The sequence below is a fragment of the Allosphingosinicella sp. genome (assembly GCF_036402135.1).
GTDB lineage: Bacteria > Pseudomonadota > Alphaproteobacteria > Sphingomonadales > Sphingomonadaceae > Allosphingosinicella.
In genome coordinates, this window is sequence record NZ_DASWTN010000022.1 from 1 (window position 1) to 54002 (window position 54002).

The 54002-nt window shown below is 64.4% G+C and carries 61 protein-coding genes and 3 tRNA genes (1 of these 64 running past the window's edge); 37 read left to right on the top strand and 27 right to left on the bottom strand.

All coding sequences use genetic code 11. The features are described 5' to 3' along the window. Positions 1–114: 114 nt before the first annotated feature. Together VGD10_RS06020 and VGD10_RS06025 are read left to right on the top strand one after the other, a co-directional pair. Positions 115–390 (top strand): HU family DNA-binding protein, encoded by a 276-nt coding sequence (locus VGD10_RS06020; protein WP_331039902.1) that lies wholly within the window; start codon positions 115–117, stop codon positions 388–390. Positions 391–527: 137 nt separating this feature from the next. Beyond that, positions 528–602: transfer RNA gene (locus VGD10_RS06025), tRNA-Val, on the top strand. A 14-nt stretch (positions 603–616) separates the two neighbouring features. Here VGD10_RS06025 and VGD10_RS06030 read toward each other — a convergent pair. Next, a complete protein-coding gene (locus tag VGD10_RS06030) occupies positions 617–817 on the bottom strand; it encodes a hypothetical protein (protein ID WP_331039903.1) in 201 nt (66 codons plus the stop codon). A gap of 17 nt (positions 818–834) precedes the next feature. After that, positions 835–1845 carry an LLM class flavin-dependent oxidoreductase gene (locus VGD10_RS06035; protein WP_331039904.1) on the bottom strand — a complete coding sequence of 337 codons (1011 nt, stop codon included), beginning with the start codon at positions 1843–1845 and terminating at the stop codon, positions 835–837. 99 nt (positions 1846–1944) lie between these two features. Between VGD10_RS06035 and VGD10_RS06040 the strand changes: the two genes are divergently transcribed. Both VGD10_RS06040 and VGD10_RS06045 read left to right on the top strand, forming a co-directional pair. Next, positions 1945–2021, top strand: a tRNA-His gene (locus VGD10_RS06040). 31 nt (positions 2022–2052) lie between these two features. Then, positions 2053–3102: a Leu/Phe/Val dehydrogenase gene (locus VGD10_RS06045; protein WP_331039905.1), complete on the top strand. Its 1050-nt coding sequence runs from the start codon at positions 2053–2055 to the stop codon at positions 3100–3102. A 35-nt stretch (positions 3103–3137) separates the two neighbouring features. On the opposite strand, the gene VGD10_RS06050 is transcribed toward VGD10_RS06045, so the two are convergent. Continuing rightward, positions 3138–4148: a DMT family transporter gene (locus VGD10_RS06050; protein WP_331039989.1), complete on the bottom strand. Its 1011-nt coding sequence runs from the start codon at positions 4146–4148 to the stop codon at positions 3138–3140. On the opposite strand from VGD10_RS06050, the gene ccmC reads away from it, so the two are divergent. The 7 genes from ccmC to VGD10_RS06085 are packed head-to-tail and all read left to right on the top strand — an operon-like array spanning position 4147 to position 8928. Beyond that, positions 4147–4866, top strand: a complete 720-nt coding sequence (ccmC, locus tag VGD10_RS06055; protein ID WP_331039906.1) for a heme ABC transporter permease CcmC — start codon at positions 4147–4149, stop codon at positions 4864–4866. The two genes, VGD10_RS06050 and ccmC, sit on opposite strands and share 2 nt — an antisense overlap. Beyond that, on the top strand, positions 4863–4988 hold the full coding sequence (locus VGD10_RS06060) for a heme exporter protein CcmD (RefSeq protein WP_331039907.1): 126 nt from the start codon (positions 4863–4865) through the stop codon (positions 4986–4988). Before ccmC ends, VGD10_RS06060 begins: the two co-directional genes overlap by 4 nt. Beyond that, complete coding sequence (gene ccmE, locus VGD10_RS06065) at positions 4985–5419, top strand: cytochrome c maturation protein CcmE (protein ID WP_331039908.1); 435 nt, start codon at positions 4985–4987, stop codon at positions 5417–5419. Before VGD10_RS06060 ends, ccmE begins: the two co-directional genes overlap by 4 nt. Beyond that, positions 5416–7341 carry a heme lyase CcmF/NrfE family subunit gene (locus VGD10_RS06070; RefSeq protein ID WP_331039909.1) on the top strand — a complete coding sequence of 642 codons (1926 nt, stop codon included), beginning with the start codon at positions 5416–5418 and terminating at the stop codon, positions 7339–7341. Before ccmE ends, VGD10_RS06070 begins: the two co-directional genes overlap by 4 nt. Continuing rightward, a complete protein-coding gene (locus tag VGD10_RS06075; RefSeq protein WP_331039910.1) occupies positions 7338–7868 on the top strand; it encodes a redoxin family protein in 531 nt (176 codons plus the stop codon). The genes VGD10_RS06070 and VGD10_RS06075 overlap by 4 nt, the downstream gene beginning before the upstream one ends. Next, positions 7865–8269 (top strand): cytochrome c-type biogenesis protein, encoded by a 405-nt coding sequence (locus VGD10_RS06080; protein WP_331039911.1) that lies wholly within the window; start codon positions 7865–7867, stop codon positions 8267–8269. The genes VGD10_RS06075 and VGD10_RS06080 overlap by 4 nt, the downstream gene beginning before the upstream one ends. Continuing rightward, positions 8266–8928: a cytochrome C biogenesis protein gene (locus VGD10_RS06085; protein ID WP_331039912.1), complete on the top strand. Its 663-nt coding sequence runs from the start codon at positions 8266–8268 to the stop codon at positions 8926–8928. The genes VGD10_RS06080 and VGD10_RS06085 overlap by 4 nt, the downstream gene beginning before the upstream one ends. On the opposite strand, the gene VGD10_RS06090 is transcribed toward VGD10_RS06085, so the two are convergent. Both VGD10_RS06090 and ald read right to left on the bottom strand, forming a co-directional pair. Next, positions 8922–9140, bottom strand: coding sequence for a DUF3072 domain-containing protein (locus VGD10_RS06090; RefSeq protein WP_331039913.1), 219 nt, complete (start codon positions 9138–9140; stop codon positions 8922–8924). The genes VGD10_RS06085 and VGD10_RS06090 overlap by 7 nt on opposite strands. A 59-nt stretch (positions 9141–9199) precedes the next feature. After that, positions 9200–10300, bottom strand: coding sequence for an alanine dehydrogenase (gene ald / locus VGD10_RS06095; protein WP_331039914.1), 1101 nt, complete (start codon positions 10298–10300; stop codon positions 9200–9202). Between the two features lie 134 nt (positions 10301–10434). Between ald and VGD10_RS06100 the strand changes: the two genes are divergently transcribed. The 3 genes from VGD10_RS06100 (at position 10435) to VGD10_RS06110 (ending at position 13423) form a co-directional block, all read left to right on the top strand. After that, a complete protein-coding gene (locus tag VGD10_RS06100) occupies positions 10435–10875 on the top strand; it encodes an Lrp/AsnC family transcriptional regulator (RefSeq protein ID WP_331039915.1) in 441 nt (146 codons plus the stop codon). A gap of 116 nt (positions 10876–10991) precedes the next feature. Beyond that, entirely contained in the window at positions 10992–12917 is a 1926-nt protein-coding gene (locus tag VGD10_RS06105) for a potassium transporter Kup (protein ID WP_331039916.1), read from the top strand. Next, entirely contained in the window at positions 12806–13423 is a 618-nt protein-coding gene (locus VGD10_RS06110; RefSeq protein ID WP_331039917.1) for a 2'-5' RNA ligase family protein, read from the top strand. The genes VGD10_RS06105 and VGD10_RS06110 overlap by 112 nt, the downstream gene beginning before the upstream one ends. Here the strand turns inward: VGD10_RS06110 and VGD10_RS06115 are convergent. Beyond that, on the bottom strand, positions 13420–13848 hold the full coding sequence (locus tag VGD10_RS06115) for a DUF3775 domain-containing protein (protein WP_331039918.1): 429 nt from the start codon (positions 13846–13848) through the stop codon (positions 13420–13422). The two genes, VGD10_RS06110 and VGD10_RS06115, sit on opposite strands and share 4 nt — an antisense overlap. Before the next feature lie 157 nt (positions 13849–14005). Between VGD10_RS06115 and VGD10_RS06120 the strand changes: the two genes are divergently transcribed. Next, positions 14006–14082: transfer RNA gene (locus tag VGD10_RS06120), tRNA-Met, on the top strand. Between the two features lie 2 nt (positions 14083–14084). Here the strand turns inward: VGD10_RS06120 and VGD10_RS06125 are convergent. Further along, a complete protein-coding gene (locus tag VGD10_RS06125; RefSeq protein WP_331039990.1) occupies positions 14085–16094 on the bottom strand; it encodes a PAS-domain containing protein in 2010 nt (669 codons plus the stop codon). A gap of 118 nt (positions 16095–16212) precedes the next feature. On the opposite strand from VGD10_RS06125, the gene VGD10_RS06130 reads away from it, so the two are divergent. From VGD10_RS06130 to VGD10_RS06160, 7 genes are all read left to right on the top strand, one after another. Continuing rightward, on the top strand, positions 16213–16500 hold the full coding sequence (locus VGD10_RS06130; protein WP_331039919.1) for a hypothetical protein: 288 nt from the start codon (positions 16213–16215) through the stop codon (positions 16498–16500). Positions 16501–16538: 38 nt separating this feature from the next. Next, a complete protein-coding gene (locus tag VGD10_RS06135) occupies positions 16539–16964 on the top strand; it encodes a response regulator transcription factor (RefSeq protein WP_331039920.1) in 426 nt (141 codons plus the stop codon). Positions 16965–17054: 90 nt separating this feature from the next. Next, the gene (locus VGD10_RS06140; protein ID WP_331039921.1) at positions 17055–17408 is read left to right on the top strand and encodes a hypothetical protein; all 354 of its coding nucleotides are present in this window, start codon (positions 17055–17057) and stop codon (positions 17406–17408) included. A 16-nt stretch (positions 17409–17424) separates the two neighbouring features. Beyond that, positions 17425–17937, top strand: coding sequence for a DUF4402 domain-containing protein (locus VGD10_RS06145; RefSeq protein WP_331039922.1), 513 nt, complete (start codon positions 17425–17427; stop codon positions 17935–17937). A 203-nt stretch (positions 17938–18140) separates the two neighbouring features. Beyond that, the gene (locus tag VGD10_RS06150) at positions 18141–18620 is read left to right on the top strand and encodes a DUF4402 domain-containing protein (protein ID WP_331039923.1); all 480 of its coding nucleotides are present in this window, start codon (positions 18141–18143) and stop codon (positions 18618–18620) included. Positions 18621–18834: 214 nt separating this feature from the next. Continuing rightward, a complete protein-coding gene (locus tag VGD10_RS06155) occupies positions 18835–19605 on the top strand; it encodes a molecular chaperone (protein WP_331039924.1) in 771 nt (256 codons plus the stop codon). A 23-nt stretch (positions 19606–19628) separates the two neighbouring features. Next, positions 19629–22316: a carboxypeptidase-like regulatory domain-containing protein gene (locus tag VGD10_RS06160; RefSeq protein WP_331039925.1), complete on the top strand. Its 2688-nt coding sequence runs from the start codon at positions 19629–19631 to the stop codon at positions 22314–22316. 26 nt (positions 22317–22342) lie between these two features. Here VGD10_RS06160 and VGD10_RS06165 read toward each other — a convergent pair whose 3' ends face one another. Beyond that, complete coding sequence (locus VGD10_RS06165; protein WP_331039926.1) at positions 22343–22873, bottom strand: DUF4402 domain-containing protein; 531 nt, start codon at positions 22871–22873, stop codon at positions 22343–22345. 214 nt (positions 22874–23087) lie between these two features. On the opposite strand from VGD10_RS06165, the gene VGD10_RS06170 reads away from it, so the two are divergent. After that, positions 23088–24395, top strand: a complete 1308-nt coding sequence (locus tag VGD10_RS06170) for a hypothetical protein (protein WP_331039927.1) — start codon at positions 23088–23090, stop codon at positions 24393–24395. Positions 24396–24451: 56 nt separating this feature from the next. Continuing rightward, a complete protein-coding gene (locus tag VGD10_RS06175; protein ID WP_331039928.1) occupies positions 24452–25696 on the top strand; it encodes an esterase-like activity of phytase family protein in 1245 nt (414 codons plus the stop codon). On the opposite strand, the gene VGD10_RS06180 is transcribed toward VGD10_RS06175, so the two are convergent. Further along, positions 25693–25830 (bottom strand): hypothetical protein, encoded by a 138-nt coding sequence (locus VGD10_RS06180; protein WP_331039929.1) that lies wholly within the window; start codon positions 25828–25830, stop codon positions 25693–25695. The genes VGD10_RS06175 and VGD10_RS06180 overlap by 4 nt on opposite strands. A 168-nt stretch (positions 25831–25998) precedes the next feature. On the opposite strand from VGD10_RS06180, the gene VGD10_RS06185 reads away from it, so the two are divergent. Then, positions 25999–26421 carry a hypothetical protein gene (locus VGD10_RS06185; protein ID WP_331039930.1) on the top strand — a complete coding sequence of 141 codons (423 nt, stop codon included), beginning with the start codon at positions 25999–26001 and terminating at the stop codon, positions 26419–26421. Positions 26422–26475: 54 nt separating this feature from the next. Here the strand turns inward: VGD10_RS06185 and hppD are convergent, their stop codons facing one another. Then, positions 26476–27534, bottom strand: coding sequence for a 4-hydroxyphenylpyruvate dioxygenase (gene hppD / locus VGD10_RS06190; protein WP_331039931.1), 1059 nt, complete (start codon positions 27532–27534; stop codon positions 26476–26478). Positions 27535–27675: 141 nt separating this feature from the next. Between hppD and trxB the strand changes: the two genes are divergently transcribed. Next, positions 27676–28656: a thioredoxin-disulfide reductase gene (gene trxB, locus VGD10_RS06195; RefSeq protein WP_331039932.1), complete on the top strand. Its 981-nt coding sequence runs from the start codon at positions 27676–27678 to the stop codon at positions 28654–28656. Here trxB and VGD10_RS06200 read toward each other — a convergent pair. Beyond that, positions 28653–28925 carry an acyl carrier protein gene (locus VGD10_RS06200; RefSeq protein ID WP_331039933.1) on the bottom strand — a complete coding sequence of 91 codons (273 nt, stop codon included), beginning with the start codon at positions 28923–28925 and terminating at the stop codon, positions 28653–28655. The two genes, trxB and VGD10_RS06200, sit on opposite strands and share 4 nt — an antisense overlap. A gap of 73 nt (positions 28926–28998) precedes the next feature. Here VGD10_RS06200 and VGD10_RS06205 point away from each other — a divergent pair, with 73 nt between their 5' ends. Both VGD10_RS06205 and VGD10_RS06210 read left to right on the top strand, forming a co-directional pair. Further along, positions 28999–30453, top strand: a complete 1455-nt coding sequence (locus VGD10_RS06205) for an acyl-CoA ligase (AMP-forming), exosortase A system-associated (protein ID WP_331039934.1) — start codon at positions 28999–29001, stop codon at positions 30451–30453. Next, positions 30450–31682 (top strand): pyridoxal-dependent decarboxylase, exosortase A system-associated, encoded by a 1233-nt coding sequence (locus VGD10_RS06210; RefSeq protein WP_331039935.1) that lies wholly within the window; start codon positions 30450–30452, stop codon positions 31680–31682. The genes VGD10_RS06205 and VGD10_RS06210 overlap by 4 nt, the downstream gene beginning before the upstream one ends. On the opposite strand, the gene truA is transcribed toward VGD10_RS06210, so the two are convergent. Then, positions 31672–32430, bottom strand: coding sequence for a tRNA pseudouridine(38-40) synthase TruA (gene truA / locus VGD10_RS06215; protein ID WP_331039936.1), 759 nt, complete (start codon positions 32428–32430; stop codon positions 31672–31674). The two genes, VGD10_RS06210 and truA, sit on opposite strands and share 11 nt — an antisense overlap. Continuing rightward, on the bottom strand, positions 32427–33332 hold the full coding sequence (gene fmt / locus VGD10_RS06220) for a methionyl-tRNA formyltransferase (protein WP_331039937.1): 906 nt from the start codon (positions 33330–33332) through the stop codon (positions 32427–32429). Before fmt ends, truA begins: the two co-directional genes overlap by 4 nt. A 40-nt stretch (positions 33333–33372) precedes the next feature. On the opposite strand from fmt, the gene recR reads away from it, so the two are divergent. From recR to rmuC, 3 genes are all read left to right on the top strand, one after another. Next, on the top strand, positions 33373–33969 hold the full coding sequence (recR, locus tag VGD10_RS06225; protein ID WP_331039991.1) for a recombination mediator RecR: 597 nt from the start codon (positions 33373–33375) through the stop codon (positions 33967–33969). A 230-nt stretch (positions 33970–34199) separates the two neighbouring features. After that, positions 34200–34748, top strand: a complete 549-nt coding sequence (gene def, locus VGD10_RS06230; protein WP_331039938.1) for a peptide deformylase — start codon at positions 34200–34202, stop codon at positions 34746–34748. A 119-nt stretch (positions 34749–34867) separates the two neighbouring features. Continuing rightward, positions 34868–36247, top strand: a complete 1380-nt coding sequence (rmuC, locus tag VGD10_RS06235; RefSeq protein WP_331039939.1) for a DNA recombination protein RmuC — start codon at positions 34868–34870, stop codon at positions 36245–36247. A gap of 33 nt (positions 36248–36280) precedes the next feature. On the opposite strand, the gene VGD10_RS06240 is transcribed toward rmuC, so the two are convergent. Genes VGD10_RS06240 through VGD10_RS06275 form a run of 8 tightly spaced genes read right to left on the bottom strand, consistent with a single transcriptional unit; the run spans position 36281 to position 41823 of the window. Beyond that, positions 36281–36724 (bottom strand): hypothetical protein, encoded by a 444-nt coding sequence (locus VGD10_RS06240; protein ID WP_331039940.1) that lies wholly within the window; start codon positions 36722–36724, stop codon positions 36281–36283. After that, positions 36712–37509: an RNA methyltransferase gene (locus VGD10_RS06245; protein WP_331039941.1), complete on the bottom strand. Its 798-nt coding sequence runs from the start codon at positions 37507–37509 to the stop codon at positions 36712–36714. Before VGD10_RS06245 ends, VGD10_RS06240 begins: the two co-directional genes overlap by 13 nt. 3 nt (positions 37510–37512) lie before the next feature. Next, entirely contained in the window at positions 37513–37779 is a 267-nt protein-coding gene (locus tag VGD10_RS06250) for an HPr family phosphocarrier protein (RefSeq protein ID WP_331039942.1), read from the bottom strand. Further along, positions 37779–38186: a PTS sugar transporter subunit IIA gene (locus tag VGD10_RS06255; RefSeq protein ID WP_331039943.1), complete on the bottom strand. Its 408-nt coding sequence runs from the start codon at positions 38184–38186 to the stop codon at positions 37779–37781. The genes VGD10_RS06250 and VGD10_RS06255 overlap by 1 nt, the downstream gene beginning before the upstream one ends. Before the next feature lie 14 nt (positions 38187–38200). Continuing rightward, on the bottom strand, positions 38201–39133 hold the full coding sequence (gene rapZ, locus VGD10_RS06260; RefSeq protein WP_331039944.1) for an RNase adapter RapZ: 933 nt from the start codon (positions 39131–39133) through the stop codon (positions 38201–38203). Then, positions 39133–39573, bottom strand: coding sequence for an HPr kinase/phosphatase C-terminal domain-containing protein (locus tag VGD10_RS06265; protein ID WP_331039945.1), 441 nt, complete (start codon positions 39571–39573; stop codon positions 39133–39135). Before VGD10_RS06265 ends, rapZ begins: the two co-directional genes overlap by 1 nt. Beyond that, a complete protein-coding gene (locus VGD10_RS06270; protein ID WP_331039946.1) occupies positions 39570–41126 on the bottom strand; it encodes a sensor histidine kinase in 1557 nt (518 codons plus the stop codon). Before VGD10_RS06270 ends, VGD10_RS06265 begins: the two co-directional genes overlap by 4 nt. After that, positions 41113–41823, bottom strand: coding sequence for a response regulator transcription factor (locus tag VGD10_RS06275; protein ID WP_331039947.1), 711 nt, complete (start codon positions 41821–41823; stop codon positions 41113–41115). Before VGD10_RS06275 ends, VGD10_RS06270 begins: the two co-directional genes overlap by 14 nt. Positions 41824–41999: 176 nt before the next feature. Between VGD10_RS06275 and VGD10_RS06280 the strand changes: the two genes are divergently transcribed. Both VGD10_RS06280 and VGD10_RS06285 read left to right on the top strand, forming a co-directional pair. Then, positions 42000–43595, top strand: coding sequence for a phosphoenolpyruvate carboxykinase (locus VGD10_RS06280; protein WP_331039948.1), 1596 nt, complete (start codon positions 42000–42002; stop codon positions 43593–43595). A gap of 82 nt (positions 43596–43677) precedes the next feature. After that, entirely contained in the window at positions 43678–44127 is a 450-nt protein-coding gene (locus tag VGD10_RS06285; RefSeq protein WP_331039949.1) for a hypothetical protein, read from the top strand. On the opposite strand, the gene VGD10_RS06290 is transcribed toward VGD10_RS06285, so the two are convergent. From VGD10_RS06290 to VGD10_RS06300, 3 genes are read right to left on the bottom strand one after another with little or no spacing between them, the layout of a single operon-like run. Beyond that, entirely contained in the window at positions 44124–45956 is a 1833-nt protein-coding gene (locus tag VGD10_RS06290) for a DUF885 domain-containing protein (protein WP_331039950.1), read from the bottom strand. The two genes, VGD10_RS06285 and VGD10_RS06290, sit on opposite strands and share 4 nt — an antisense overlap. A 26-nt stretch (positions 45957–45982) precedes the next feature. Beyond that, positions 45983–46441 carry an NfeD family protein gene (locus VGD10_RS06295; RefSeq protein ID WP_331039951.1) on the bottom strand — a complete coding sequence of 153 codons (459 nt, stop codon included), beginning with the start codon at positions 46439–46441 and terminating at the stop codon, positions 45983–45985. Further along, complete coding sequence (locus VGD10_RS06300; protein WP_331039952.1) at positions 46438–47415, bottom strand: SPFH domain-containing protein; 978 nt, start codon at positions 47413–47415, stop codon at positions 46438–46440. The genes VGD10_RS06295 and VGD10_RS06300 overlap by 4 nt, the downstream gene beginning before the upstream one ends. Positions 47416–47492: 77 nt before the next feature. Between VGD10_RS06300 and VGD10_RS06305 the strand changes: the two genes are divergently transcribed. The 4 genes from VGD10_RS06305 to VGD10_RS06320 are packed head-to-tail and all read left to right on the top strand — an operon-like array spanning position 47493 to position 51562. Beyond that, positions 47493–48317, top strand: a complete 825-nt coding sequence (locus VGD10_RS06305) for a CoA ester lyase (RefSeq protein WP_331039953.1) — start codon at positions 47493–47495, stop codon at positions 48315–48317. Between the two features lie 58 nt (positions 48318–48375). Beyond that, positions 48376–49833 carry an IMP dehydrogenase gene (gene guaB / locus VGD10_RS06310; protein WP_331039954.1) on the top strand — a complete coding sequence of 486 codons (1458 nt, stop codon included), beginning with the start codon at positions 48376–48378 and terminating at the stop codon, positions 49831–49833. Positions 49834–49836: 3 nt separating this feature from the next. Further along, positions 49837–51021 carry an RsmB/NOP family class I SAM-dependent RNA methyltransferase gene (locus tag VGD10_RS06315; RefSeq protein ID WP_331039955.1) on the top strand — a complete coding sequence of 395 codons (1185 nt, stop codon included), beginning with the start codon at positions 49837–49839 and terminating at the stop codon, positions 51019–51021. Between the two features lie 31 nt (positions 51022–51052). Further along, on the top strand, positions 51053–51562 hold the full coding sequence (locus VGD10_RS06320) for a tetratricopeptide repeat protein (protein ID WP_331039956.1): 510 nt from the start codon (positions 51053–51055) through the stop codon (positions 51560–51562). Here VGD10_RS06320 and rsmA read toward each other — a convergent pair. The 3 genes in view from rsmA to VGD10_RS06335 are tightly spaced (at most 13 nt apart) and all read right to left on the bottom strand, a layout consistent with a single transcriptional unit that may run on beyond the window. Further along, positions 51552–52373, bottom strand: a complete 822-nt coding sequence (gene rsmA, locus VGD10_RS06325) for a 16S rRNA (adenine(1518)-N(6)/adenine(1519)-N(6))-dimethyltransferase RsmA (RefSeq protein WP_331039957.1) — start codon at positions 52371–52373, stop codon at positions 51552–51554. The genes VGD10_RS06320 and rsmA overlap by 11 nt on opposite strands. After that, positions 52370–53359 carry a 4-hydroxythreonine-4-phosphate dehydrogenase PdxA gene (pdxA, locus tag VGD10_RS06330; RefSeq protein ID WP_331039958.1) on the bottom strand — a complete coding sequence of 330 codons (990 nt, stop codon included), beginning with the start codon at positions 53357–53359 and terminating at the stop codon, positions 52370–52372. The genes rsmA and pdxA overlap by 4 nt, the downstream gene beginning before the upstream one ends. Before the next feature lie 13 nt (positions 53360–53372). Next, a protein-coding gene (locus tag VGD10_RS06335; protein WP_331039959.1) for a peptidylprolyl isomerase crosses the window boundary here: on the bottom strand, positions 53373–54002 show its final stretch. 681 nt of this gene lie beyond the right edge of the window; the window shows 630 of its 1311 coding nt (coding positions 682–1311); the start codon falls outside the window, past its right edge; it ends in the stop codon at positions 53373–53375.

Here is a 54002-nt window from a genome sequence, read left to right on the forward strand (position 1 = left end):
ATTGGGGCGGGGTTTTCCACGTAAAACCGCGCTTTCCTTTTGACTCGGCTCCCGCTCCTGATCTTAGATGTGCGTTCCGGCATCCGCCGAGAGTGATTCTGACAGGGGTGATCGATGAACAAACAGGAGCTTATCGGGCAGGTCGCCGACAGGACCGGCCTCAGCAGGGGCGATGCGATGAAGGCGGTCGAAGGGGTATTCGACGCGATCGGCGCGGCCCTGAAGCGCGGCGACGAAGTCCGACTCGTCGGTTTCGGCACTTTTTCCTGCAGCCAGCGCAAGGCGTCGACCGGCCGCAACCCGCGTACCGGCGAGCCGATGCAGATCAAGGCGTCGACCCAGCCGAAGTTCAAGGCCGGCAAAGGCCTTAAGGATTCCGTCAACGCCTGACGATTATGGGCCGGTTGCGGGGGCGCAGCCGGCCTTTTCTTTTGCCGATGCTGGACAGTGAAGAACCGCTTCACTATGTCCGCGGCGGCGGCGAATGAGCCGCCTTCCTCCGTCACATACGGGCGGATTTCCGGCGTGGGCGCGTAGCTCAGTGGTAGAGCACACCCTTCACACGGGTGGGGTCGTAGGTTCAATCCCTACCGCGCCCACCACGCCGGTACACTGATCAGTGGCGTGCACTGCCGGCAATATCCTTGGCGCCGAGCTTTTCCGCCACCCGCGCCACTTCCTCGTCGCTCGGCTGCTCGGGCAGTTCCTCGTCGGGGCCTCGCGCATCGTCCGGGATGCCGGGGCCGGTGCCGGCGATGGTCTCGTTCACCGCACGCTCGTTCGGCCCGTTGCTGATCTTGTTCCTGTCATCGGCCATGGTCATGATCCTTTGTGTCAGGAAGCGAGCGAGATCGGCTCTTGTTCCCCCATAAGCCGAGCCGCGATTTCGAACGAGCGAAGCCGCGCCTGGTGATCGTAGATTTGGGAGGTGATCATGAGCTCATCGGCGCCCGTTCGCTCGACGAACTCGCGGATTTCCCGCTTGACCGTGACCGGGGAGCCGATTGCCGAACAGGAAAGGACGTGATCCAGCGTCGAGCGATAGGCCGGCGCCAGCTCCTCCAGATAGTTTGCCTTCGGGGGCTGTAGTGGCGTCGGGGTGCCGGTGCGGAGGTTCACGAAGGCCTGCATCAGCGACGTGGCGAGAAGCTGTGCCTCATCGTCCGTATCGGCCGCGAATACATTGAAGCCCAGCATGACATAGGGCCGGCTCAGCTGCTCCGAAGGCTTGAAGCTGCTGCGGTAGACGTGGATCGCCTCCATCATCTGCTGAGGAGCAAAATGGGAGGCGAAGGCATAGGGGAGGCCGAGCATGGCCGCGAGCTGTGCGCCGAAAAGGCTGGATCCAAGGATCCAGACCGGAATGCGAAGGCCCTCGCCGGGGATTGCCCGCACACGCTGACCGGGTTCGGCAGTTTTGAAATAATCCATCAACTCCACGACATCGCGCGGAAACCGGTTGGCATCGGACTCGAGGTTGCGGCGGAGCGCATAGGCTGCGGCCTGGTCCGTACCCGGTGCACGGCCGAGACCGAGATCCACGCGGCCCGGATAGAGAGATTCCAACGTCCCGAACTGTTCGGCGATCACCAGAGGGGAATGGTTGGGCAGCATGATCCCGCCCGCGCCGATGCGTATCCTGGACGTGCCGGCTCCGATATGCGCCAGCGCCACTGCGGTCGCCGCGCTGGCGACGCCTGGCATGCTGTGATGTTCGGCCATCCAGAAGCGGTGATAGCCCCAACCCTCCCCATGCTGCGCTAGATCGAGCGCGTTGCGAAATGCGTCCGCGGCAGTGCCGCCTTCGACGATGGGGGCGAGATCGAGGATAGAGAAAGGGATCATTGATGCGATATGGGGTCGGATGGCCGGCGCGCCAGACACTATTCCTTGACGCTGGGGCAGGGCGGCTCCTATGTGCGGCGCGCGTTCCAAACGTTTGTGGCGATCGTAGCTCAGCTGGTTAGAGCATCGGTTTGTGGTACCGAGGGTCGCGGGTTCAAGTCCCGTCGATCGCCCCACTTCTCTTCAAAAGATTGCCGAGGACAGTCAATGCAGTCGCCGTGGGAATATCCCGATTTCGACGACCATGAGGTCGTGCATTTCGTAACCGACAGGAAATCGGGTCTTAAGGCCATCATCGCAGTCCATTCGACGCATCTCGGCCCGGGCGCAGGCGGTACGCGCTTCTGGCATTACGCAAAGCCGGGCGAGGCGATCTCGGATGCCCTTCGCTTGTCGCGCGGCATGAGCTTCAAGAATGCGATGGCGGGCCTGAAGCTAGGCGGCGGCAAGGCCGTCATCCTCGCAGACGAAAGCCGCGCCAAGACGCCGGAGATGCTCCGCGCCTATGGCGAAGGGGTGGATCGGCTCGGCGGCGCTTATGTCACGGCCGAGGATGTCGGTGTCGGAGTTCCCGATCTTGTGGAAGTTTCAAAATATACGAAGTTCGTCTCCGGTCTGCCGGTCGCAGCGGGTGCAGTCGGCGGCGATCCGGGCCCGCACACCAGCTACGGCGTATTCCTCGGCGTGAAGGCAGCGGTCCGGCGTAAGCTCGGCCGCGACAGTCTTTCCGGTCTTCACATCGCCATTCAGGGGGCGGGCAGCGTTGCCGGCGGCCTCGCCCGTCATGCGGCGAAGGAAAGCGCACGGATCAGCATTGCCGATATCGATCAGGCGCGGGCGCAGAAGCTTGCCGACGAAGTTGGCGGCAGCGTCGTCGCGCCGGACCAGATCCTGTCGATGGAAGCCGACGTGCTGAGCCCATGCGCGCTCGGTGCCATCCTGACCGAGGAGAGCATCGCCGCGCTTCGCGTGCCGATTGTCGCCGGCGGCGCCAATAACCAGCTTGCAACCCCAGCCGACGGCGACCGCGTTCATGCGCGCGGCATCCTCTATGCACCTGATTATGTCATCAATGCCGGCGGTATCATCAACGTCGCGTCCGAATATCTGAAGGACGCGGATGAAGCGGGGGTGAAGGCGAAGATCGAGCAGATTCCCGGGCGCCTGGAAAGCATCTGGGACGAGAGCGACGCCACCGGCCGCAATCCGGCCGACGTCGCCGACACAATGGCGCAAAGGCTGATCGGCCGCGGCTGAGGGGTACACTCCAAAGTACCACTTTGGAGGGGGTTCTAGAGCGGCGGAGCCGTCTTCGGCTTATCCCGGCCGAGCCGGTGCTCGCGATAGACGGTGTAGAGGCCGCTGGCGATGATCACGGCGGCGCCTGCCCAGGTGCTCGCGGGTGCGTGGGTGTCCCAGATCAGCCAGCCGAGCAGCACCGCCCAGAGAAGCTGCGAATAATCGAAAGGCGCGAGCACGGGAACTGGTGCGAAGCGGAGCGCAGCGGTGTGGAACAGTTGCGCCAATCCTCCGACTAGTCCCAGGCTCGCAAGGATCATCCAAGTTTGAAGATCGTGTGTGGTGGCGACAAACGGCATCAAGAGGCCTGTCGCCAGAATGGCGATAGCCGTGAACCACAGAACCGTAGTCTGCGTGCCTTCGGTCTTGCCGATCTCCCGCACGGTGACTGTCACTCCCCCTACGGCTAGTGCCGACAGGACAGCTAGGGAAAGGCCCATCATCGGGAGCTGATTGTTGCCCGGCTGCATGACGAGCAATACTCCGGCGAAACCGGCTACAACAGCACTCCATCTATGCAGCCCCACTTGTTCTTTGAACAGAAGAGCCGAAAGAAGCACGGCGAAAAGAGGCGCGGCAAAGCCGATTGTTGTCGCTTCGGCAAGAGGTAAGTAGCCCAAGGCAGTAAAGGACAAGCCCATCGCGCTTAGGCCTAGCGCCGAGCGCCACAGATGGGCCAATGGCCGCTCAGTGCGCCAAGCTGCAAAGTTCCTCGACCAGAAAATCCACAGAAGGAGCGGCGGCAGGCCGAAGGCGAAGCGGTAGAAGACCAGTTCAACGACATGGACGCCAGCTTCGTGGCCCAATTTGATAAGGGCTGCCATTAGACCGAAGCAACTTGTAGCGGCGAGCCGGAGGCCGATCCCGAGCAGTTTATGTTGCCGCTGTTGCAAACGGGCTCCTAAAGTTTTGGCGGGTCTTGCTTTGCTGCATGTGCGAAGAAAGGCAAGGGTGCATTTGCTTTGCCTGCGACATTCTCCTCGGCTAAACGGGCGCGGTTCCATGCATATCTTAGCCAATCCCGCTCGTTTCCTGAAGATCGCGCGCCCATTGACCCCTATCCTGTTGTGGGGCGGGCTGCTGCTGATCGCGCTCGGGTCGGGGGCGGGGCTGTTCCTCAGTCCGCGGGATTATCTCCAGGGCGAGAGCGTCCGCATCATGTACGTCCATGTGCCGGCCGCCTGGCTCGGCATGGCGGGCTGGACCGGTATTGCGGTGGCCAGCCTCGTGCAGCTCGTCTGGCGCCATCCGCTTGCCGCGGTGGCCGGACGCGCGGTTGCGGTGCCGGGGGCGCTGTTCACGGCCATCTGTCTCGCGACGGGCTCGCTTTGGGGACGGCCGACTTGGGGCACCTATTGGGAATGGGACGGCCGCATGACCTCGATGCTGGTCCTGCTCTTCCTCTATTTCGGCTATATCGCGCTTGCCGATGCCGACCGGGAGCGGGGCGGGGAGGGGCGGATCACGGCCGTTTTCGGACTCTTGGGCGCTATCAACATCCCGATCATCCGCTATTCGGTCGAATGGTGGAACACGCTCCACCAGGGGCAGAGCATCAGCTTCACCGGCGGCGGGTCGAGCATCGATGCAGCGATGCGCTGGCCGCTCCTCGTCTCGGCGCTCGGCTTCACGCTCCTTTTCGGCGCCATCGTGCTGATGCGGATGCGGGCGACGCTCGCCCGCGCCAAGGTCGAGGCGCGGATGCGGAGGATGGCGGCATGAACCACTGGCCGTTCATCGTCGGCGCCTATGCCGTGGCCCTTGTCGGCGCTCTTGGCCTCACCGCGCAGAGCTGGCTCGCCATGCGCCGCGCCGAGGCGGAAGCGGAGCGCCTCAAGAAGTGAAGGCCAAGCATCAGCGCCTGACGCTCCTCCTCATCGCCATCGGAGCGATGCTGGGAGCGGTCCTGCTCGCCATGTCGGCCCTGAAGGATCAGGCCGCCTATTTCTACGCGCCCGCCGATGTGGCCCGGAAGGGCCTGCCGCTCGATCGGGCAGTGCGGATCGGCGGCATGGTGCGCGAAGGATCGATAAGGAGGTCGCCCGACGGGGTGACGATCAACTTCATCGTCGGGGACGAGACGAACGCCACAATCCCGGTGCGGTTCACCGGCATCGTCCCCGACCTCTTCAAGGAGGGCAGTGGCGTCGTCGCGGAGGGACGTTTCCAGCCGAACGGGAGCTTCGTCGCGGACGAGATCCTCGCCAAGCATGATGAGAATTACATGCCGCCGGAGCTTGCCGGCGAGCGGCACAAGACCGAGACGCTGAAGTGATCGCGGAGGCGGGGCTTGCGGCCTTATGGCTGGCGGCGGCGCTCTCGCTGCTCCAGCTTTTCTTTGGCGCTTCCGCGCTGCGTGCGGACGGCGAGGAACTTGCAGGGGCGGTCCGGCCGATCGCCATCGCACAGGGCGTGCTGGCGGCTCTTTCCTTCCTCGCGCTGATTCAGCTGTTCCTTGCCACCGACCTGTCGGTGAAGCTGGTCGCGTCTAACAGCCATTCGCTGAAGCCATGGCTGTACAAGTTCGCCGGCGCATGGGGAAATCACGAAGGGTCGATGCTGCTCTGGGTGACGGTGCTTGCCGTAGCCGGCGCGGCGGTCGCGATCTTCGAGCGGCGCCTCCACGAGCGGACGCTGATCGCGACGCTGGCGGCGCAGGCGGCGATCGGGCTCGGCTTCTACGCCTTCCTCCTCTTCGCTTCCAACCCGTTCGAGCGGCTGAACCCTGCGCCGATCGAGGGGAATGGGCTCAATCCGCTGCTGCAGGACCCCGGCCTCGCCTTCCATCCGCCGACACTTTACTTCGGCTATGTCGGCATCTCGATCGCATTTTCCTTCGCAGTGGGCGCGCTCGTCACCCGCGACGTTGGCCCCGCCTTTGCCCGGGCGATGCGGCCCTGGGTACTCGCCGCCTGGATCTTCCTGACGCTTGGCATCACCGCCGGAAGCTATTGGGCCTATTACGAGCTTGGCTGGGGCGGATGGTGGTTCTGGGACCCGGTCGAAAATGCCTCCTTGATGCCCTGGCTTGCCGCGACGGCCTTGCTCCACTCGGTGACGGTGCTTGCGACGCGGGACGGGCTCCGCGCCTGGACGGTGATGCTGGCGGTGGTTGCCTTCTCCATGTCAATGGTCGGCACCTTTCTCGTCCGCTCCGGCATCCTCACCAGCGTCCACGCCTTCGCCGTGGATCCGCAACGCGGCTTCTTCATCCTTGTGCTGCTCGGCCTCTATATCGGCGGTGCGCTCACCTTGTTCGGCCTTCGGGTCGGCACGGTGCGGGAGGGGTCGACATTCGAGCCGGTCAGCAGAGAAGGGGCGCTGGTCGCCAACAACCTGCTGTTGTCGGCGATCCTCGGCATCGTTCTGGTCGGCACGCTTTATCCGCTCGGCGTGGAGGCTGCGACAGGGGAGAAATTGTCGGTGGGGCCACCTTATTTCAATACGGCCGCCGGTCCCCTTGCGCTGGCGCTGGTCGCGATCATGGCGGCGGGGCCGCTGCTCCGCTGGCGGCGGGACCGGATGGCCGAGCTCTTCCGCCGCATCCACCTTCCCGCATTTTTGACCTTGTTCCTGATTATTGCCGTCCTGATTGCCGCGCCCGACATCCGCACATTGCCGCTGCTCGGCCTCGCGCTTGCGTTCGGCGTCGGCGCCGCGAGCATTGCGCCGCTCTGGGGCCGCAACCTCCGACGGACGCCGCTCTTCACCTGGGGCATGGTGGTCGCGCATCTCGGCATTGCCGTCAGCCTCGCGGGCATGGCGTCGGAGAGCGCCTTCACGAAGGAGACGCTGATCGCGGCCCGGCTTGGCGAGCGGACGCAGGTCGGCCCCTTCAATGTCCGCTTTGAAAGCGTCGAGCCGATTGCCGGGCCGAACTGGACGGCGGTCGAGGCGCGGCTCACGGCACGGCTCGGCAATGGCGCGGCGATCGCCTTGACGCCCCAGGCCCGTACCTTCGCGTCGCCTGCGACCGAGACGAGCGAAGCGGACATCGACACCCGTTTCAACGGGCAGTTGTACGCCGTCGTCGGCAAGGAGCAGGAGCCGGGCCGCTGGCAGCTGCGGCTCTGGTGGAAGCCCTGGGTAACCCTGATCTGGTTCGGCGGCGGCCTCATCGCGCTCGGCGGCCTCTTGTCGCTCGTCGGTCGTATCGCCCGCGAGCGGAAGCCGCACTGGCGGGGAGCGGAAGCATGAAGAAGCTGATCCTGTGGCTCCCCCTGGCGGTGTTCGCCATCTTCATCGTGACCGTGGCGATGCGGCTCGGCAGCGGTGGGCAGGAGGCGATCGTCCGCTCGAAGATGGTCGGGCAGAAGCTCCCCGAATTCACGCTGCCCGCGGCGCTGGAGGGACGGCCGTCGGTGAAGAGCGCCGACTATGCGAGGGGCGAGGCGCGCGTCATCAACATCTTCGCAAGCTGGTGCGTACCCTGCATCGCCGAAGCGCCGCAGCTTCTGGAGCTTGAGCAACGCGGCGTGCCGATCGACGCCATCGCCATCCGCGACAAGTCTGAAGACATAGAAGAATTCCTCCGCCGCTGGGGCGATCCCTACCGCAACATCGGGTCGGACGTGGCAAGCCAGGTCCAGTTCGCGCTCGGCTCTTCGGGTGTGCCGGAGACCTTCGTCGTCGATGGCAGTGGGACCATCCGCTATCAGCATATCGGCGACATAAAGGCGGAGGATGTACCGGAGATACTGGCCGCCTACGAGGCGGCGAAGTGAGACTGCTTCTGGCTTTCGCCTTGCTCGTGCCGGCGCCGCTTTTCGCGCAGTCGGGGCTGCCGCCAGCTGAATATGCTTACCGCCAGCTGCCGGACCCTCGGCAGGAGCGGGAGGCGAAGGCGCTGATGGAAACGCTCCGTTGTCTCGTCTGTCAGGGGCAGTCGATCGCCGACAGCGATGCGGAGATGGCGGGCGACATGCGGGCGCTGGTGCGTCAGCGCATTGCGGGGGGCGAGAGGCCTGAGGATATCCGCCGCTGGCTGATCCAGCGTTACGGCAACTGGGTGAGCTACGATCCGCCGATCGAGCCGGTGACCTGGCCGCTTTGGGCGGCGCCGATCCTGCTGCTGGCCTTGGGCGCGTGGCTCGCGCGCGGCCGCTTCCGGAGGCGGAGGCAATGATCGGCTGGCTCGGCATTCTGCTCCTCGGCGCGGCCTTGCTGCTCCTGCTCTGGCGTTTTGCTGGGTTTCGCGGCGGTGCGCTCCAGATGGCGGCGGCCACGGTCCTGATCGCGATGGCCGGCTACGCGTGGCAGGGAAGGCCCGCGCTCGAAAGCCGCCCCGCCGCCTCCAAGGGGCGCCAGCAGCTTCCCGACACAGCGTTCGCTATACTCCGAAAGGAGTTTTTCGAGCGCTTCACCTCTTCCGAGCGCTGGCTGATCATCGCGGACGGCTATCAGCGCCGCGGCGACACGGGCGGGGCCGTCGGCATCATCCGTGCCGGCCTTCGAACCACCCCGCGCGACATCGCCCTCTGGACCGGCCTCGGCAACGCGCTCGTGCTGCATGGCGGCGGCACGATGAACGAAGCGGCCAGGCTTGCTTACCGCCGCGCCGCGGCGCTCGCACCCGAGCATCCCGCTGCACCTTTCTTCTACGGCCTCAGCCTCATCCAGAGCGGTCAGGTGGAGGAGGGGGAGCGCGTCTGGCGCCGAACCCTCGCGCAGGCGCCGGCAGGGGCAAGCTGGCGCCCGGTCATTGCCGAGCGCCTCGAGGTTCTGGACCAGCTTCGCGCCATGAGCGGGTTGCCGCGGCCGGGAGCCACGCCGCCGCCTCAATGATCGATGCCGCGGCCCGTCTCGTGCTGCAGTTCGTCGATCCGCTTTGACGCCTCCGCCTTGGTGAAGCTCTCGTCGAATTCCTCGCCGGCCTCTTCGCTCAGCGTTTTGAGATAGGAGGCCTGCGCGCCGGTCATGGCTTCGTCGCCGGTGGTCCAGTCGTCCGGATCCTTGGCGGCATTGCCCTCCGGCGCATTATTCACATTGTCGGACATGATCGTTCCTCTAGCTTTTGCCGAAGAACGACCATGTTCCACTTCTGTTCCGATGAAGCTCAGGCCGGGACGAACTCCAGCCCGAGCGCTTCGGCCACTGCCTGATGCCGGATCTTGCCGCCGGAAACGTTGAGGCCGTTCGCAAGATGCGGGTCAGATTTCATCGCTGCCTCAGCACCTTGGTTGGCAAGCTTCAGAACGAATGGCAAAGTTGCATTGTTGAGCGCGAAGGCCGAGGTGCGGGCAACGGCGCCCGGCATGTTGGCGACGCAATAGTGGATGACGCCGTCCACCTCGTAGACCGGATCCTGGTGCGTCGTGGCGCGCGAGGTTTCGAAGCAGCCGCCTTGGTCGATCGAAATATCGACCAGCACGGAGCCGCGCTTCATCGTCTTCAGCATGTCGCGCGTGACGAGCTTCGGCGCTGCCGCACCGGGGATCAGCACTGCGCCGATCACCAGCTCCGACTTCGCAACCGCGCTGGCGATGGCTGCCTTCGACGCATAGGCTGTCTTGATCTGGCTGCCGAAGAACATGTCGAGCTCGGCAAGGCGCGCGTTCGAAATGTCGTAGATGGTGACGTCGGCACGCATGCCGACCGCCATCTGGGCCGCATTGACGCCAGAAACGCCGCCACCGAGGATCGCGACCTTGGCAGGCGCAACGCCCGGAACACCGCCGAGGAGCACACCGCGGCCGCCCTGTTCCTTTTCAAGATAATGGGCGCCGACCTGGATCGACATCCGGCCCGCAACCTCGCTCATCGGCTTCAGCAGCGGCAGTGAACGGTCGTTCGCCGTCACCGTCTCATAGGCGATGCAGGTGGCACCGGACTTGATGAGGCCGTGCGCCTGATCGGGATCGGGCGCGAGATGGAGATAGGTGAAGAGGGTGTGGCGCGGCTCCAGAAGCGCGATTTCCTGCGCCTGCGGCTCCTTCACCTTCACGATCATGTCGGCGGCCGCGAACGTCTCGGCGGCATTGGGAGCGATGCGGGCGCCCGCGCTGACATAATCCTGGTCAGAAAAATCGATGCCGGTGCCGGCGTTGGTCTCGACGACCACTTCGTGGCCGGCAGCGGTAAGCTCCGCGACTGAAGCAGGCGTCAGGCCTACCCGATATTCGTGATTTTTGATTTCCTTTGGAACCCCCACGCGCATCTTCATTCTCCTAGGATTTTGCGGGCGGACCATACTCCCATGTCTCACGGAAATGTTTGCAAATTTGCTGCCGCCAGGTCTCTTGGGCAGGAGAATATTTGATCTCCGTGCCGCGTCTTAGTAAAAAGAAGCACATGGATGCCACGGACCGCAAAATACTCGATATCATCGAGGCCGACTCATGGTTGACGAGTGAGGCGCTCGGCGCACGCATCGGCCTTTCTCCTTCGGCGACGCATCGTCGGGTGAAGCTGCTGGAAGAAAGTGGCCTCATTCAGGGCTACCGCGCCCGTCTGTCGTCGGAAGCGCAAGGCAATCCGTCCACCGTATTCGTATCAGTGACGCTGATCGATCAGCGCCAGTCGACGCTCGCTGCCTTCGAGGAGGCTCTGCTCAACACGAAAGTGGTGAAAGAAGCTCACTTGATGAGCGGGGAGTCCGACTATCTCCTGAAGGTGCTCGTCCGGGACAGCGACAGCTACGAGCGCGTCCACCGCGAGATATTGTCGGCGTTGCCAGGCGTGCACCGGCTCGTCACTCAATTCACGATCCGCACTGTGATTTCAGGTGCCTGACACCTATATTGCTGCCCGATAGGGGAAGTGCTAGGGGCGCTCACCGCCCGAGGGCCACGAGACGATCGAAGATGATCACCGCTCTTTCCATTCTTCCAGAGCCGTTTCACCTCTAAATGACCGCTTCCAGCACAGAAGGAGCGGGCGCGGTCGATCGCCATCCTCAAAGCTCGCTCGCCAAGCTGGCGGTGGGCGCGATCGGCATCGTTTTCGGAGACATCGGCACCAGCCCGATCTACGCGTTCCGCGAGACTTTTGCCGGCCACCATCCGCTGGCGCCTGACCAACTCCACATCGTCGGCGTGCTGAGCCTCATCTTCTGGTCGATGATGATCGTGGTGACGCTGAAATATGTCGCCGTCATCATGCGCGCGGACAATAAGGGGGAGGGGGGCAGCCTTGCGTTGCTCGCACTCATCTCCCGCTCCGGCGACGGCAAGGCGCGCTGGACGAGCGGCATCGTGCTCCTCGGCGTCTTCGCCTGCGCGCTCTTCTACGGCGACAGCATGATCACGCCGGCCATTTCGGTGCTTTCGGCAGTGGAAGGCCTGACGACCGTGCAGACGGCCTTCGCCCCCTGGGTGCTGCCGATCGCCGTTGGTATCCTCATCGGCCTGTTTGCCATCCAGAGCCGCGGCACGGCCAAGGTCGGCGCCCTGTTCGGCCCGATCATGCTCGTCTATTTCCTGACGCTGTCGGTGCTCGGCATCGTGCACATCGCCGCGGCGCCAGGGATCATCGTCGAGACGCTCAATCCGCTGAACGCACTTCAATTCTTCCTCACCGATGGCTGGCGCGCCTTTCTCGCGCTCGGCTCCGTCGTGCTCGCCGTGACGGGAGCGGAGGCGCTCTATGCCGATATGGGCCATTTCGGGCGGAAGCCGATCGGCGTGTCCTGGCTCTTCTTCGTCATGCCGGCCTTGATGCTCAATTATATGGGGCAGGGCGCGATGATCCTCTCGCTGGACTCCGCCACCGCGGCCGAGGTGGTGAAGAATCCCTTCTTCTTCCTCGCCCCGGAAATGCTCCGCCTGCCGCTCGTGATCCTTGCCACCATGGCAACGGTGATCGCCAGCCAGGCGGTGATCTCAGGCGCCTTCTCGGTGACGCAGCAGGCCATCCAGCTCGGTTTCATACCGCGTCTTCGCATTCAGCATACCAGCGAGGCGGCGATGGGGCAGATCTACATTCCAGCGATCAATTGGGCGCTGATGGTGATGGTGATCCTGCTCGTCCTCTTCTTCCAGACGTCGAGCAACCTTGCGGCGGCCTACGGCATCGCAGTGACGGGGGCGATGTTCATCGACACGTGCCTCCTAACCGTCGTGCTCTTCTCACTATGGAAATGGCGTCCTTGGGTGGCCGTTCCGCTCCTCGCCATCTTCTTCTTCGTGGACATTGCCTATTTCGCCGCGAACCTCACCAAGGTGCCGGACGGGGGCTGGTTCCCGCTGCTGGTCGGGTTTGTGGCCTTCACCCTCCTTACAACCTGGGCGCGTGGACGAAAGCTGATGCTGGCGCGGATGCGCGAAGCATCGATGCCCGTCGAAATCTTCGTGAAGTCCGCCGCCGGAAGCGCAACACGCGTGCCCGGCACAGCCGTCTTCATGACTACGGCTCCCGACGGCGTGCCCCATGCGCTCCTCCACAACCTCAAGCATAACAAGGTGCTGCACGAGCGGGTGATGCTGCTCACGGTAAAGATCGAGGACGTGCCTTTCGTGCCTGAAGAGAAGCGCTTCGAGATGAAGGACCTCGGAAGCGGTTTCTACCGCCTCATCATTCGCTTCGGCTTCATGCAGGAGTCAGATGTTCCGGCGGCACTTCAGCGGGTGGAAACCTGCGGACCGCAGTTCAAGATGATGGATACGAGCTTCTTCCTTGCTCGTCAGACTTTGCTGGCAACGGGTACCAAGCCGGGAATGGCCCTGTGGCGCGAGAAGCTCTTCTCCTGGATGCTCCGCAACGCCGAAAGTGCGATGGAATTCTTCAAGCTGCCGCCGAACCGCGTCGTCGAGCTCGGCAGCCAGGTGGAAATCTGAGCGGGCAGCCGATCATCGTCACCGCCATCTTCGGCGATGGCGACAATGGGTGGCTGCAGGAGCTTCGCCGCACCCACTTCCCGCCCGAACGAAACCAGGTGCCGGCGCATCTCACGCTCTTCCACCACCTGCCGCCGGGCGTCGAGGCGGAGCTCGGCCATCGCCTCGCCACCTACACCTCAGTCGCGCCGCCGCGGGCGATGCTGGCCGGTGTGATGGACCTCGGCGCCGGCACGGCCTTTCGCGTGGAAAGCGAAGAGCTTGAGGATATCCGCTACGATCTCGCCGAGGCGTTTCGCGGGCTGCTGACGCCGCAGGACCAGGCGCCGTGGCGGCCGCACATCACCATTCAGAACAAGGTGGAGCCGCGGGACGCCAAGGCGCTTCAGCAGCAGCTTAAGGCATCGTTCGAGCCGCGGCCCCTGAGCATCCGGGGCCTTGCCTCATGGCGCTATCTCGGCGGCCCTTGGGAGCCGCTGAAGCGCCACGTGTTCCGCGGCGGCTAGTCCAGCTGTCCGACGCCATCGCAGCTATAATCGAAGGCGGCGAGGCCCGCCTCCAGGTGCGAGGCGAGTAGCGGCATGTCCAGAAGCTCGTCGATCCGCGATTCGGGATCGATGTCGTTGGCCTCAGCGCAGGCATCCTCCCACTCGCTGACGTCGTACGTGCCGCGCCCTACCCAAGCGAGCGCCAGCGTCTCGGCCAGCTGGTCGTCGGCAAGGTCGTCCAGCGTGGCCCGCATTTCGTCCTCGACGCCCGTATTGAGCTCGTCCTGAAGCACCGAAAGCGCCTGATCCTCGCCTTCCTCATCATCGAAATCGTCGACATTGTCGGGATCTTCGTCGGGGTCGTTCGCCGGCACCTGCGCCTCCAGCTCCCGCGCGCGGATGATCAGCCTGCACAGCGTTTCGAGCGGCGTCAGCAGTTCCATAACCTTCAATCTCCGTGGGGCAGCAGCCGTTTCATCCCGCAAACGATATGGGAGGGCAGCGGTTCCGGAGCGGAAGAGGGAAGGGGCGTTGACCGGAAAAGCGGGCCTGCCTATAGCCGCGCCTCGCCGGCCTCCTATATAGCGCCGGACGCCTTGGGGCGGAGTAGCTCAGCTGGTTAGAGCAGCGGAATCATAATCCGCGTGTCGGGGGTTCAAGTCCCTCCTCCGCTACCATTTCAATCCTGCCATTTTGGAAGTGTGAAGCAGAAGCTGGCGCCGCCGGTTTCCCGGTTGCTGACGGTGATGCGACCGCCATGCGCCTCGACGATGGTGCGGCAGATGGAAAGGCCGATGCCGAGCCCTTCCTCCTTCTTCGAGTCGAACGGTGAGAAGAGCTTGTCCAGCACCTCGTCCGGCACGCCGGGGCCGGTGTCGGCCACGCAAACCTCTACGAAATCGTCGGATACCGCCCGTGCGGAGATGGTAATTTCGCGCCTCGGCGCGTGCTGCATCGCATGGATGCCGTTCCTCATCAGGTTGATCAGGACCTGCTCGACCTGAATACGGTCTGCCTGGACCCAACGGGCATCCGGTTCGACCACCACCTTGTGCGTTATGCCCTGCGCGCTTGCATCGACGAGGCCCAACACTTTCGCATCGGCGATGAGTTTCGTCAGATCTTCCTTGGCAACGGCCACCACACCGCGCGAAACGAGATCGCGCAGGCGCTTCACGATCTGACCGGCTCGAAGCGCGCCCGCCTCGGCCGCGGCGAGGGCGCTGTCGACCCGCTCCGCCTTCAGATCCGTCCCCGACTTCAGCAGCTCGCGGGTGCCGCCGATATAATTGGCGACGGTCGCGAGCGGCTGATTGAGCTCGTGGGCGAGGGTGGAACCCATGGTTCCCATCGCGCTCACCCGCGACACGTGCAGCAACTCGCTCTGCATCTGCTTGATCCGGCTTTCGGCCTGCTTGCGCTGCGTGACGTCCTCATGAGTTTCGAGCCAGCCGCCATCGCCGAGCCGCGTTCGATAGACGTCGATGGTCCGCCCGTCGTAAAGCTCAACCTCTCGATGGACGTCCAGGACGTCCGCTTCGCGAAGGGCGGCAGCCACATAATTCTCCCGTTCGCCCCAATAGGTGCCGGCCTTCACGCGATAGTGGAACAGCGCGGACAGTGGCGTGCCCGGGGTAAGGGCCTCCTCGGGCAGCTGGTAAAGCTCCGCATAACGTTGATTCGCGATGATCATGCGCCGCTCTGCGTCAAACATCGCAAGGCCTTGCGTCATGTTGCTGAGGGCTGCGTCGTTGATCTCGCTTTGCTCGCGCAGCTTCTCCGTGAACATCTCCCTGAGAGTGATCATGACCGCGAACGGCAGGGTAGAGAGCAGGCTCGTCAGAAAATAAAGCTGATAGATGAAGCTTCGCATGAACGGATGGAGGCTTTCATCGGCGATCGGGCCGATCTTTTGAACCATCAGCCACATCGCCATCCCCACGAAGGTGATACAGGCGGCGGTCGCGCCAGGGAGTCCGCCCCTCAGAGCGGTGAAGGCAAGAAACGGGAAGACTAAGAAGAAAATCGGCAGTGTACTCGTAAAGGCTAGGTACGAAATTCCTGCCACGATCAAAGTCCAGCCCGCCGTCTCCGCCACTTTCCAGGCCGTGATGCGGCTCCGGAAGGCGGATTCGGTCCAGATCAGGAGAAAGGGCGTGCCGATCAGCAACCCGAGCGTGTCGCTGATCATCCAGTCCCGCCACATGTAGAGGAAAGGCGCTTCGTAGAAGTAGGCGACATATCCCGCTCCGAGAGCGCCGGACAAAGTGCAGACGAGGCACGAGAGGAGAATGAAGCAGGCGATCCACCGTCCCGACAGGTACCAGGACTGTTGCGGCGCGAACCGCCGCAGGCCGAGGGCGACGAGCACCGCCTCGCTTCCCATTACGACCGTGTACATCAGGCAATTTACGAAGTTGATCCCGTCGAGAACGTAAGCCGCCAGCAGGGCGGCTGCTCCGAGAGAAGACAGGAAAGGCCATGTTCGGGGATGATTGCGTAGAAGGGCGGCCAGAAGGATCGAGGAGGCAAGCCAAAGCGGCATGAATCCTCCCATTTCCGCGCCCAGACGGAGTGTGAATGTGGCCGTGACAACGATGCCAAGCGGAACAAGGATGATGGTACGCAGCGATGGGAAAGCCGTTGGCTCCCGCTCCTTTGAGGTGGAGATAGCGCTATCGGAGAGCATCGCAATCGTGCTGAGCGGCTTTGCGTTTTGGAATGGCACTTGCGTTCGCCTTTCCCAAGTGGTTGAACTGAAAGCTAACAACGCACGTTAGGTTCCACAAGCGAAACGAGGCGCGCTCATGCTCACCCTTCTTCGTTGGTTTTCCAAAGAGGGTGAGTTCGGCCAGATCGTTGCTGCACCCTCCATCCATCCCAGCCGTGCGGATCTGGCGCACAAGGCCATTGTGAAGGCGGCCTATGAAAATCGGGGCATTCGCGACGATGGCGTCCGCATATTGGTGACGAAGACGCAGCCGCCGATGGTTGTGGCCGCGCAGATATGCCCCGACAGCGGCTCAAGGCCGACGCTTCGCATGCTTCACGTGGCGGAAGTGCGAGGGGAGGGTCTTCGCCTCGGACATGCATAAACAAGAGAACACGGTCCGTCTGGGAAGGAGTTTTGCTGATGAATGAAGCTCAGGCGAGCACGAAGAGCCGAACCATCTACGTCGTCGATGACGACGCGGATGTGCGGGGATCGATAGAATTCCTGCTGGCCGCGGGCGGAAGAGCCACTGCCAGCTTCTCGACAGGGACGGCGTTTCTGTCGGAGGTCGGTAAGCTCACGCCCGGCTGTATCCTTCTCGACGTGCGCATGCCCGACATGGACGGATCCGATGTCCTGAAAGAACTATCCAGACAGAAGGTGGATTGGCCGGTCGTCATCATGACGGGTCATGGCGACCTCGACCTTGCCGTCCAGATGATGACGCTCGGCGCCGTCGATTATCTCGAGAAGCCTTTCGAAGGTGCTGCGCTTCGCGATGCTCTGCATCGCGCGGAAACCATCCTCGATCATCCCGACGCCTTCGACACCGTTAACGCAAACTAAACGCCTTCACCGTAATCCCCGCAATTCTGGCCCACCTGTGGGGGGTGGGCGGCAGCCGCGCGTGCCGCGGCGCCGGTCCGGGAGTGGGGGATGCAACACTGTCATCGCTTCGAAGCTGTCTCTCCTGTCTACGCCTTCAGGGGCGGAGAACAGGCGCACGTGCGTTTCGAAGTTGCAGCAGTCGATGAAGCCGGCGCGGAGTTCGTTCTTCAGGTGAAGGACGTCTCCACCCTTGGCTTCATTGCCGTCTGCACCCGACTCCCGGAAACAGGCGAGACGCTGACCGTGCGCCTCCCTGGGCTTAATCCCGTAAAGGCGACGGTCGCCTTCTGCACGGGCCATTGGGCCGGCTATAATTTCGAGAAGGAACTTGATTGGGACCTTCTCGCTCAGGCTATCCTTGCTGCGGACGCGGCCGCTTCGCGGACGCCGGCCGCCGCCTGACTACAGGATGATGCGCATGCGTCACCTGATCCTCTGTGCCGCCGCAGCGCTGCTTGGCAGCCTCTCAGCGCCTTCTTTTGCTCAGTGCCAGCTTTGCGCGGAAGAGCGGGATCTATCGCTTAGCAGCTCCGAAACACCGCTTACGATCGAGGTGGAAACGGTGCTCGATTTCGACCGTCTCGTGGTCGCTGGCCCGTCCGGAGGCGAGGCGAAGATCGATCCGCAGACCGGAAACCGCTCGGTCGCGGGCGATCTGGTCGGCCTTGGCGGGATCGGCATTCAGGGCACCGCCACCGTCCGCGGTGAGCCGGGCCGCGCCATCCGCCTCGAACTTCCCGCGTCGACCATTCTTCATTCGAGCAGCGGCGACACGGCCGAGCTAAAGGATTTGGTTGCGGATCTCCCTTCCGGCAGCCGCCTAGGCCCCGACGGAATGCTCCGCTTTAACTTCGGCGGACGTCTGGCGGTTAAGGGCAGTGCCGACGGAGATTACCGGGGCCGCATCCTGCTTGTAGTCGACTATCAGTAAGTTTGCTTCGGCCGAAAAGGCTGAAAAACTGCTCCCGTTAACCAATCCGATAAGCAAAGTAGAAACGACCTCCATGCCAGAGGGGCATTCTGAATGGCGAAATTCGTCATTCTCGCACGTCGATCGTGGGGATCGATGCGCAACTGGATCGTGGGGATTAAGACATGAAAACATCAAGTCGTATGGCCGCTTTTGCGGCTACTATGCTTATGGCCACGGGCCTTGGCGCCACGCAGGCGCAGGCGGCTCCGGCCTCGGCCAGCGCAAGCGCAAAGGCCAAAGTCCTGAAGCAGCTCGCCCTCACCAAGAACGTGGATCTCGATTTCGGCACCATCGTTGCCGGTGCTTCGGCCTCCACCGTTGTGGTGAATGCTGCCGGCACCGCCACCTGCGGAGCCGGGCTCACCTGCTCGGGCACGACGACCGCCGCCAACTTCAAGGTGGAAGGTTCCAACAACAGCGTTGTGACCGTCAGCGTCCCAGCCAGCGTTTCGCTTGCCAACCAGACGGTCGGCAGCAGCGCGACCATGAGCGCCACCTTTGCGGCTCCGGCCACTCTGCTCCTGACGACATCAGGCAGTGCGGGCACGCCTCTGGTGTTCGGCGGCACCCTCAACATTGGCGCGAGCCAGGAAGAGGGCGTTTATAACGGTACCTTCAACGTCACCGTCGACTACCAATAAGGTTCCTCGGCGAAAGCCAAGGTCCAGGGAAAGCCCGTCGGCGCGCGCCGGCGGGCTTTCTTGCGTCTTAACCTGGCGAATTAGCCGAAAAATAACCTTTCATACCGTAAAACCCGCACTGAAATCGCCGCTACTGGACCAGCGGCTTCGTGGGGGATTTACCATGAGAAGCTTTCGCGCTCGCCGCGCCGCGTGCCTGGCACCTTTCTTCCTGATGTCCGCGTTGGCTACACCTGCCGCCGCCGCGGGCGACCTTCTGGTCGCGCCGACCCGCGTCGTGCTGAACGGCGCCCGCGGCACTGAGGTGATCCTCAATAATATCGGCGACGAGACCGCGACCTATCGCATCTCGCTCGAGCTCCGGCGCATGACGAAGGAGGGTCAGCTTGAGGAGGTGACGGCCCCTACGGCGGAAGAGCAGGCGGCTTTGTCGATGATCAGCTACGCGCCCCGCCGCGTGACGCTCGAACCCAACCAGCCGCAGGCGATCCGCCTCGGCATCCGGGCGCCGGAAGGGCTGCCCGACGGCGAATATCGCGCCCATCTGCTGTTCCGCGCCGTCCAGGACGCGAAGCCTGCGACTGAAAAGGCGGTGCCGAGCTCCGGCTTCACCGTCGCGCTGACGCCCATCTACGGCGTCACGATCCCGGTCATCGTCCGCTTCGGGAACCTCGAGGCGCAGGCGGCGATCGCCAATCCGAAGCTCGAGAAGGAAGGCGGCCGCGAAGCGGTCTCTTTCGACCTTTCCCGTAGCGGCAACCGCTCGCTTTACGGCGAGGTGCGGGTGCTGAAGCCCGGCGTGACGAAGCCGGTCGTGCTCGCTCGCGGCATCGCCGTTTACAAGGAGATGGGCAGCCGGATCGTCAAGCTGCCCGTCCTGCCGGAAGTCACCGGTTCGATCGCGGGCCCGGCGACCATCCAGTATCGGGAAATGCCGGAAGACGGCGGCGGCCTGCTGGCCGAAGCACAGGTCGTGCTGAGGTAGGCGGGAGCCGCCGGAGACCGCTGATGCGGTTCGCTTCTCTATTCAGATATGTGCTGGGCTATGCCCTGGCATTGACGGCCGTGTTCGGCATTGCATTGCCGGCCGCGGCCGAAGTGCGTTCGCTGCCCTGGAAGCCGAACGACGACGATGCGCTCCTTCTGGAGGTGCGGCTGAAGCAATATATATTGGGGCAGGGGGTTCGGGGCTATCAGACCCCTGAAGGCGTTTGTGTCGACCTGGGCGATACACTCCTCACCCTCGATGTTCCGGTGAAGCCAGCCTACCGCGACGGCGTCGCGGCAGGCTGGGCGTTCCGCGAAGATAATCGGATCGAGATCAACCGCCTGCTTGGGCGGGTGCGTCATGGCGTCAAGGAAAGCAGACTGACAGACGCGTCGATTCGCGATACCAACGATGGCTGGTGCGTTTCCGCGCGCGAGCTGTCGAACTGGCTGGGCATAAATCTCAGGGTCGATATTAGGAATGCACTCCTAGTCATTGAAACTCCTAGTAAACTGCCCGTTGAACTTGCTGCGGAGCGTAAGGCGCGCGCAGCCAAGATCCGGCCGCCTCCGGATGCTGGCAATATCGCCAGCCAGAGCGCGCCTTACCAATTGTGGCGACCGCCCTCGCTCGATGCAGTCATTTCCGTAGGCGGTCTTCGGGACAGCAAGCGCGGCGGTCGCCTCGACCGCCGCTATGAGCTGTATGCGTCCGGCGAGCTTTTGCACGCGTCACTAGACGCACGACTGGCATCCGATCGCAAGGGTATGCCATCATCTCTTAGAGTTCGGTCACATCGTATTGATAACGAAGGGAAATTGCTCGGCCCTCTCAAGGCCACCTATGCCGCTGCAGGCGATGTGGCGGGATTGGATTCCCCGCTCGTGGGCCAATCCGTACCAGGGCGCGGTGCCGTCGTCACCAATCGGCCGCTCGATCGGCCGGAAAGTTTCGACCGCACCACGCTGCGCGGCGAGTTGCCGGAGGGCTGGGATGCTGAGCTCTACCGCAACGGGCAATTGCTGGCGGTCTCACGCGACAGGCGCGACGGCCGCTATGAATTTGCCGACGTGCAGCTCCTCTATGGGCAGAACCAACTGGAGGTGGTGCTCTATGGCCCTCAGGGGCAGGTGCGGCGACGCCAGGAGGTCGTCTCGGTGGGCCAGGAGAGCATTGCCGCCGGAAAAACCTATTACTGGGCAGGTATAAGCCAGGATTTTCATGATCTTATCAACATCAGCTCGCATCCGGAGAGAAAGCGACGCGGATGGCGGGGCGCTTTAGGGCTGGAGCATGGGCTGGACGCACGTACCTCGCTCGGGGCGCAGCTCCACAGCCTTGTCATAGACAATGAGCGGCTGAACTTCGCCGAGATGGCGCTTCGGCGCTCGCTGGGACCGGCGCTGCTCGAAATGAGCGGCAGCGTCGAGGACAGCGGCGGCTACGCCTTGCGAAGCCAGCTTCTGGCTCAGTTCGGCAGAACCTATCTAAGCGGGGAGTCCGTCTTCGCCCGCAACTTCTATTCAGACCGTATGGAGCGGGAGGTGCGGGGGCGGCACAGCATCGCCGTCGATCGCGCCTTCACCGTCGGCCGAAGCGTGATCCCTGCCCATGTCGAGGCGCGCTACGTGCAGCGCACCAACAGCCCGGATACGCTGGAGGCGGGCGCTCGCCTGTCGAGCAACATCCGGGGCTGGTCACTGACTGGCGCCGTCGACTGGCGGCAGCAGCGGAGCAGCTTCGGCTCGGCAAGCAAGCTGGAAGCCGCCTTGCTCGCCAATGGCAATATCGGCGAGGTCCGGGTCCGGGGCGAAACGAAATGGCGCCTGAGGCCGGACACGAGCTTCGAAAGCGCGGGGATCGTCGGCCAATGGACGGCATCGGAGCGCTCGGATTGGCGCGGCGAGCTTGCCTATGACCGGAAATTGTCACGGGGCCGGGGCGGTGTCGGGTGGGTGCGGCGCTTCGACAGCTTCGCCATGGCGCTGACGGGCGAGGCGGCGACCGACGGATCCGTGGCGGCCAACCTCAATCTTGCCTTCAGCCTCGGGCCGGACCCGCGCCGCGGCGGCATCCGCGTCACGTCCAGCAAGCTTGCCAGCCGCGGCACCGCCGTTGCGCGCGTCTTCCGTGACCTCAACAATGACGGCATCCGCCAGCCGAACGAGCCTGCCGAGAAGAATGTGCAGCTGACCGCCGGCCGCGTGCCGGTAACGAAGCTTACCGGCGCGGATGGCGTCGTGATCGTCGACGACCTCACCCCCTATCGGCCGGTCAATATCGGCGTCGATTCCACCTCGCTTGCCGATCCGCTGCTGCAGCCCCGTAAAGCAATCCTCCGCGTCACGCCGCGCCCCGGCGTCGCGACCGAGCTCGATATCGCCATCGTCGGCTCCGGAGAGGTCGAGGGAACGCTAATCCGGAACGGCGGCGGCGCGCTCGAAGGTGTGGATATCGAACTGGTGGATCGCAGCGGCCAGGTGGCGGCGGTCACCCGCAGCGAATTCGACGGCTACTTCCTGTTCGAAGCCGTGCCCTATGGCGAATACCGGCTTCGCATCGCCAAGCTTTCCGCCGACGCCCTCGGCCTTGACGCCAATCTTGGGAAAGTCGCCGTGGTACGGGAAGGGGCGGCTTCCGTCCGCCTTGGGTCGGTCGCCGCAATCTACGAGCGCGGCGCAAGCATGGCAGGCGGCGCGGCGCAATAGCCGCCCCCAATGCCGGCTATTCTGAATTACTGGTAGTTTGCGGTGATTTCGAAGGTGCCTTCATAGGCACCGTCAGGCTGGCCAGCACTGACCGCGAGCGTGCCGCCGATCCGGAATGAGAATTGCCCATTCACCGGCGCGACCCGGTTGCTGCCGCCTTCGATCGTGAAGCCGCTCAGCGTCATCGTCTCGGTTCCGCCGACGCGGGTGAGGGTGATGTTCGACCTTGGCGTCGTCACCTTAACGTCCTTGTTGCCGACGGTCGTTCCCGCAAAGCGTGCGGCCGAAATCTCGCCGCCCATTTCGACGACGCCGCCGGTGACGGTGCGCGTTCCGGTATCGGGATTGATGATCACCGTTCCGGGCGAAGCGCCCGCGGAAAAGGATCCGAAGGAGAGGGGGCTGGTGTTCATCAGCGTCAGCGGCTGAAGCACCTGCGCCTTCGCCTGGGCGGACGCTACCGGAGCGGCTGCCGCAGGCGCGGCAAAGGCCGTGCCGAGCAGCAGTGCCGCACAGCATGACCAGCCTTTCAAACCTGAGCTACGAACCTTGCTCACCGGATCGCCTTATCCCCCAATGGCTAAGAAAGAGTAAGCCGGAACCTCCCGATGACGCAAGCATCCCGCGGCGGCCGATTTCGGCAGTGCCAATTTGGGTCAACTCGCGATCGAAACGGAAGAACAGAATTAAGAATTGCTAAAGGAAAGCCCGCTACTTCTACGGTGTTCGTGCATCTTGGCGCGGACGTCACATGCTGTGGGGGCATGAAGAATGGATGCTGTGTGGGGCGAATTTCCGGCGGACGTGCCGGCTGACGATACGGCGCTCTCGGGAGCGTCCGAGGACCCGCGCGAGCGCCGGCTGCAAATCCGGGCCTACAACCACTGGGTCTCGATCCTGAACGGCCGCGACTTTCCCTCGATCGACGATCTCGATCTCAATGCCGTGGACTTCGGCCGGCGGAGCTTCGTCCTCGACTGCACCATGGGGATCGACAACCCCGCTATCACCTTCATCGGCAGCGAGCTCCGCGAGGCTTCGCAGATCGGCTACAAGGTCCAGTATATCCAGGACATTCCGCGCCGCTCGCTCCTGTCGCGCCTCACCGACCATTATCTCCAGATCATTGCCAATCGGGCGCCCGTCGGCTTCGAGGCCGAATTCGAGGACGACCACGGCGTAACGCTCATGTATCGTGGCATCCTGATGCCTTTCTCCTCTGACGGGGATTCGATCGACTTCCTCTACGGCGTCATCAACTGGAAGGAAGGCTGCGAGGCCGCCGCTCAGGATGCCGGCGCCGAACTGGTGCTCGACCAGCCTGCAGCAGAGCGTGCTGCGCAAGCTGAACCCGAAGACCTTGTGCTTGAGGAGTTGGTCGAAGAGATCTCCGCTCCGCAGCCCGAGGTCGCCGAGGAACCGCTCGTCGAGGCGCTGGAGCTGGGCGAAGATGCGGCCCTCGCCGATCGCCTTTCCGTCGCCCGCGAAGGCGCCCAGGTGGCGAAGTCCGCCGACGCGCGCAGCCGCGCCGCCCTCTATGAGGCGCTCGGCCTTGCATATGATTTCGCGCTCGCCGCCGAAGCCGAACCTGAAGATTATGCCGAGATGCTCGAGGATGCGGGCGTCAAAATGCAGGCCCGCGCGCCGATGACGCCGGTGGTAAAGCTCGTCTTCGGCATCGAATATGACAAGGCGCGCCTTACGGAATTCGCCGCGGCCCTGACCTACGGTCGCCGGCAGGACGTGCCGATGGGCGCGTTCGACGCCTATCTCGCCGGCTTCCCGGGCGGTCTCAAGGGGATGGTTGCCGCCGAGCGGGCGGAGCGGAACCCCGCTCCCGCTGCCGCCAATGAAGATATTCGCGACCTCTTCCGCACCTCAGCGCCGCTGGCGCATCTAGACCTCGACGCGCCGGGGGGCGATTTCGTCCTGCTCGTGGCGCGCCGCGAGGCGGACGGCAGCATCGCGGTCGTGGCGCCCGTCGCTGCGGACGATAGCCTGGTGGAACGTGCGATGCGGAAGGCCGTGGTGCCGGAGGCATCGGTGCACGCCGCTTTCCCGAAAAGTCGTGCCGCGTGACTTTCTGCCGGGCTCCTGAAACGGAGCCTTGCACCTGATCCGGCGTTCAGCGGCTCATGCCGCACCCGCCTCCGCCCCATTACCAGATCCAGCGCCTCGACTGGACTGATCCCGATCTCGGCTCCATCGATATGCCTAAAGGCAAGCTGGAGCTGCGCGCGGGCTTCGGCTCAGGATTGACCCGGCGTCAAAGCGATCCGCCGGGCACCTTGTGGGCGGTCTGCGACCGTGGGCCGAATCTCAAGCTTAAGGACGCGGCCGAGCTTTACGGGCTCGACTGGTGCAGGGACTATGACGGCCCGAAGGACGCCAAGATCATGCCGCGCCTCGACCTCGGCCCTGCCATTGCCGAGCTTCGTGTGGCGGGAGACGGCGTCGAACTCATCCGCACCCTCAGCCTGACGGGAAAGGGCGCAGAGCCGATTTGCGGCCTTCCCATCCCCACCGGCGGCCATGCCGAATGCGAGCCTGCGCTCGACCTCGAGGGCAATCGCCTCGAGCCTGACCCTGATGGAGCGGATACTGAGGGAATCGCCGCACGCCCCGACGGTGGCTTTTGGCTCGGCGAGGAATATGGGCCGTCGCTGATCAAGGTGGACGCGGAGGGGAGGGTGCAACTCCGCCTGGTGCCCGAAGGGGTAGAGCTTCGGAATGCCGCCTGTCCGGTCAAGGCTGTGCTGCCGGCGCTTGCGGCCAAAAGGAAGCTCAACAGGGGCTTCGAGGCGGTCAGCCTATCGGCGGACGGGAAATGGCTCTTTCTGGCCTTCCAGAGCCCGCTCGCGCACCCGGACAACAAGGGGCATGAGAATGGCCGCCACGTCCGCATCTGGCTGCTCGATGCCGAGACGGGTGAGGCCGCTGCCCAATATCTCTACCCACTCGATCCGTCGCAGACCTTCCGCCGCGATGTGGCAAAGGAGGACGTGAAGCTGTGCGACGTGAAGGTCAGCGAGATCCTCCATATAGGCGAGGACACGCTTCTCGTCCTCGAGCGCATTTCCGCGACGACCAAGCTCTACCGCGTGAAACTATCCAGCGGATGCGCGCTGCCGCAGGAGCATTTCACTCTCGAGGCCCGCCCCACTGTCGAGGAACTGAGCGCCGGCGAGCACATGCCGCTGCCGGTCCTGGCCAAGGTGCTCATCTTCAACAGCGACAATCATCCGGAATTCGACGACGATATGGAGGGCATGGCGTTGCTGTCGCCCTCTGAGCTCGTCATGGTGACGGACAATGATTTCGGCGTCACCGGCGGTCGCACAGGCTTCTGGCGGCTTCGGTTCGACGCGCCGCTGGCTTAGAAGGGCAGCAGGCCGAAATAGGCAAGAATGCCGGCCACCAGAAGCAGAAGCGCGATCGCGGCGATGACGCCGCCGCCGCTGCCCCGTTCGACAATAACGGTCTCACGCTCCCTTACAGGCTCACGCTCTTCCATCGGAAACCTCCTCCGTTTGTTTCAGCTATGAAACGCAAGCCCCAGTGCGGCTGTTCCTCAGGCGCAGCTATTGTAACGGGAACCAAATGGTTTTGCTGGACATTTTTGCGGCAGGTCCCTCGGATGAGCGGGGGATGCCCGAGGGACTCTGAACAGGGAGAGTTCCTGATGAAGAAGCTGATCGTTCCCCTACTTCTCGCCGGCGGTGCCGCGCTTGCTGGCTGCGCGACCGTTGTCGATCCGGCCACCGCCGCCAATGCGTGCGGCACCTATGGCATGGTCGACAGCGACAATGACGGCTTTGTCGAAGCCAGCGAATGGAATGCCTATCGCGCCGGCGCCTACAGCTATTGGGATGCGAATGCGGACGGCCGCATCAGCCGCACCGAATTCCAGAATTGCTGGTATGGCGGCGGCTTCTACTCGGCCAGCGCTTACAATCGCGATTATTGGTCGAACTACTGGAGTGCGTTCGACGCCAATAATGACGGCTATCTCAGCAACGACGAATATTGGAGCGGCGCCGCCTGGGCCCGGATGGACCGCAACAATAACGGCCGGATCGACGCCAACGAATATCGCTGGTGGTGATTTGACCGAAGACAGGGATGCAGCTCCGCGGCTGAGCCGCGGGGCCGCTATCCTTCAGGCGCTTTCCTTCACCGCTGGCAGCACGCCGCGTCGGATCTGGTCGAGCTCGATCGATTCGAAGAGCGCCTTGAAATTGCCCTCGCCGAAGCCCTGATTGCCCTTGCGCTGGATGATCTCGAAGAAGATTGGGCCGATCATATTCTCGGTAAATATCTGGAGGAGCAGGCCTTCTCCGGTCTCCGGCGATCCGTCGATCAGGATTCGGCGCTTACGCATTTCAGCCACCTCATGGCCGTGGCCCGGAATGCGCTCGTCGATCATGTCGAAATAGGTGTCGGGGCTGTCCTGGAAGCGGATGCCGTTGCCGCGAAGCTGGTCGACGGTGGCAAAGATATCGTCGGTGGCGAGCGCGATATGCTGGATGCCTTCGCCCTTATATTCCCTCAGAAACTCCTCGATCTGGCTATGCTCGTCCTGGGATTCATTCAATGGAATGCGTATCTTATCGTCCGGAGCTGTCATCGCGCGTGAAAGAAGCGCGGTCTGCTGCCCCTCAATGTCGAAATATCGGATCTCGCGGAAGTTGAAGATGCGCTCGTAGAAGCCGGCCCAATGGTTCATCCGGCCGCGGTTCACATTGTGGGTGAGGTGGTCGAGCGTGTGGAGCCCAGCCGAGCGGTCGCCGCGCACTGCACCCGGCACCGCCTCGAAGTCACTGTCATAGATGGTCTCGGCGCCATAGCGGTCGACCAGATAGAGGCAGGAGCCGCCGATCCCCTCGATGGCGGGAAGGCCGTAGCAGCCCTCGATGGGCGTCGCGCCACGCTCCACCGCCATCTCGAGCGCCCGCTGCGCATCCTTCACCCGGAACGCCATTGCGCTCGCCGAGGGACCATGCGCCGCACGGAAATCCGCCGCCTGGCCCTTCTCGTCCATGTTGAGCAGGAAGTTGATGTCGCCCTGGGCATAGTGGCGGACGTTCCGCTGCCGGTGATTGCTGAGATGGGTGAAGCCGAGCGCGCTGAACAGGCCCGCAAGCGCCTCCGGATCGGGCCCGGTGAATTCCACGAACTCGAAACCGTTGAGGCCGAGCGGATTGTCATAGGCGGTCATGGAGGGCCCTCATCTGCCAGATTTATGTTGATAACTCGCCTTATCAGCGGGACTCGGCCGCCGCAAATATGGAAGAACTTGGTTCGGGGGCGGGCAATCCTTATCTCGCGCCTGACATAATCCAGATCAGCAAGGTTCACGATGCCCGCGACCCATTCCACCCGCATGCTCATCCTCGGATCGGGCCCTGCCGGCCTTTCCGCCGCCATTTACGGCGCCCGTGCAGGCATGGCGCCCATCGTCGTTCAGGGCATTCAGCCGGGCGGGCAGCTCACCACCACCACCGACGTCGAAAACTATCCCGGCTTCAAAGACGTGATCCAGGGGCCTTGGCTGATGGAGCAGATGCAGGCGCAGGCCGAACATGTCGGCGCCCGGATGATGTGGGACCATATCGTCGAGGTGGACCTCACCCAGCGGCCCTTCCGCCTGATCGGCGACGACGGTACCGTCTATTCGGGCGACGTGCTGGTGATCGCGACCGGCGCTCAGGCAAAGTGGCTGAACCTGCCGTCAGAAGAGCATTTGAAGGGCAGGGGCGTCTCCGCCTGTGCGACCTGTGACGGCTTCTTCTATCGCGGCAAGAAGGTGGCGGTAATCGGCGGCGGCAACACTGCGGTCGAAGAAGCGCTTTACATGACTAATCACAGCCACGACGTGACTTTGATCCACCGCCGCGACACGCTTCGCGCCGAAAGGATCCTACAGGACCGCCTGTTCGCACATCCGAACATCAAGATCCTCTGGAACAAAGCCGTCGACAAGTTCGTCGCCGGCGGCGAACCGGAGGGGCTGGTCGGCATCGACCTGCGTGACACCCGCACCGGCGAGATTTCGCACCTCGACGTCGAAGGCGGTTTCGTCGCCATCGGCCATTCGCCGGCGACGGAGCTGTTCAAAGGCCATCTCGAACTGGACGAAGACGGCTATATCGCGGTCGAAACCGGCAGCACGCGTACGTCAGTCCCGGGCGTCTTCGCCTGCGGCGACGTGATGGACAAAATCTACCGCCAGGCGGTCACCGCCGCCGGCACCGGCTGCATGGCCGCGCTCGATGCCGAGAAGTTCCTGGCCGAAGCCGATTTCGAAGCCACCACTCACAAGCAGGCGGTGAACGCCTAACGCAGCACCTTGGCTCTGGCGTAGGTCAGAAGATTGCCATAGGTTTCAAGCATATCGGCATCGACTTCATGATCCTCTATGAGGATGCCGAGCCGCTCTTCCAGCTCAGTCAGCAGCCCTGCGACCGCCATGGAGTCGAATTCCGGGAGAGCGCCGAGCAGCGGCGTCGCTTCTGTGAAGCCGGCCACCTGATCGCGTCCGAGGCCGAGCACGTCGACAAGGGTTGCGCGGAGCGTCGCATCGACCTCGCCTGCATCGCTATAGGCCACCCTGCATTCCCCCACTGGCTCGAGACAGGCGCCGCCTAGCGGCTTCCGCGCCTCCGCGCTAGAGGGGGGCGCAGTGCAGAGCCCCGATCCCACCCCCTATCCGCTCGATCACCTGACGCTCCGCGGCGACCCGTCGGCGCCCGCGCTCCTGACGCGGGAGGGCTTGTTGGATTATGCCGGGCTGGAGACCGGCGTGGGAGCACTGGCGGCCTCCCTGTGCGCTAAGGGCCTTGCCGCAGGCGAAAGGGTGGCAAGCTGGCTACCGAAGACGCGGATGACGAGCCTGCTCCCGCTCGCCTGCGCAAGAGCAGGGCTGATCCACGTGCCGGTGAACCCACTGCTGAAGCGCGCACAGGTGGCGCATATCCTTGCTGACAGCGGCGCGAAGCTGCTGATTACCGGCGCGGCCCGCCTCGCGACGTTTCAGCCGGGCGATCTGCCGGATGGCTGCGCGAACGTGGATGAAGAGGAGGGCGCCGCCATGCTCGCGGGCAGCGACAGGCTGCCGCCCTCATCGGCCGATCCTGACGATCTGGCGGCCCTGTTCTACACCTCCGGCTCAACCGGTCGGCCCAAGGGCGTGATGCTGAGCCATGCCAATCTCTGGCTCGGCGCGATCAGCGTCGCGCACTACCTCCATCTGAAGCCGCAGGACCGCACCCTCGGCGTTCTCCCCCTAAGCTTCGACTATGGACAGAACCAGCTCCTCTCCTCCTGGGCGGCGGGCGCATCCGTCGTTCCCATCGAATATCTCTCCGCCCGCGACGTGATCCGCGCGGTGGAGCGTCATGACGTCACCGTCCTCGCCGGCGTGCCCCCGCTCTGGGTACAGCTCATAGAGGCCGTGTGGCCGCCGCGCGCCGCCTTGTCGCTCCGAACGCTCACCAACAGCGGCGGCAAGCTGCCGCCCTCCGTCACCCGCCGCATGCGCGAGCTGTTCCCGGCCGCGGAGATCCACCTGATGTACGGCCTCACGGAGGCGTTCCGCTCGACCAGCCTCGACCCAGCGCTGGTCGACGCGCACCCGGATTCGATCGGCACGGCAATTCCCTTCGCTGACGTCAGCGTGAGCGAAGAGGGGGAATTGGTGCATAAGGGGCCGCTGGTAGCGAAAGGCTATTGGAACGATCCCGAGCGGACCGCCGAGCGGTTCAGGGATGGCGCCGTCTGGTCGGGGGACAAGGTAAGGCAGGACGATCAGGGCCTCTTCTATTTCGTCTCTCGGGCCGACGCGATGATCAAAACCAGCGGCAACCGCGTCAGCCCCACGGAAGTGGAGGAGGCGGCGATTGCAAGCGGTTATGCGGCCGAAGCCGTCGCCTTCGGCGTGCCGGACCCGCGTGTCGGCGAGAATATCGCCCTCATCGTCCGCGGCGACCGCGCCCGTGAGGCCGATCTTCGGAACCACCTGAAACGGGAGCTCCCCAATTTCATGCAGCCCCACGCCATCATCTTCCGCGACGAGCTGCCCCGCTCCCCCAACGGCAAGCTCGACCGCGAACGCCTCCGCCAGGAGCTGACGTCATGACAAAGCCCATGGGCCCGATCCCCGCCGGCTTCGGCAGCGCCGACGGCGTGCTCACGATCGGCGGCCGCAATGTGGTCGATCTTGTGCGCGAAATGGGCGGCACGCCGCTCTTTGTCTACGATATGGGCAAGGTCGATGCGCAGATTGACCATTTCCGCACACTCTTCCCCGGCATTCAGCTTCATTATGCAATAAAAGCAAATAGCTACGCGCCGTTATTAACGCATATTGCGAAACAAGTCGATGGCCTCGACGTCGCCTCCGCAGGCGAGATGCGTATGGCCCTGGAGGCCGGAATGTCCCCGGACCGCATCAGCTTCGCCGGTCCCGGCAAGCGCGACGAGGAGCTGAAGGCGGCAATCGACGCCGGCGTCACTATCAACCTCGAATCGGAAGGCGAAGCAGCCCGCGTCCTCGCGCTCGGCGGAAAACCGCGCTTGGCGGTGCGGGTAAACCCCGACTTCGAGATTAAGGGCTCCGGCATGCGAATGGGCGGCGGCGCAAAGCCCTTCGGCGTCGATGCGGAGCGCGTGCCTGCACTCGTCCGCACGATAATCGATGCGGGCGCCGACTGGCGCGGCTTCCACATCTTCGCCGGCTCCCAGTCGCTTAGCGCCGAAGCGATTATCGAGGCCCAGCGGGCAACGCTCGACCTCGCAGGCGCCCTTGCCGAGGCCGTGGGAGAGGCGCCGCCGCTGGTAAATCTGGGTGGCGGCTTCGGCATTCCCTACGTCGCGGGCGAAGCCCCGCTCGACGTCGATAGCATCGGTCGCGCTCTTCATGACGCCATGAGTCAAAGGCACAAGCTGCTTGCCGACACCGCCTTCGCCATCGAGCTCGGTCGCTGGCTGGTGGGGGAGGCGGGCGTCTACCTCACCCGCATCGTCGACCGAAAGGTGAGCCACGGCAAGGTCTTCCTCGTCACCGACGGCGGCATGCACCACCAGCTCGCAGCCTCCGGCAATTTCGGCCAGGTCGTTCGCCGCAACTTCCCCATAGCGATTGCCAGCCGCTTCGCCGCGCCTCCCGAGGAGGAAGCCAGCATCGTCGGCTGCCTCTGCACACCCCTCGACCGCTTGGCGGATGACGTCATGATTCCGCGCGCAGACGTGGGCGATCTCGTCGCCGTTTTCCTCGCCGGCGCTTACGGTCTTTCCGCAAGCCCACAAACATTCCTCGGCCATCCTCCGGCGCAGGAGATGGTGGTGGGCGGCGCCCTCAGCGCCTGACCGGCGGCTCCTCGTAGAGCGCTTCGACGAAATAGAGTCCGTCCGCCGGTGCGTTGAAGCCCAAAGCCGCCCGCTCCTTCGCCTCCAGCGCCGCCTTTAGATCCTTGGCCGTCCATTTGCCACGCCCGACCAGCTCAAGGCACCCGACCATCGACCGCACCTGATGATGGAGGAAACTCCGCGCCGCGGCCTCGATCTCGATCACGTCGCCCATCCGCCGCACCGTCAGCCGGTCGAGCGTCTTGATTGGGCTCTCCGCCTGGCAATGGGCTGAGCGGAAGGTGGTGAAGTCGTGCCGTCCGGTCAGCACCTGGGCCGCCTTGTTCATCACATCAGCATGCAGCACTACCGGCACACGCCATGCCCGCCCTGCTTCGAGCGCGAGCGGCGCCCGCCGGTTGACGATCCGGTACACGTAACGCCGCCCGACGCAGCTGAACCGCGCATGCCAGTCGTCCGGCACTTTCCAGGCGTCGAGGATCGCCACCGGCTGCGGCCGAAGCTTTGCGTTCACCCCGTCGATCAGCCGGAAGGCGGTGATCGGCCGCTCTATGTCGACATGTGCCGTCATGGCGAGCGCATGGACGCCCGCATCGGTTCGCCCAGCCGCGTGGAGCGTCACCGCCTCACCGGTGATCGCCTCCACCGCCTCCTCGATCGCCTGCTGAACGGACGGCCCATGCGCCTGCCGCTGCAAGCCCATGAAGGGGCGGCCATCAAACTCCACCGTCAGCCGAAACCGCGTCATCCGAGCTTGACGCCCGCTGGGATGGCAAAGCCCCGAAGGAGCTCGGCTGCCGTCATGACGCCGCGTCCAGCCCTCTGCACGAGGCTCGGCGCGATCGAGCCCTCGCCACAGGCGATGCTCAGGCCGTGGTCGAGCGCCCTTCCCGGAGCGCCGCTGAGATCCTGCACCTCGGCGGTAAGCACCCTGATCCGCTCGCTTTGATACTCGAAGAAGGCTCCCGGCGTTGGATTGAAGGCCCGCACCTGGCGCTCGACCTCCGCAGCGCTACGGCTGAAATCCAGCCGCGCCTCGTGCTTCTCGATCTTGGCTGCGTAGGTGACGCCATCCTCCGGCTGCGGCACCGGCGTGTAGGCTGGAAGATCGTCCAGCACATGAGTCATCAAAGCCGCGCCGATCGCCGCCAGCTCCTCGGTCAGTTCGCCCGCAGTCTTGCCGCCAATCTCCGTCTCGCGCACCGCGTACATGGGCCCGGTGTCGAGCCCACGCTCCATTCCCATGATAGTGATGCCCGTCTTCTCGTCGCCGGCCAGGATCGCTCGCTGGATCGGGGCCGCCCCCCGCCAGCGCGGCAGGATCGAACCGTGCACGTTGAGGCAGCCATGTCTCGGCCCGTCCAGGATCGGCTGCGGAAGGATCAGGCCATATGCCGCCACCACCGCCACATCGAGACTAAGTGCCGCGAACGCCTCCTGCTCCTCAGCACCGCGAAGGCTGAGCGGCGTCCGCACCTCGATACCCGCCGCCTCTGCCCGAGCCTGGACAGGGGAGGGCCGCAATGCCTTGCCGCGCCCCGCCGGCCGCGGCGGCTGCGAATAGACGGCCGCCACCTCGTGCCCCGCCGCTAGCAGGGCATCGAGCGTCGGCACGGCGAATTCCGGCGTTCCCATGAAGGCGATGCGCATGGGATTGCCTGTAACCGATTTGCCCGGCTACTCCACCCCCATGGCATCTCCCGAAATCGAGGCGTTGACGCAGGCGCTGGCGCGACTTCCCGGCCTTGGGCCCCGCTCGGCCCGCCGCGCGGTGCTTCATCTCCTGAAGAAGCGCGAAGCGGCCATGACGCCACTCCTCCGCGCGCTTGAGAAGGTGAACGAGCGGCTTTCCGTCTGCTCCACATGCGGAAATGTAGACACGACCGACCCCTGCGGCGTCTGCGCCGACGCCCGCCGCGACCCGCGCCTGCTTTGTGTGGTGGAAGAAGTCTCTGATCTCTGGGCGCTCGACCGCTCCCGCCTTTTCCCCGGCAAGTTCCATGTCCTCGGCGGCCGCCTGTCGGCCCTGGAGGGCGTCAGGCCCGAAGACCTCACCATCAACCGCCTGATCGGCCGCGTCTCACAAGGCGGCATCGACGAAATCGTCCTCGCCATGAATGCTACGCTCGAGGGGCAAACCACCGCCCACTATCTCGCTGAGCGCCTCGAAGGTTTCCCCGTCCGCATCACCCAGCTCGCCCACGGCCTCCCAGTCGGCGGCGAGCTCGACTATCTCGATGAAGGCACACTGGCGCAGGCGCTCAGGGCACGGAGGCCGGTGGCGTGAAGATATTCCTCGTCCTGATCGTGATCATACTCATATGCCTTGCGTATGGGGCACTAGAAGCTGCCGGCCGTGGATTGGCCTTCACTATGAACCCGGGACTTTGGTTCATTTCCCTCCTCCTTGCGTTGTTGGTCTGGGCATGGTGGCTATCCCGACCAAAGAGGAATTAGCTTACCGGGTGATCCGCCGCGGAACTTGACGCCGCATCCGACCCCACTTAGCTGCCTCGCATGAGCCTGATGGAAATCATAGAGGTCCCGGACCCCATTCTTCGCCAGCAGTCGCAGCCGGTGGAGGACGTCAATGACGAGCTTCGCGGCCTCATCAAGAACATGCTCGATACCATGTACGACGCGCCCGGCATCGGCCTTGCCGCCGTCCAGGTCGCGGTGCCGCGCCGGCTGCTCGTGATCGATCTTCAGGAGCCTGAGAGCGAGGAAGAGGATGCGGAGGCCGTCCGCGACCCGCACGTCTTCATCAATCCGGAGATCGTCTACCGGTCCGACGCGCGGAAGAGCTATAACGAGGGCTGCCTCTCGATCCCCGATCAATATGCCGAGGTCGAGCGCCCTGATATCGTTCGCGCCACCTGGATCGACGAGAACGGCCAGCGCCGCGAAGGCGAGTTCGGCGGTCTCATGTCAGTCTGTCTCCAGCACGAAGTGGACCATCTGAACGGCGTCCTCTTCATCGATCACCTGTCACGCCTCAAGCGAGACATGATTGTAAAGAAGGTCGTTAAAGCACGGCGCGACAAGGAAAAAGCTGCGATCCTCTAAGGCATCGCAGTCGCTTCTCCTATTTATCCACCGCAATTCCGGCGGCCGTTCCGATCGCCTCTTGAGTGGCGTCGTCAGTACAGGTAAGTTCTCACTTCGTTCCGTGAGGGGTGGAAGTGATGGAACTGGGTCTGCTCGCAATTGCCGCTTTGCTGGTCGGGCTTGGCACAGGCTGGTATTTTGGCAGCTGGCAGGCGGCGGCGTTCCGCGGCGAACGCGATGCGCTCCAGGCGCGCGTCAGCCAGGCTGAAGTGGCGGCGGCCGCGGCCGAGGAGCGCGCGAAGGCCGGCGAACTGCTTCGCCTTACCCTCAGCGAAGTCACAAAGGAGCGCGATGAGGCGCTGCAGCAAGTGTCTGCGCTTCAGGCGGACGCACGCAATTTCGACCTACGCCTGAAGGAACTGACGGAGGCGAAGGACCTTCTTGCCGCCCAGTTCAGCGAAGTCGGCTCGAAGCTCCTCCAGGAGGCGCAGAAGAACTTCCTGGAGCGCGCCGACCAGCGTTTCGCTCAGGCGGGCGAGAAGCATGAGGAGAAACTGAAGTCATTGCTTCAGCCGGTCGAAACCACCCTCAAGCGCTATGAAGAAGGCCTGTCGAAGGTCGAGAAGGAACGGATCGACAGCTATGCGAGCCTTCGCGAAGCGGTTGAGCAGGTGCGGACAGGGCAGGGGCAGGTCCGGGAGGAAACAGCGCGGCTCGTCAATGCGCTCCGCTCAAGTCCCAAGGCGCGGGGCCGCTGGGGCGAGCAAAGCCTACGCAATGTGCTCGAGCAGGCGGGTCTGTCCCCTTATGCCGATTTCCAGTCCGAAGTTTCTGTCACCACCGACGATGGCCGCCTTCGACCCGATGTGATCGTCCGCCTTCCCGGCGGGCGCAAGCTCGTCATCGACGCCAAATGCTCGCTGAACGCCTTCCTCGACGCCAATGATGAGGTCGACGAGACGGCGAAGACCAGCCACTTGAAGGCGCACGCCGCCTCGATCCGCACTCACGCGCAGCAGCTTGGCGGCAAGAATTACTGGGACCAGTTCGGCGACGCCGCCGACTATGTTGTCATGTACATTCCTGGCGAGCATTTCCTCACCGCCGCGCTTGAGCAGGATGACGGCCTCTGGGAATGGGCCTTCGAACGCCGCGTGCTGCTAGCGACGCCGACCAATCTCGTCGCGATCGCCCGAACCGTCGCAAGCGTCTGGCGGCAGGAGAAGCTCGCTGAAGAGGCCGCGGAGATCGCCCGGCTCGGCAAGGAGCTCCACGCCCGCCTCGCCACGATGGGCAGCCATGTCGTGAAGCTCGGCCGCAATCTCGAACTTGCCACCGGCGCCTATAACAGCTTCGTCGGCAGCCTTGAGAGCCAGGTCATGACTCAGGCCAAGCGCTTCGAGGCTCTGGAAGTCTCAAGCGGCGCCAAGGAGATCGAGCCGCTGCCCGTCATCGACACCGCACCCCGTGCACTCACCAAGCTCAGCGGCGAGGACTATCCGGAAGCGGCGGAGTGATTTTGTTGGTCCCCTCGCTTTCGCAATGAAGGCTTAGCTGTCCCAGTCAGGCCGCCGGTCGCCACCGCAGCCGCGATAGGTTTCGCCGTCGGCGATCACCATCACCGTGTCGGCATAGCCGTGCCCGCTCATCACGTCGTTGCAGCGGCCGTGGGTCACGTCGACGATCAGGCGCGGCGTTTCGTAGCGATGGCCGTTGAACGTGGTGCGCGGTTCCGGCGCGGCCACGGTGATGCGCTTCTCGCCATAATTGCCGGTATAGTCGATCCGGCCGTCTGCGATGACGAGGTTCCAGCCAGGCTCCTGCCCGAGGGCGCGGTAGCTGCCCGGCATCTGCGGCGGATTGGTCACGGCGGGGTAGGCGCAGGCGGCCGCGAGGGCGAGCATGATGTAGGCGGGCCACCTCTGCATCGTCGCTGCTGCCTTCTGCATCGCGCCCGTCAGCATGTCCCAGGCTTCCGTCCTTATCGCCGCCACTGATTGATAATCTCATAAGCCACGACAGCGGTTGCCACGGCAGCGTTGAGGCTGTCGGCCTTGCCGAGCATCGGGATCTTCACCAGCGTGTCGCACTCCGCCTCATAGGCTTCGGGCAGCCCCTGCGCCTCATTGCCGACGAGCAGGAAGGCAGGCTTGCCGTAGCGCGGCTCCTGGTAGTCGCGATCCGTGTTGAGGCTGGTGCCGATCAGCTCACCCTTAGCCGAACGTAGCCAGGGCACGAAGTCATGCCATGACGCCATGGCGATCGGCTGCGTGAAGAGCGCGCCCATCGACGCTCGCACCGCCTCGACCGAGAAGGGATCAACGCAATCGTCGACGAGGATGAGGCCGCCCGCGCCAACCGCATCGCCGGTGCGGAGGATGGTGCCGAGATTTCCCGGGTCCCGCAGCGCCTGCGCCACGATCCAGAGCGGCGCGGCGCTTCTGTCGATCACTTCGAGGCTGGTGTCGAAGGCGCGGTACACGCCTAGCACCGTCTGCGGGTTCTCTTTGCCGGACAGCTTATGAAGAATGTCCGCATTGGTCTCAATCACGTCGCCATGCGCCGCCTCGACCTCCGCCACCAGAGCATCGAGCAACGGGTGGCTGGTTCCGGCCGCGTAGAAGAGGATCGCCGGCAGCCGCCCCGCCTCCCGCGCTTCGGTGAGGATGCGCAGCCCCTCGGCAATGAACATGCCCTGTCGCCGCCGGCCCTTCTTCTCCCGAAGCGCGCGGACATCCTTGACGAGCGGATTGGAAAAGGCGGTGATCGCCCGCGGCAAGGATTATTCCTCGCCGAACTTGGTCTCGACGAGCTCCGCAAGCGCCGCCACGGCTTCGTCGGCACCGTCGCCGGTCGCGCTGATGGTGATCGTGTCGCCCATGGCGGCACCCAGCATCATCAGGCCCATGATTGACGTGCCGCAGACCTTTGATCCGTCCTTCTCGACCTCCACGTCGGCGCTCTGGCCGGAGGCGAGGGTGACGAACTTGGCGCTGGCGCGGGCATGAAGGCCGCGCTTGTTGAGAACTTCGACCGTGCGGCTCGCCATCAGGCGGCGGCCTCGCCCAGCACTTCGGAGGCGACGGAGATATATTTGCGGCCCGCTTCCCGCGCCGCGGCGACGGCGGCCTTCACGTCCATCGTCTTCCGCGCTCCGTCCAGCCGGATCAGCATGGGGAGGTTCACCCCCGCGATCACCTCGATGCTCTCGGTCTTCATCAGCGAGATGGCGAGGTTCGAAGGCGTGCCGCCGAACAGGTCGGTCAGGATGATGACGCCCTTGCCCTCGTCGACCTTAGCAATGGCCGCGGCGATGTCGTTCCGCCGCTCTTCCATATCGTCGTCGGGCCCGATGCAGATCGCCTCGATCCGCTGCTGCGGCCCAACGACATGCTCCATGGCAGTGACGAATTCGGACGCGAGCCGCCCGTGGGTCACCAGCACCAAACCGATCATTCAGTCACCTTGGATTATTCTTCCATCTCCGCCCGCTGCGCGAGTTCGATCTCATCGCGCGGCAGCGTGCCCAAATCCCTATGTTCCACCGTGGGCGAAAAGCCTTCCTTCCGCAACCGGGCGGCGACGCGCTCGGCCACATGGACTGAGCGGTGCCGTCCTCCCGTACAGCCGAACGCCACCGAAATATAGGATTTTCCCTCGTAGAAGTAGCGGGGAAGGAGAGTGAGGAGAAGCGTCTCCATCTGGGACACCGCGCCCTCATAGGCTTCATCGGTGGCGATATAGTCGCCGACGCTCTGGTCGAGGCCGGTGAGGGGGCGGAGATCGTCCTGCCAATGGGGGTTCTTCAGGAACCGCATGTCGAACACGGTGTCGGCATTCCGGGGCAGGCCGCGGGCAAAGCCGAATGACATGATGTGGAGGTTGGGCGACTGCTCCGCCGACCCGAAACGCTGCCTTATCTGCTGCTGCAGCGCATTGGGGTCGCTGTCGGTCGTGTCGATCAAATAGTCGGCAAGCCGTTTCAGTGGTTCGGTCAGCTCGCGTTCCGCGGCAATGCCATCGGTCGCAGGGCGGTCCGGCGCCAGCGGATGGCGACGCCGCGTCTCGGAATAGCGGCGGAGAAGCTCGGCCCCGCCGCATTCGAGGTAAAGCGTCTCGATTGGATAGGAATAATCGCTTGCGAGCGTCTCGATCTGCTTCACGATCCGCTGCGCATCGAAATCCCGGGTGCGGCTGTCGATGCCGATGGCGAGCGGACGCTTCTTGCGGCTCGTCGCTCCGGTCGAAAGCGGCGTCAGAAGCAATTGCTCCACCAGCGAGAGCGGCAGGTTGTCGACCACCTCCCAGCCTGAATCTTCCAGCGTCCGAAGCACGGTGGACTTTCCCGCGCCCGACATGCCCGTGACGAGGAGGATACGCTTCGGGTCGGGGCTTTTCGGCACTAAGGGGCAAGTCCCAGATGATGGAGCGCCAACTCTACCTTCACCGGCGCCGAGGCCTCAAGCCCGCTCACCGCGATCAACGGCACGTCGACACCGGCGATGCGGATCGTCTCCCGCTCGGGCGGCAGCCGCTCTACGTCTCTGTCGAGATCGACGTAAAGGCATACGGCTGCGTCAGGCTCGTTTTCAAACGGCAGGATGCCGACGCCGCGCACTTCCAGCTTGCTCGCGATCGTGGGCGGCGCGGAAGCGCGCAGCCGCCCCTCCACACGCCGAATAGTTGTATAATCGTCGCTGACTAGCTTGGCCCCCCGATCGATCAGGCGCAGCGCAAGGTCCGACTTGCCCGCGCCGGACCGGCCGGAGATCAGAATGGCGCGACCGTCTTTCGCGACGCAGGACACATGGAGCGTTTCGGAGGAGAGGGGCGTGCCGCTCACTGCGGGGCGCCTGGAAAGCTGATCGTGAAGCGAGCGCCGGAGCGGCCGTCATGCCGGTCGTCGGCGGCGATCCTGCCGTCATGTCCTTCGACGATTGCCTTCGCGATGGCGAGGCCAAGGCCGGAATGGCGGCCGAAATCCTCGCCTTCGGGGCGAAGGCTGTGGAAACGGTTGAAGATCGCCTGCCGAACCTCCTCCGGAACGCCCGGTCCTTCATCCTCGACGCTGACGATCACTTCGCCTTCCGCGCTCGTGGCGGCGATCTCGACAAGCCCTTCGGGCCGCGAGAAGGAGATGGCATTGTCGACGATATTGTCGAGCACGCGAACCAGGCGCGATTCCTCCCCCATCATAACGGCAGTTCCCGCGCGCGGGCGGGCGAAGGCCAGCCGCACCTGCCGCGCTGCAGCCCTTTCTTCCCAGGTGGGAAGCATGCTCTCTACCATGCGCCCCAGATCCACCCGGTCGAAGCGGGCGCGGGACAGTTCGGCGTCGAGCCGCGACACTTCGGCAATATCGACGATCAGCCGGTCGAGCCGGTGCACGTCGCTTCGGACCACGTCCAACAGCTGCTTGCGAAGAGCCGGGTCCTCGACCCTGTCGAGGCTGTCCACGGCGGAGCGAAGCGAGGCGAGGGGGTTCTTCAGCTCGTGCGTCACATCGGCTGCGAAGGCTTCGGTGGCATCGATGCGGTAGCGGAGCGACTGCGTCATATCATGGAGCGCGCGGGCGAGCAGGCCGATCTCGTCGCGGCGCGACGGAAGGCGCGGCACCGCCACTTCGCGCGCCCGGCCGAGCTTCACCCTTTGCGCAGCACGGGCGAGCCGCCGGAGGGGGCGGGCAATCGTGCGGGCAAGGAACAGCGAAAGCAGCACCGACAGGGTGATCGTCACGAACAGAATGATGCCCAGCGTTAGCCTTTCGCCCCGGATCATCCGGCGCACTTCGCGCGGGTTTGAGGTGAGGAGCAGCACCGAACCGTCAACTGTCGGCGCTGCCGCCGAGACGAAGGGCGTGCCGTCGGGCGCACGCCTCAGCATCGCGGTTGACCCGCCGGCTTTCAACGCGGTCTGCGCCTCCGGCCATGCATTCAAATCGTCGACGGCAGGCGGCACGAAATCCGGCGGCCGCTCGGCGCCCACGATCGCATCGAAGCCATTGTCGAGCAGGCGGGCAATGTCTTTGTCCCACTTCTCCTCCTCGATCGGATCGCGCAGGCGGTAAGTCGCGGGCGCGCCGTCCCAGCTGTCGAGCTTCTTCTCTCCCTCCGCCGAATAGATGCGGAGCCGCGTGGCCGAGCCTTGGCCGAGATTGCGGAGCAAGGGCGCGTGGATCTCGTTCGGTGCGGCAGCAAGCGCCTGCGCCACGAGGCGCGCCCCCATTTGCGCCTGGTGGACCCGGTCCTGGACCACCCGCTGCCGAAAGCTGTCGAGATAGAAGAGGCTGCCCGCCAGGATGGCGATGGCGAAGATGTTGACGGCAAGGATGCGCTGGGTGAGCGACAGCCGTCCCGACCAGCGGAGCGCAAGCTCCTCCCGGTCATTCCTCCGCAAAGCGGTACCCAACGCCGTAGAGCGTCTCAATCGCCTTGAAATTATTATCGACCGCCCGGAACTTGCGGCGCAGGCGCTTGATATGGCTATCGATGGTCCGGTCGTCGACATAGATGTCGTCCTGATAGGCGACGTCCATCAGCTGGTTGCGCGACTTTACGACCCCCGGCCGCTGCGCGAGTGCCTCGAGGATCATGAATTCCGTGACGGTCAGGGTCACGTCCTTGCCGCCCCAGGTGACGCGGTGCCGGGCCGGATCCATGCTGAGGCGCCCACGGACGATCTGAACCGGCTCTTCCTCCGGCGTCGCTTCACCTTCCGGAATGGCCCGCATCTCGGCGCGCCGCAGAACCGCACGGATGCGGGCGATCAGCAGCCGCTGGGAGAAGGGCTTAGCGATATAATCGTCCGCGCCCATGGCGAGGCCAAGCGCCTCGTCCAGTTCATCGTCCTTCGAGGTCAGAAAGATGACCGGAATGGTGCTTTTCTCGCGGAGGCGCCGGAGCAACTCCATGCCGTCCATGCGCGGCATCTTGATGTCGAACACGGCAAGGTCGGGCGGGTTATCGATCAGCGCCTTCAACGCCGTCTCGCCGTCCGAATAGACGCGGGTGACGAAGCCCTCCGCCTGGAGCGCGATGGAAACCGAGGTAAGGATGTTCCGGTCGTCGTCGACAAGCGCGATGGTTATCGACATGTCACTGCTGAACCTTCCGCCGCCCCTCGCAAACGGCTCTTAATCAATGCGCGGCTGGGCCGCAACCGAGCCCACCCTTTGACGGAGCGGCGGCGCCTCGCTATGCGGGCGGCAACTTGACCGCAGCGCCTCGTCGCGCGCTGCTTTATGACGCCATTTCAACAGGGAGAGTATCGGTGGCCAACCGCGTGCCTGCTTACGGACTTGCCAATCAGGGGATCGAAACCCCCGCCGAACTGCACTGGAATCTGCAGACGCCGGCGCTTGTCGAGCAGGCGGTGGCGCGCGGCGAGGGCATCCTTGCCAAGGACGGCCCGCTGGTCGTCGAAACGGGCAAGCACACCGGCCGCTCCGCGCAGGACAAGTTTACCGTCCGCGATTCGGAGACTGAGGACACCATCTGGTGGGACAACAACCGCTCGATGACCACCGACCATTTCGAGGCGCTGAAGGCCGACTTCCTCGCCGAGCTCGCCAAGAAGGACACGCTCTTCGTCGCCGACCTTTACGGCGGTTCGCAGCCGGAGCACCGCGTCCGGGTCCGCGTCATCAACGAACTTGCCTGGCACAACCTCTTCATCCGCACACTGCTTGTGCGGCCTGAGGCGGGCGACCTCGCCGGCTTCGAACCTGAATTCACGATCATCGACCTGCCGAGCTTCCGCGCGGATCCTGCGCGCCACGGCTGCCGCGGCGAGACCGTGATTGCCGTCAATCTGAGCCAGAAGATGATCCTGATCGGCGGCACCAAATATGCCGGCGAGATGAAGAAGTCGGTGTTCGGCATCCTCAATTACCTGCTCCCCGCCAAGGGCGTGATGCCGATGCACTGCTCGGCGAATATAGGCCCGAACGGCGACACGGCCGTCTTCTTCGGCCTTTCAGGCACCGGCAAGACGACGCTCAGCGCCGACGCCAGCCGCACACTCATCGGCGACGACGAGCATGGCTGGTCCGACACGGCCGTCTTCAACTTCGAGGGCGGCTGCTACGCCAAGATGATCCGTCTCTCTGCGGAAGCGGAGCCGGAAATCTACGCGACGACGAAGCGCTTCGGCACGGTGCTTGAGAATGTCGTGATCGACCCCGTTACGCGCGAACTCGATCTCGACGACAATTCGAAGGCGGAGAATACCCGCGGCGCCTATCCGATCGACTTCATCCCCAATGCGTCCGAAGCCAATATGGGCCCGGTGCCGCGCAACATCGTGATGCTCACCGCCGACGCGTTCGGCGTCCTGCCTCCGATCGCGAAGCTGACGCCTGACCAGGCCATGTACCACTTCCTCAGCGGCTACACCGCCAAGGTCGCGGGGACCGAGATCGGGGTCACCGAGCCTGAAGCTACCTTCTCGACCTGCTTCGGCGCGCCCTTCATGCCGCGTCACCCCAGCGTCTACGGCAACCTTCTCAAGGATCGGATCGCGAAGGGCAATGTCGATTGCTGGCTGGTCAACACCGGCTGGACCGGCGGCAAATACGGCACCGGCAGCCGCATGCCGATCAAGGCGACCCGCGCCCTCCTCAACGCCGCGCTCGACGGCAGCCTGAAGAATGTCGAATTTCGCACCGACGAGAATTTCGGCTTCGAGGTTCCGGTGAGCGTCCCCGGCGTCGACAGCGCGATCTTGAATCCGCGCGAAACCTGGGCGGACAAGGAAGACTATGACGCGACCGCGGCGAAGCTGGTGAAGCTCTTCATCGACAATTTCGCCAAGTTCGAGGAGCATGTCGACCAAGGGGTGAGGGAAGCTGCACCGAGCGCCGCCTGACGATCTAATCTAGAACTTCAGCTTTCAAGGGAGCGCTTCGGCAAGGGCCGAGGCGCTCCCTTTTTCTTTGGGGAGAAACGGAATGGAGGAAGAATACGAACCGCGCCTGTTCGCGGACGACGCAGCGGTGCGGCACATAGGGGAGGGGCTGATCCACTGCCGCCTGACGCGGCCAGAATGGACGCATGAGGCGCACCTCGCCGCCTGCCTCTACATCATCGTGGAACGTGCCGACATCGTAGCCGAACGTGACCTGCCGAATATCATCCGCCGCTTCAACGAAAGCGTCGGCGGCACCAACAGCGATACGGAAGGCTATCACGAGACGATCACGCAAACGTACGTCAAGGGCGTCCGCGCCTTCCTCGCCCGCACGAACCCGGCTCTGTCGCTGGCCGAGAAGGTGAACGCGCTTCTCAAGGCACCGGAAGGACACCGCGACTGGCCGCTCGGTTTTTACAGCAGCGAGCGTCTCTTCTCGGTCGAAGCGCGGGTCGGCTACATTCCACCCGATATCGCTCCGCTCCCTTAAGCCTTTGCCCGCGCGATATAGTCGTCCACATTCTTGGCTAGCACGTCGAGCGGGACGTTGCCGCCGAGAACGACGGTGTCGTTGAAAGCCTTGAAGTCGTAGCGGGGGCCGAGCGCAGCGCGGGCGCGGTCGCGCTGGCGGTTGATCTCCAGGTGCCCGACCTCGTAGCCGAGCGCCTGTCCCGGCCAGGTCGCGTACCGGTCGACCTCGCTGGCATTAGGGTCGCCCACCGCCTCGAGAAAATATTGCCGCGCCTGTTCGCGGCTCCAGCGCTTGGCGTGAAGCCCGGTGTCGACTACCAGCCGCGCCGCCCGGAACGCAATCGAGTTGAGGTAGCCGAGCCGCCCCACCTCGAAATCGTCATAGGCGCCAAGCTCGTCGGCCAGCTGCTCTGCATAGAGTGCCCAGCCCTCCGAATAGGCATTGAAGGAGAGGAGAGTGCGAATGAGCGGCAGCTTGTTGGCATATTCGCCCTGCCAGACGTGGCCTGGAATGGCCTCGTGATGGGTTAGGCTCGGCAGGTCGTAGCGTGTGTGCTCGAAGCCGGGCTTCAGGTTGATCCAGAACTTGCCGGGGATGGTGCCGTCGATCGACCCCGCGCCGCCGTAGGCGCCGGGTGCGCCGGGCTCTTCCTCGGGCGGAAGGCGCCGGACCTCGACATTGCCGGGAACCAAGGCGTTGAACGCCGCAGGCATTTTCGCGCGGATGAGGGCGAGGCGCTCCTGGATGAAGGCCATCACGTCGGCGCGGCCTTTGTCGTCGTCGGCAAACCGATAGCGCGGGTCCTTCTGGAGAGCCTGCATGCGCGCGCCGACCGGGCCATCCTTATAGCCGATGCCCCTGAGGATCGTATCCATGCGCGCGTGAAGCGTGCGCAGCGTGTCGATGCCAAGCTGGTGGATCTCGTCGGGGCTCATGCTTGTCGTCGTGGCCGCCTTCACCGCCCAGCGATAATATTGGTCGCCGTTCGGCCGCGCCCAGATGCCCGGCTCGCTCCGCGCGGCGCCACGCTGGAGCCTCAGTTCGGCAAGCTGGCGTTCGAGGGCGGGAACAACTTCGCCGGTCACGATGGCTCGGGCGCGACCGCTCCAGTCGCCGGCGATGCCCTTCTCCCGGGTGCGGCGTTCGAGGGAGTCCACCAGCCCGCCGCCCCTTCGAGCGCCTTCAAGGGAGGCCTCAAGCTGGGTGATCGCCTTGTCGAGCGCAAAGTCGGGCGGAACGAGACCGCGGGAGCGTGCCTCGCGGATTCGCTCAAATTCGCCGTCGAGTTGGCGCGGATAGGATTGAAGCCGCGCCAGATAGGCTTCCGCGTCGGCCGCATTCTCGATCTGATGCTCGGCATCGAGGAAACGCGGCACGTCGAGATAGGCGCCGACATTTTGAATCACCACGTAGGGCGTGTTACGCCAGCCGCCGACGGCAACGTCGCCATAGGGAAGGGCAAAGCCCTCAAGCGCGGTCGTATAGGCGCTGCGTACCACTTCGACGCTGGTGCGCGTCGCGTGCGAAAGGGACGAGGTGTCTATGGCGTTCGCGCGCGCCAGATCGGCTCTGATCGTGTCGGCGAGGCGCCGCTGCCCCCCGGGAGAGCGATCGCTGAGCTGCGACCGAAGCGCCGCATGCTCATCCTTGTCGATACCGAGGCTCGTTGCGGTCTCTGGGCTGAGGCGGAGCAGGCTCGCCGCGATAGATTCGAGCAGGGCGGTGGCCTCGCCTTCGCTCGCGGGGTACGCGGCAAGCGCAGCTACCGGAGCAGTAGTTCGCGCACAGCCGACTAGTGGAAGGGCCGCAGCGACTCCGAGGAAGTGGCGGCGGTCGAACTCGGTCATAAAGGCTCCGGCGGAATCGCTGATCGTCAGTCGGGGACTTGTGGGTTTGATGCGGGCTCGACGCGGAGGCAAGTGCCTTCGGCGCCGGTGATACGCATGCGGGTGCCGGGGGCGGCGTCGGGGCCGCGGGCGTTCCAGACGCTGTCGCCGAGCTTTACGCGGCCAGACCCGCCTTCGATGGCCTCTACGACCACCACGGTCTGGCCGACATGGCGGGCAAGGCGGTCGTTGAGCAGGGGATCGCTGCTCGGCACAGGGTTGCGATGATAATGGCGCTTGCCGAACCAGACCGAGCCGAGGGCGAACAGCGGAAACAGGCCGAGCTGAAAGGCGAGCGGCACGCCGAGCGCGGCGGCGATTGCCGTAAGCGCCGCGGCGCCGGCGAGGAAGATCAGGAACACGCCCGGCGCGACGATCTCCGCGCTGGCAAGGACCGCGGCGGCGATCAGCCAGACCCAGTGAAGCTCCAGCCCTTCGAGGTTCACTGTTCGGCCCCCTCGAACGGACCCTTACGTGGGCGGGGAGCGGGGGGTGGAGCGGAAGCCTGCGCGGTCTTGCCGATCGCGTCGCGCGCGAGCTCGCCGATGCCGCCCAATGTGCCGATCAGCTGCGTCGCCTCGACCGGGAACAGGATGGTCTTGGCGTTGGGCGAGGTCGCGAATTGGCTCACCGCCTCCACATATTTCTGGGCGATGAAGTAATTGATCGCCTGCGTGTTGCCGCCCGCGATGGCGTCGGAGACGACCTGCGTCGCCTTGGCTTCGGCTTCGGCGGCGCGCTCGCGGGCTTCCGCGTCGCGAAACGCGGCTTCGCGACGGCCTTCGGCCTCGAGGATCTGGCCCTGCTTCTCGCCTTCAGCCCGCAGAATGTTGGAGGCGCGGCTGCCCTCGGCCTCGAGGATCACGGCGCGCTTTTCGCGCTCAGCCTTCATCTGGCGGCCCATCGCGTTTACGATATCGGCGGGCGGGCGGATGTCTTTGATCTCCACACGGGTGATTTTGACGCCCCAGGCTTCGGTGGCCTGATCTACGACCGATAGAAGCCGCGCATTGATCTCGTCGCGCTTGGACAATGTCTCGTCGAGGTCCATCGAGCCCATCACCGTGCGCAGGTTCGTGGTCGTGAGCTGCATGATGGCGACGTAGAGGTCCGACACCTCATAGGCGGCCTTGGCGGCGTCCAGCACCTGGAAGAACACGACGCCGTCCACCTGGACCATGGCATTGTCCTTGGTGATGATCTCCTGCCCTGGAATATCGAGCACCTGCTCCATCATGTTTATCTTGCGACCGACCCGGTAGAAGAAGGGCAGGTAGAAGTTGAAGCCCGGCCGCGCGACCGCGGTGAAGCGGCCGAAATGCTCGATCGTATATTGGTAACCCTGCCGCACGATCTTGATGCCGGCGATCAGGTAGATGACCACCAGCACGATAACGAAGGTAATTCCGGTAATTTCCATAACGTTTGCCCCTCCCCAGGCGCGTCTTTCCGATATGATGTAGACAAACGGACAAGCTTCCAAGCAGAATCGGACGCATGAACCCGTCCGACCTTCGCCGCTGCCGCTCGCTGCTTTTCCTCCCCGCATCCAATCCGCGCGCGATCGTGAAGGCGCGAGCGCTTCACGCCGACATGGTGATCCTCGATTGTGAAGATGCCGTGAAGGCGGAGGAGAAGGATCAAGCCAGAGGCGCAGCGGTCGAAGCGGTGGCGGACGGCTTTCCGATGCTGACCGCCATCCGGATGAACGCGCCGGGGACAGAGGCGTTCGGCCGCGACGCAGTGGCGATCCGCGACAGCAAGGCCGATCTCGTCGTCCTTCCGAAGACAGAAACCTACAAGCAGGTTAAGGACGTCGTGAACCTCACCGGCAAGCCGGTGCTTGCGATGATCGAGACGCCGGCGGGCGTGCTCGCGGCAGCGGAGATCGCGCCGGCGACGGCAGGCCTGATCGCGGGCACCAACGACCTGTCGGCGGACCTCGGCATTCCCGCCGGCGCATCGCGAGCGGGGCTCAGCCTTTCGCTGCAGATGATCGTGCTTGCCGCCCGAGCCTTCGGCGGCCCAGCCTTCGACGGCGTCTGGAATAACCTTGAAGACAGCGACGGACTTGCCAGCCAGTGTGAGGAGGGAAGGGCGTTCGGCTTCGACGGAAAGTCCGTCATCCATCCGGGCCAGATCGAGACGGTGAACCGCATCTTTTCGCCCACTCAGGAAGAGATTGCCCGCGCCGAGAGGCTAGTTGCCGCGGCAAGCGGCGGCGCCGAAAGGTTCGAGGGCTACATGATCGAGGACCTGCACGTCGCCCAGGCGAAGGCGGCGCTGGCGAAGGCGGGATACACCCAGACACCCGAGGCCTAGCCTCCGTCGCATTCGGCACCTATGTAGCGGCACCGAATCCCGACAGGAACGACGCGACATGGAAATCAGCCTGGGACTCACTTTCGATGACGTGCTGCTCAGGCCTGCGGAATCGAGCGTGCTTCCAAGCCAGGCCGACACCCGCACCCGCGTTACTAAGGAGATCGGGCTCAACATCCCGGTCCTCTCTTCGGCGATGGACACGGTGACCGAAGCCGACATGGCGATCGTCATGGCCCAGCTCGGCGGCCTCGGCGTCCTTCACCGCAATTTGAGCGTTGAGGAGCAGGCAGCGGCCGTCCGCCAGGTGAAGCGCTATGAAAGTGGCATGGTGGTCAATCCTATCACCATGACGGCCGACCAGACGCTCGCCGATGCGCTCGAGTTGATGAGCCGCCACCGCATCTCCGGAATTCCGGTAACGGACAGCAAGGGGAAGCTCGTCGGCATCCTTACAAACCGGGATGTGCGCTTTGCGGAAAACCCGCGCCAGCCGGTGTCGGAGCTGATGACGAAGGATAATCTCGTCACCGTCAGCCCAGGCGTTCAGCAGGAGGAAGCGAAGCGGCTGCTTCACCAGCGCCGGATCGAGAAATTGCTCGTCGTGGATGAGAGCCAACGCTGCGTCGGCCTCATCACCGTCAAGGATATCGAGAAGGCGGTCACCTATCCCAATGCCACGAAGGACGGCTCCGGGCGCCTTCGCGTCGCCGCTGCGACCACGGTCGGCGACAAGGGGTTTGAGCGGAGCGAGGCGCTGATCGACGCCGAATGCGACCTGATCGTGATCGACACAGCGCACGGTCACAATATCGACGTAGCCGCAGCCGTCGAGCGGATCCGGAAGCAATCGAACCGGGTACAGATCGTGGCCGGTAATGTCGCGACGGCCGAAGCCACAAAGGCGCTAATCGGCGCGGGCGCGGACGCGGTGAAGGTCGGCATCGGTCCAGGCTCCATCTGCACGACTCGCGTCGTCGCAGGTGTCGGCGTGCCGCAGCTCACCGCCATCATAGACGCGGCTAACGAAGCAGCGAAGACCGACACGCCGATCATCGCCGATGGCGGGCTTCGCACCAGCGGCGACGTCGCCAAGGCATTGGCCGCGGGCGCTTCGACGGTGATGATCGGTTCGCTGCTCGCGGGCACGGAGGAAGCGCCGGGCGAGACCTTCCTCTACCAGGGCCGGAGCTACAAAAGCTATCGCGGCATGGGCTCGGTCGGCGCGATGGCACGGGGATCAGCCGATCGCTATTTCCAGCAGGACATCAAGGACCAGCTGAAGCTCGTCCCGGAAGGCATTGAAGGCCAGGTGCCCTATAAGGGGCCCGCGAAAGAGGTGGTTCACCAGCTCGTCGGCGGTGTCAAAGCGGCGATGGGCTACACCGGCGCGGCAACGATCCGCGAGCTTCAGGAAAAGGCCCATTTTGTCCGCATCACTGGCGCCGGCCTTCGCGAGAGCCACGTCCACGACGTGACGATCACCCGCGAAGCGCCCAACTATCCGACCCGCTAGGCCGTGACGCCCGCTGCCCGCGTACAGGCGGCGATCGAGCTTCTGGACGAGATCATCGAAGCGGCGCGCTCAGGCGGAGCAGCCGCCGACACCCTGATAGCCCGCTATTTCAAGACCCGGCGCTATGCCGGCTCGAAGGACCGCCGGGCGGTGCGGGAACTCGTTTATCGAGCCATTCGCAGGTCGGGTGAGCGGCCGGCGTTGGGTAGAGCGGCGATGCTTGGGCTCGCGCAGGAGGATGAGGCGCTGATCGCCCTATTCGACGGCGCACCGCATGGACCCGCGCCGTTCGAAGCTGGGGAGGCAATTGCCGACGCGTCCGTAGTCCCGGCGTGGCTTCGGGACCGCTTCGATCCTTTGGTCGACGAAGCAGAGTTTCCGGCGCTGCTAGAGCGTGCGCCGCTCGATCTGCGGGTAAATCGCCTGAAGGCTTTCGTGGATGAGGTTCGGGCAGAGCTACCCGAGTCGGTGCCGACGCCCTTGTCGCCGCTCGGGCTACGACTGCCGGAAGGCTTCGCTGCAGAGGATCATCCGCTCTGGCATTCGGGTGCCGTCGAGGTGCAGGATGAGGGAAGCCAGCTTCTCTCGCAGGCCGCCGCAGCGAAGCGCGGCATGTTGGTGGTGGATCTTTGCGCGGGGGCGGGAGGCAAGACGCTCGCGCTGGCGGCTGAGATGGCGAACGAGGGGCGGATCGTCGCTTCCGATGCCGATCGCAGCCGCCTGTCGCGGATGCAGCCGCGGCTCGAGCGCGCGGGCGTCACCATCGTCGAGCAGAGGCTGCTAAACCCGATGCGTGAGTTGGAGGCGCTGGCGGATATCAGGGGAAAGGCGGACGTCGTGCTGGTGGATGCACCTTGCTCCGGCACCGGCACCTGGCGGCGCAATCCGGAAACGCGCTGGCGGCTTACGCCCGAACGACTGTCGCGGCTCGTGAACCTGCAGGCGCATCTGCTCGACGTCGCTGCGGAACTGATGAAGCCAGGCGGCACTTTGGTCTATGCCGTTTGCTCGCTTCTGGCCGAGGAAGGGTTCGGTCAGGCCGAAGTGTTTGGCCGCCGCCGTTCAGCCTTGGTTTCGGAAGCTCTCGATATTTCGGGCGGACGAGCGTCGGGGTCCGGCCGTCTTCTGACCCCGGCCCACGACGGAACGGACGGGTTTTTCGTCGCGCGATGGAAGGCGTCATGCTAGGCTGCCGCTCGACAGGATGATGGAGACTTTAATGCGCCTTACGCCCATTGCACTTTCGGTTGCTCTCGCGCTGGCGACGATGGCGAGCGCAGGCCATGGGCAGAGGCCGGACGACCAGATCGATCCCCGCTCCATCGAACTGACGAAGCAGGGGGAGGCGCTGACCGCCTCCGGCCAGCTCGACGCGGCCATCGACACGCTGGAAAGCGCGCTCGTTCTCGATCCGCGCAACCGCGGCGCCTATATCGGCCTGGCGCGGGTCGCCCAGGCGCAGAAGCTTCCCGGCAAAGCGATTGGTCTTTACGCCGAGGCACTGAAGATCGAGCCGAACGACGTCAACGCGCTTGCAGGGCAGGGTGAGGCTCTGGTTCAGCGCGGCGCGATCGAGCGCGCAAAGAAGAATCTTGAGCGGGTGCGGACGGCCTGCAAGACCGAATGCGCGCAGGCGACGACGCTTGCCGCGGTGATCGCGAAGGGTCCGCCCGCGGAAGTGCTGACGGCTCAGCGCCCCGAAATTGGCGCGCCGAGGGTCAACAACTAAGCAGCCGCGCGATAGCGACGAATTCGTCAACGCTGAGAGTCTCGGCTCGACGTTCCGGGTTAATGCCGAGCTCTTCCAGCGCCTGAAGCGCGCCCGGCAGGCTCTTGAGGCTACTGCGGAGCATCTTCCGCCGCTGGCCAAAGGCGGCAGCAGTTACCTTCTCGATCACTTCCGCCGAAACGCCTTCTGGCGCCTCTTTCGGAACGATGTGCACCACCGCCGACATCACCTTTGGCGGCGGAACGAAGGCGGAGCGGTGTACCTTCAGCGCAAGCTTCGCCTCGCTCCGCCACTGCGCCAGCACCGACAAGCGCCCGTAAGCGGAGCTACCGGGCTTGGCGACGATCCGCTCGGCGACTTCCTGCTGGAACATCAAAGTCAGCGACTTCCAGAAGGGCGGCCATTGCTCGCCGCCGAGCCAGCGGACGAGCAGGAGGGTGCCGACATTGTAGGGGAGGTTGGCGACGATATGCGCACCTTCTCCTGCCTCGGCGCGCTCGTCGATGGCGAGAGCGTCGCCTTCAATGATCTTGAGGCGGCCATCGGAAGCTTGGTTCAGTTCGCCCAAAGCGGGAAGGCAGCGCCGATCTCGCTCAACAGCGGTGACATTGGCACCCGCCCTAAGCAGCGCGCGGGTGAGCCCGCCCGGTCCGGGGCCCACTTCGTAAGCGCGCTCGCCCTCTAGCGCTCCCGGAATGCGAGCGATGCGATCGAGCAACTGTTCGTCGAGAAGGAAATTCTGACCGAGCGCTTTCGATGCGCTGAGGCCATGTCGGGCAATCACATCACGGAGCGGCGGCAGATCCTTCACGCCGCTTGCGCGATCCGCTCCGCCGCCTCCGCCGCAATCCGAAGAGCGGCCGTCATAGCGCCCGGATGCGCCATGTTCTTGCCAGCAATCTCGAAAGCGGTGCCGTGGTCCGGCGCCGTCCGGACGATGGGGAGGCCCAAGGTCATGTTGACGCCAGCGTCGAAGTGCAGCGTCTTTAGCGGGATCAAAGCCTGATCGTGATACATGCAGAGCGCCGCATCGTAGCGTTCGCGCATCCGCTCCTGGAATAGTGTGTCCGCGGGATGTGGGCCGGTCACGTCGATGCCCTCCTCGCGGAGCCGCTCGATGGCCGGAATGACGATGTCAATTTCGTCACGGCCCATGGCGCCATCCTCGCCCGCATGCGGATTGAGGCCGGCGACGGCAATGCGGGGCTCGGCGATCCCGAACTGACGTTGCAGCCCACGGGCCGCGGCACGGCCCTTGGCGACGATCAGCTCGACGGTGAGCGCTTCCGGGACTTCCCGAAGCGGAAGGTGCACAGTCACCGGCACGGTGCGCAGCGTCGGCCCGACCAGCATCATTGCCGCGGTCTCGGCCGCGATACCGCATCGTTCGGCTACGAATTCGGTCTGCCCCGCATGGGTAAAGCCGACAGCATAGAGCTGCGCCTTGGAAACCGGGCCGGTGACGAGCGCAGACGCGGCGCCGGAGCGGGTGAGGCCAACGGCAAGCTCCAGTGCGTCGAGGCTGCTCCGCGCGCCTTCTAGGTCGGGCTGGCCGGGAACGACCGCGCTTCCGTCGACTCGGATGACAGGGAGGGCTTCGCGGAAGACCGCGGGCGCCTGCGACGGATCGTCGATGGTCCGGACCGGGCCCTTCCAGACCGCTTCGATCGCGTCGGTGCTGCCAACTGCGAAGAAAGGCGAAAAACCTTCCGCCTCCCGCCTTTCCCAGCTTTTTGCAATGACTTCCGGACCGATGCCGGCGGGATCCCCGACCGCGACCGCAAGCGCCTTGGTCAAGCCGCGTCTATCCTCAGCGGTAATCGACGACCGCGTCGCGGCGGAGGTCGCGAAGATAACGGCGCGCCCGCATGGCGACCCTTTGCTCTTCAAGCTGCGCATAGACCTGCTCGGCCGAGGGAAGCTGCGGCTCGGAAGCCGACTCCCGGCCGCAGACGACCAGGACGCTGACGCGGTCGGAAACCGAACCGAAAGGGCTGGTGGACTGGCCGATGTTGAGCTTTAGCAGCATCTCCTGCAGCGGACCCGGAAGCTCGCGTACCGGAACCTGATCGTTGGAGGTGACTTCCGCGCCGATCGTCTGCGCCGCCTGCTCAGCGTTGCCGCAGCCGCCCATCGTCTGGGCCGTGCGGATCAGGCGCTCGACCTGGGGCGTCGCTTGCGCCTGCGTAGTGCCGGCGGGGAAGCGGAGCGAAAGCTGCTTGAGGCTTAGCACCGCGTCGCGCTCGTCCGGCATCAATTCCTGACGCGTGTCCTGGACGAGCAGGATCGAATAGCCGCCGGCCACCGGGATCGGGTTGCTGACCTGACCCACGGGCAGCGTCTGAGCCGCCTGCGGAAGCGGGTCGGGCAGCTGGTCGGCGCTCACCCAGCCGAGGTCGCCGCCAACCGCCGCGGTCGAGGCTTCCGAAAACTGGCGGGC

What these genes read in the sequence shown, in the direction of transcription:
- VGD10_RS06020 (WP_331039902.1), top strand. Translation starts at nt 115, where the DNA reads ATGAACAAACAGGAGCTTATCGGGCAGGTCGCCGACAGGACCGGCCTC.
- VGD10_RS06030 (WP_331039903.1), bottom strand. Translation starts at nt 817, where the DNA reads ATGGCCGATGACAGGAACAAGATCAGCAACGGGCCGAACGAGCGTGCG.
- VGD10_RS06035 (WP_331039904.1), bottom strand. Translation starts at nt 1,845, where the DNA reads ATGATCCCTTTCTCTATCCTCGATCTCGCCCCCATCGTCGAAGGCGGC.
- VGD10_RS06045 (WP_331039905.1), top strand. Translation starts at nt 2,053, where the DNA reads ATGCAGTCGCCGTGGGAATATCCCGATTTCGACGACCATGAGGTCGTG.
- ccmC (WP_331039906.1), top strand. Translation starts at nt 4,147, where the DNA reads ATGCATATCTTAGCCAATCCCGCTCGTTTCCTGAAGATCGCGCGCCCA.
- VGD10_RS06050 (WP_331039989.1), bottom strand. Translation starts at nt 4,148, where the DNA reads ATGGAACCGCGCCCGTTTAGCCGAGGAGAATGTCGCAGGCAAAGCAAA.
- VGD10_RS06060 (WP_331039907.1), top strand. Translation starts at nt 4,863, where the DNA reads ATGAACCACTGGCCGTTCATCGTCGGCGCCTATGCCGTGGCCCTTGTC.
- VGD10_RS06075 (WP_331039910.1), top strand. Translation starts at nt 7,338, where the DNA reads ATGAAGAAGCTGATCCTGTGGCTCCCCCTGGCGGTGTTCGCCATCTTC.
- VGD10_RS06085 (WP_331039912.1), top strand. Translation starts at nt 8,266, where the DNA reads ATGATCGGCTGGCTCGGCATTCTGCTCCTCGGCGCGGCCTTGCTGCTC.
- VGD10_RS06090 (WP_331039913.1), bottom strand. Translation starts at nt 9,140, where the DNA reads ATGTCCGACAATGTGAATAATGCGCCGGAGGGCAATGCCGCCAAGGAT.
- ald (WP_331039914.1), bottom strand. Translation starts at nt 10,300, where the DNA reads ATGCGCGTGGGGGTTCCAAAGGAAATCAAAAATCACGAATATCGGGTA.
- VGD10_RS06100 (WP_331039915.1), top strand. Translation starts at nt 10,435, where the DNA reads ATGGATGCCACGGACCGCAAAATACTCGATATCATCGAGGCCGACTCA.
- VGD10_RS06105 (WP_331039916.1), top strand. Translation starts at nt 10,992, where the DNA reads ATGACCGCTTCCAGCACAGAAGGAGCGGGCGCGGTCGATCGCCATCCT.
- VGD10_RS06115 (WP_331039918.1), bottom strand. Translation starts at nt 13,848, where the DNA reads ATGGAACTGCTGACGCCGCTCGAAACGCTGTGCAGGCTGATCATCCGC.
- VGD10_RS06125 (WP_331039990.1), bottom strand. Translation starts at nt 16,094, where the DNA reads ATGCTCTCCGATAGCGCTATCTCCACCTCAAAGGAGCGGGAGCCAACG.
- VGD10_RS06130 (WP_331039919.1), top strand. Translation starts at nt 16,213, where the DNA reads ATGCTCACCCTTCTTCGTTGGTTTTCCAAAGAGGGTGAGTTCGGCCAG.
- VGD10_RS06135 (WP_331039920.1), top strand. Translation starts at nt 16,539, where the DNA reads ATGAATGAAGCTCAGGCGAGCACGAAGAGCCGAACCATCTACGTCGTC.
- VGD10_RS06140 (WP_331039921.1), top strand. Translation starts at nt 17,055, where the DNA reads ATGCAACACTGTCATCGCTTCGAAGCTGTCTCTCCTGTCTACGCCTTC.
- VGD10_RS06145 (WP_331039922.1), top strand. Translation starts at nt 17,425, where the DNA reads ATGCGTCACCTGATCCTCTGTGCCGCCGCAGCGCTGCTTGGCAGCCTC.
- VGD10_RS06150 (WP_331039923.1), top strand. Translation starts at nt 18,141, where the DNA reads ATGCTTATGGCCACGGGCCTTGGCGCCACGCAGGCGCAGGCGGCTCCG.
- VGD10_RS06155 (WP_331039924.1), top strand. Translation starts at nt 18,835, where the DNA reads ATGTCCGCGTTGGCTACACCTGCCGCCGCCGCGGGCGACCTTCTGGTC.
- VGD10_RS06160 (WP_331039925.1), top strand. Translation starts at nt 19,629, where the DNA reads ATGCGGTTCGCTTCTCTATTCAGATATGTGCTGGGCTATGCCCTGGCA.
- VGD10_RS06170 (WP_331039927.1), top strand. Translation starts at nt 23,088, where the DNA reads ATGGATGCTGTGTGGGGCGAATTTCCGGCGGACGTGCCGGCTGACGAT.
- VGD10_RS06175 (WP_331039928.1), top strand. Translation starts at nt 24,452, where the DNA reads ATGCCGCACCCGCCTCCGCCCCATTACCAGATCCAGCGCCTCGACTGG.
- VGD10_RS06180 (WP_331039929.1), bottom strand. Translation starts at nt 25,830, where the DNA reads ATGGAAGAGCGTGAGCCTGTAAGGGAGCGTGAGACCGTTATTGTCGAA.
- VGD10_RS06185 (WP_331039930.1), top strand. Translation starts at nt 25,999, where the DNA reads ATGAAGAAGCTGATCGTTCCCCTACTTCTCGCCGGCGGTGCCGCGCTT.
- hppD (WP_331039931.1), bottom strand. Translation starts at nt 27,534, where the DNA reads ATGACCGCCTATGACAATCCGCTCGGCCTCAACGGTTTCGAGTTCGTG.
- trxB (WP_331039932.1), top strand. Translation starts at nt 27,676, where the DNA reads ATGCCCGCGACCCATTCCACCCGCATGCTCATCCTCGGATCGGGCCCT.
- VGD10_RS06210 (WP_331039935.1), top strand. Translation starts at nt 30,450, where the DNA reads ATGACAAAGCCCATGGGCCCGATCCCCGCCGGCTTCGGCAGCGCCGAC.
- truA (WP_331039936.1), bottom strand. Translation starts at nt 32,430, where the DNA reads ATGACGCGGTTTCGGCTGACGGTGGAGTTTGATGGCCGCCCCTTCATG.
- fmt (WP_331039937.1), bottom strand. Translation starts at nt 33,332, where the DNA reads ATGCGCATCGCCTTCATGGGAACGCCGGAATTCGCCGTGCCGACGCTC.
- recR (WP_331039991.1), top strand. Translation starts at nt 33,373, where the DNA reads ATGGCATCTCCCGAAATCGAGGCGTTGACGCAGGCGCTGGCGCGACTT.
- def (WP_331039938.1), top strand. Translation starts at nt 34,200, where the DNA reads ATGAGCCTGATGGAAATCATAGAGGTCCCGGACCCCATTCTTCGCCAG.
- rmuC (WP_331039939.1), top strand. Translation starts at nt 34,868, where the DNA reads ATGGAACTGGGTCTGCTCGCAATTGCCGCTTTGCTGGTCGGGCTTGGC.
- VGD10_RS06250 (WP_331039942.1), bottom strand. Translation starts at nt 37,779, where the DNA reads ATGGCGAGCCGCACGGTCGAAGTTCTCAACAAGCGCGGCCTTCATGCC.
- VGD10_RS06255 (WP_331039943.1), bottom strand. Translation starts at nt 38,186, where the DNA reads ATGATCGGTTTGGTGCTGGTGACCCACGGGCGGCTCGCGTCCGAATTC.
- VGD10_RS06275 (WP_331039947.1), bottom strand. Translation starts at nt 41,823, where the DNA reads ATGTCGATAACCATCGCGCTTGTCGACGACGACCGGAACATCCTTACC.
- VGD10_RS06285 (WP_331039949.1), top strand. Translation starts at nt 43,678, where the DNA reads ATGGAGGAAGAATACGAACCGCGCCTGTTCGCGGACGACGCAGCGGTG.
- VGD10_RS06290 (WP_331039950.1), bottom strand. Translation starts at nt 45,956, where the DNA reads ATGACCGAGTTCGACCGCCGCCACTTCCTCGGAGTCGCTGCGGCCCTT.
- VGD10_RS06300 (WP_331039952.1), bottom strand. Translation starts at nt 47,415, where the DNA reads ATGGAAATTACCGGAATTACCTTCGTTATCGTGCTGGTGGTCATCTAC.
- VGD10_RS06305 (WP_331039953.1), top strand. Translation starts at nt 47,493, where the DNA reads ATGAACCCGTCCGACCTTCGCCGCTGCCGCTCGCTGCTTTTCCTCCCC.
- guaB (WP_331039954.1), top strand. Translation starts at nt 48,376, where the DNA reads ATGGAAATCAGCCTGGGACTCACTTTCGATGACGTGCTGCTCAGGCCT.
- VGD10_RS06320 (WP_331039956.1), top strand. Translation starts at nt 51,053, where the DNA reads ATGCGCCTTACGCCCATTGCACTTTCGGTTGCTCTCGCGCTGGCGACG.